Origin of the sequence: Legionella jamestowniensis (genome assembly GCF_001467745.1) — a bacterium.
In the GTDB taxonomy this organism is placed as follows: Bacteria; Pseudomonadota; Gammaproteobacteria; order Legionellales; family Legionellaceae; genus Tatlockia; species Tatlockia jamestowniensis.
The window spans coordinates 57,672-115,342 of record NZ_LNYG01000001.1 but is presented as its reverse complement, the minus strand read 5'-3'; the positions used below and the strand labels follow the sequence as shown (position 1 = coordinate 115,342).

The window sequence follows — 57,671 nt, the reverse complement described above, 5'->3', positions numbered from 1 at the left end:
CGATTTATAGCTACTTTGCGTGAGACTCATTTTTTTAACTATTAAGCAATTTTCAAAAAGCTAATCTTTTTTATTAGTCGCACATTATTTAGACAAAATTATTTGGAATTAACCTTTTTTTGTGTTAATTACACAATTTTTTCTAAAAACTATTGAGACTTAGGTCCATTTTAAGCTATGTTGAAATAACCCACATTAAGATGTGGCTTTAACAATTGTCATTTAAGGATGAATGCAATTGCTCAACGGCTTAGGCGGTTGACGATTGATAGCTTTAGCAAAAGGAGGATTTATGGCTATAGGCGAAGTCAAATGGTTCAATAATGCCAAAGGATGGGGTTTTATTGTTCCAGAAGGTGGTGGTGAAGACATTTTTGTACATTTTTCTGCAATTCATGGCACAGGCTATAAGACGCTGGTTCCAGGACAGCAAGTAAGTTATGATCTAGAAAAAGGCGAGCGAGGCTTGCATGCTTCAAATGTTATTGCCCTGGTAGCTGAAGAAACTGGTGTCTAAACTATAAGTAATACAGCAGCTTTAGCTGCTGTGTTAACCCTATCTCACTTAGTTGTAGTAGTTATGAAAAATGGTTTGTTATTAATTAATCTGGGTACCCCAGATAATCCTGAGCCTCATGCTGTAAGGCATTATTTACGAGAGTTTCTCGCTGATAAACGAGTCATTGATTTGCCAGCACCGCTTCGATACTTAATTCTCTATCTTGTGATTTTACCTTTTAGACCACGACAGTCTGCACATGCTTATCAAGCAATTTGGACAAAGGAAGGCTCGCCCTTGCTTCTTTATAGTCGCAATTTACAAACCAAGTTACAACAGCAGCTTGGTGATCAATGGAAAGTAGCCCTAGGAATGCGCTATGGAAAGCCTTCATTGCATACGGCTCTTAAAGAACTGCAAAACTGTGAGCGCATTACTATTCTGCCTTTATACCCACAATTTTCTTCTGCAGCGACAGGTTCCTCCATTGAAAAAGTGTTGCAATTGCTATCCCCTAAAAAAGTTTTACCTTCCTTGAAAGTTATTCGTGACTTCTATAAACATCCATCTTTTATAAAGGCGCAAGCAACCCTAATTCAACCGCACCTCGAAACTCATGATTTTATTTTGTTCAGCTATCATGGTATCCCTGAGCGCCACCTCAAGCAAGCCAACTGTCAGACTATCTGTGTGAATGCTTGTCCAGCCGTTACGGAAATTAACCAGGCTTGTTATAAAGCGCAGTGTTATACGACCAGCAATGCATTAGCCCTGCAGCTGGGATTAACAGAACAACAATATGGGACTTCGTTTCAGTCACGTTTAGGAAAAACTCCCTGGATAAAACCCTATACTGATGCCATGCTTCCTGAGTTAGCAAAAAATGGCATAAAGCGACTCGCTATTGCCTGTCCTTCATTTATCACCGATTGTCTTGAAACACTGGAAGAAATAGGAATTCGAGCTAAAGCGCAGTGGCAGCAACTGGGCGGTTCCCATTTCACTCTCCTTCCCTGTGTCAACGATAATGAGCTTTGGGTAAGTAGTCTTCCTGATTTATTAAGTCATTGATTTTACAAAAAGTTGCAAAAAGTTCTTTTTATGCTATAGAGTTACAATATCAACTTTATTTCGAGAGGAACTATGCCCTACAGATTGTTTGCAGAGCGTCTAAATAAAGAGCTTGATGCTATTGGCATGCCGTCTCGCAGTGAAGACAGGATCGAGGCTTTTGCCAAACTTGTAAAAACCCCCAAATTTAAGGCAGAAGCCTTTATAAATGGGGTTGCCCTCCCTGATCAAAAACTTTTAAATGTGATTGCGGATGAATTGGAGGTTAATGCTGACTGGTTAATCGGCAAGAGTGAGCAAAAAAAACGGGCATAACGAAGTTAGGATTTACCTTGCCTTTCCGAGCTTGCGGCGAAAAGCCTTTTTAGTCACCTCGCGGAGCATATTTCCCATACATGAGTAATAAGTTTCAATCCCAATCCTCAATATCTTCTTCTGGTAACTGAAGATTGCTTAAGTCTTCAAATACCGCAATGTGAAAAATTGCATCACCCTCGTTTACTAAAGGAATATTGGTTTTGCCAATGATAACTCCCGCACAGGGACATTTAATTTTAATCTCATTATCACCAAATGGGTCAACAATAGTACACAGCAATTCATTTTTATCGACTTTCGCACCCAGTGATTTGCATTTGATCATCATCCCACTTTCTGATGCACGAACCCAAAATGTTGACTCGGCAATAGCAGAAAACATCCCTTTCCTTTTTCGCAGCTTTCTTTGTGAAGGAGAAAACATTTGCAAGTAAGTCATGACATTCAAAATGCCTCTGACCCCTATTCTTATCGCTAACTCATCAAAACGTAGTGCCTCCCCTCCTTCATAGATAATCATTGGAATACCAAGACTATCTGTGGCCTCACGTAAAGACCCGTCGCGCATATTAGCAGCAACCATAATAGGAGCCCCAAATGCCTCAGCCAGGATGGCGGATTGCTGACATTGATGACTGAAACGTGTCTGCGGATAATTTGAACGATGAATTGCCCCGGTGTGTAAATCAATACCGTGTGTAGAATGTTCAACGATTTCAGTCATGATGAGATTGGCTAACTTGGATGCCATTGAACCTTTTTCTCGCCCAGGAAATTGACGATTCAAATCACGTCTGTCAGGCAAATATCGTGAATGTAGAAAAAAACCATAGGCATTCACGATAGGAATGGTTATCAGCGTCCCTCGCAAACGTTTTAGTTGTGGTGCATGGTGTAGTCTCCTGATGATTTCAACGCCATTAATTTCATCACCATGAATAGCTGCAGTGACAAACAGAATGGGGCCTTCTTTTTTTCCATGAAATACATAAACGGGAATTTCAATGGGCGTAGACGTATAAAGCATAGTCAATGAAAGTTTGACACAGCGGGATTGTCCTGCCTTGATTGCTTCGTCAGCAACAATAATTGGCGCTCTTATCTTCATCCTTGGAACCTTTGATTAACACTCTTAGGCTTTGCATTTTTTTCGATGTATTGAATAATTTTACCTGCAATATTGACGTGGGTAGCTTTTTCGATACCCTCCAAGCCTGGAGATGAATTAATCTCCAGGACTAAAGGCCCATGACTTGAACGAATTAAATCGACCCCGGCTACCTTCAATCCCATAGTTTTAGCTGCAGCAACAGCGATAGAGCGTTCTTGTGGCGATAGTTTTATTTTTAATGCTTTTCCACCCTGATGTACATTTGCCCTAAACTCCCCTTCCTTAGCCTGGCGTTTTATCGCTGCAACTACTTTATCCCCAATCACAAAGCAACGAATATCCGTCCCTTTTGATTCCTCGATAAATTCTTGGACAAGGATGTTGGTTGACATTTCTTTAAATGCATTGATGATGCTGACTGCTGATTGGTGACTGTCCGCCAAAATTACACCTTTACCCTGCGTTCCTTCTAATAATTTAATAACTACAGGAGCGCCTCCAACCATACGAATCAAATCATCGGTATCATCTGGGGATAAGGCAAACGTTGTGCGTGGCAAAGGGATGCCTTTCCGTGCCAGAAGTTGTAATGCCCTGAATTTATCCCGTGATCGTGAAATGGCGATTGACTCATTGAGCGTATACATCCCCATGGTTTCCATGTGACGCAATAAAGCCGTACCATAAAAAGTCAAAGAAGCACCTATTCGAGGTATAACTGCATCAAATTTTGGCAATGCCTCGCCTCCGCGATAATGCACTTTCGGATTTGAAGTAGCCACATTCATGTAACAGTAAAGTGGATTAATGATGCTGATCTCATGACCTGCCTCCTCACCAGCTGCTTTTAATCGCTGGTGTGAATAAAGCTGAGCGTTAGTGGATAAAATCGCAATTTTCATGGATCAAACTTCCTTTACATTATTATTTTTTGTGATGATAAGAAAAGCCTAGCTCAAAATTTGAACCTTAGCATATAACTTCCCAGAGAATTTAATGCCTGACTGCAGGTATTGTTATACCCGACATACTTTCGGGTATAACGTGATGATGAAATTCAATGAGTTAACGTTAGGACACCAGAAGTTGATAATCTTTTGCCAAAAGATTGGCTTGATGGGGAGTAGTGAAAAATGCATTAAGCTCACCGTTTGGATTGAACACCATTACCGCTCCACTGTGTTGAACATCATAATTATGAGGATCATTATCATTGGGAATCGCTATCTTGGCATAGGCTATTCCCATTTCGCGTGTCATTTGTTTAACGATTTCATCAGAACCCCTGGCTCCATAAAAATGAGGATCAAACGCTTTAACATACTGATTAAGCTTCTCCAGATTGTCCCTATCTGGATCAATAGAAACCATCACGACGCGCGGCAAGGGTTGCACACCTTCTTCTTCAAGTGTGCGATACATCTTGGCTAACTCTGCCATTGTAGTCGGACATAAATAACCACAATTGGTAAAACCAAAAAAAATCATTGTCCATTGACCTTTTAAGCTTTGATTATTAAAAGGTTGGTTATCAACACCTGTCAGTGTAAATTGGTTGATTTCTCGAGGGGTTTCTAGATAGGTACCATTAAATTGTTCGGTATTAATTTTTTTGCCCGTATTTAAGTACTGAGCAGCAAACATACCCCCAAGAATGGCAATGAAAGCAAGAAAAATCGCCCCTACCAGAACTCTGGAATTAACTTTTGCAGACATTTTATCCCCTTAGATATAATGGTCAACGAGTAAAAAGACAAATAACATCATTAAATAAACAATAGAAAAGCGAAAAGTCCGCATAGCTACTACTGCCTTGTCACTTCTGAATAAAACAACAGCCCAGTATAAAAAACGCAATCCCAGCAATAAAGCACCCGTCAAATATAACCAACTGCTCATCCCTACGATAAAAGGCAAAACACTGACTACCAGCAGCAAAATAGTATACAAAAGGACATTTAGTTTAGTAAACGCCACACCATGCGTGACCGGTAACATAGGAATTTCTGCATTTTTATATTCCTCGAATCGATAAATAGCCAAAGCCCAAAAATGAGGAGGTGTCCAGGTGAAGATAATCAATACCAACAACAGGGCTTGTGGATCTAAGTGATTAGTTACTGCTGTCCACCCTAATAGAGGTGGTGCAGCGCCCGCTAAGCCTCCAATAACAATATTTTGCGGCGTAGCTCGCTTTAAATAACCAGTATAAACACCTGCATATCCAATTAGTGTTACAAAAGTGAGTAGTGCTGTAAGACTGTTCACAAATACTATTAAAATCATCAGCCCCAATGAACCTAATATAAATGCAAAAGAAAGGGCTTGTTTTACAGAAACACGTCCCTGCGCAACTGGTCTTTTACTCGTTCGAGCCATTATTGCGTCGATGCGTTTATCGACTAAATGATTAATAGCCGCAGCACTGCCGGCGCAACAGGCTATGCCCAAAAGAGAAGTAATCAGCGTTGAGAGAGGGATCCAACCGGGAGACGCCAAATACATGCCTACAATCACGGTAAGTAACATGAGTGCTACTACGCGTGGCTTGCAAAGCTCTATATAGTCACGCCAATTTACACTTAACCTTGAATCACATTTAGTGCGCATTGACAGGTCTCCCTTGAGTAAGATATAGCATCATGAGCATGGTTGCCAGTAATAAGGCTGCCACACCGTTATGAGCTACAGCAACCCATAAAGGCAACAAATAAATTACATTGGCAATACCAAGGCAAAATTGCACAAGCAACAGTAAAATAGCGAGTAATGCACAACGGTGTAGCGTTTTTTCTGAAGTTTTTGCAAGACAGAGTAATGATAACACCAGCACATAAATTGCGGTAATGATTGCCCCCAATCGATGGATGTATTGAATGGTCATCCTTACCTCATTATCAAGAAGACCACCCTGGTAATTCTCACCCACCTGTGCAAATAAATTAAAACCCTCTGTAAGATGTAAGGGCGGTAACCACTGTCCATTACATTGGGGAAAACCAATACACGCGATACCTGCATAGTTTGAACTTACCCACCCCCCTAAGGCTATTTGAAAAAATACTACGGCAACGCCAAGCCCCATCCAAAAACCCCATCGAGGAAGCATTGCTGTTTTTACAGCACTTAGTTGTAAACGAAAACGGCTTAAACAGGAAAAAATGACGATACCACCCAATAAATGTCCCATCACAACGACAGGTAACAATTTTAAAGTGACAGTCCACATCCCCAGGGCGGCTTGAAATAAAACCAAAAGGACTAAAATTGCTGGCAATTCCCAGGGTAATTTTAATCCTTGGATGCGCCTTATCAAAACGCCGCCTGCGATAAAAAAAATCAACATCCCCAGAGTACCTGCGGCATAGCGGTGGGCCATCTCCGTCCAGGCTTTTTTGCTTTCAATGGGTATCTGTGGATATTGATCCTGGGCCGAAGCCAGCGCATGTTGGCTCTTCGGCAAAACGAGATGGCCATAACATCCAGGCCAATCAGGGCATCCTAAACCAGCATCAGTGAGGCGAGTATAGGCACCAAGCATTACTACAAACAGTGCCAAAACTACAGCTAGCGTTGCAGCCCATCGGATGAATCTAATTTGTTTTTGCTCAACCATTCGTTTTTTCCACGCTTAATAAGTGTTTAATATCATGAAATATTGCCTCAGATTTGGCATTCAACGCATAGGTTAGAATAAGATAATCCGCGGGATTGGCAATAAACACTTGCGGTTCTGATTGTAAAATTTTGAACTGTTGTTGCTCATGAGAAGATAACTGGCGTATCTTAATATCTTCGTCTTTTAATAAATTGAGTAAAGAGGCAGGAAGAGAGGTTTGCTCTCCTGTAATTAACCATAGCTCCACTTGATACAAATGTCGCCCCAAAGCGAGACGAATTCTTGCCAGCTTGTCAAGCTGTTCATGGCAACGTTTGCTACATGTGTCAGGGCTCCAAAGAATAAGGCGCCATTTATTTTTTTCCTCCATATCGACAAATTGAACCGCTGGAGTCAATAGCATCCCTCGATTGGTGGTTGAAGTTCCAAGCCACTGGGGATGAGTAAAAAATAAGTAGGCAGCTATGCCAGGTGCTGCAAATACCACTACTAGCATTAGTAAAATTAAAGACTTACGTTTGGTCATTTTCATTCATTTTTTTAAAATTTAGTACCACAAATAAAACAAGACATACAAAAGCCAAAGCGAACCATTGTACTGCATAGGCATAGTGACGCTCTGGAGGCATCGCAACAATAGCCCACTCCCGCACATACCCATGCTTTTCTGCTTTGTCGAGGCGAATGATAAACGGATAGAGCGGTTTATGCAAAAGTTGACTGATCAAATCAGTATCAATACGCTCTATCAGAATAGCATTTGCCTTTTTTTCAAACGCAGCCCCTATAAGTAAAGTTTTAGAAGGGTAATAGGCACTGCCTACAATATTCAAAATTTCATCCGGTACTTGGGGTGAGGGAAATGTTTGCCGTGAAAGATCCCCGGCCATCCATCCTCGATCAACCAATACAACAGAACCCGACGGCAACAATAAGGGCGAGAGAATGTCATAACCAAATTGATGTTGATAATGTTGATTATCTAATAAAATTGTTTTTGGTAAAAACTTCCCTTTCATTATTATTCGCTGATATTGCTTTGGTAAAGACAAATCAGGTTGCCAATGAATAGGGGACTCTGTGGCAAATTTAGATTGCATTGCCAACATTTGTTTTTTTTCTTCAGCTCGATGTAACTGCCAAAATCCCAAGCGGCTAAAAAACAATATCCCAATACAGGTTAAAACAGCCATTTTCCAATTTGGCGTGAAACGATGCTTAAAACAGGTTAAACTCAACATTTTTATCTTCAGTCAGTAATAAGTTCACAGACGAACTCAAAAATGTGGAGTATAACAAATGTTCACTAAAGCTATCATCCTTATTGTGATGCTGATTATTTTAATCGCATTAGGAAGTAGTCTGGTCTTTCTGGTCCGGGATGAAGGCAAAACCAAACGCACTGTCAAAGCATTAACCTGGCGTATTGGATTATCGTTAATGTTGTTTTTATTTTTATTTTTGGCATTCAGTATGGGTTGGATTCAACCGCATGCTATCTAAAAAGTTATTCGATTAACATTTAGCCGAGTGGTATTAACACCTTGGGCAACGCACGCAAATCAAAGCAGCACTTGCTGCTTATGAATAACTGTTTCAATTTTTATAATTACTAAACTTCGAAGTTAGTCTTTAAATACCCTCCTGACTACTAGAAATGGATGGGTAAATTTACCTATTTTCTTTCTTTATTACAGCACCCAAAATGTTAACACATTACAAAATTTTTTATCTTTTAATAAATATAATCAATTTTTGTTAATATCGAATTGTCAGATAAAAGGAAGTAAATATGTTTCGATTACTCGCTGAAAGCAATACCAATGCTCCAACCATAAAAACAAAAAGAGAATTCCAAATAACCTTTAAATTTTTAGATTTGCAACTACGTCTTTCAAATGCCTATTTAGAGATTATTAAAGTAAGTCAAGATGCATTTTACTTAAAATTATTATTAAAAAAATACAAAACAATGGCAAGTGCGTTTTATTCTACAAATCTTAAGGTAAACAAAGAATATCAAGCAACAAATGCTGAAATTTTTCTTAGCAGTCCCTGGAAAAATTATGTCTTCGATAACATCGAAGCTAATACAAATATAGCGGATAATACATCGAAAAATAATGAAGTTTTTATAAATCAGGCTGATGCCGTTGAAGCTATTCTTCTGGAACTAAAAAAAATACAAGAAAGATATGATACGCTAAAACCTGAAATATTTGCTGAGGATAACTCTGAATTTGTCGAAAGACTTTTTAATACGATTACCCTCACCAATAAATTAATAGAAACTTTTAAGGATGAAAAAATCAGACCCTATAAAGAAATCATTGATGTCATTATTAAACAAGCTTCTTTAAAATCGGATCAACCTAAAATCATAAGAAATAAACCTCTAAGAACGCTCAAAACCACAGCTGCTTCTGCCAAAATAAAAAAAATTGATTTTGAAAAAATAATAACTAGACTAATCTATGCGATCAGGGACATTGCGTCACCTATTATTAATTTTCTTAATCAAAACATTGTCCACAATAAACTGGAAGAACAATTCACTCAATTTATGTCCATTTTAGCAACAATTGACATGATTGAACGCAATAAAAAAATCGATGTATTTATAGAAAATATAAAAAATTTCACCATTGAACTTAATGGATTTTTATATAATATTTACAATGAAAAAAGCAGCAAACCCAAAATAAATCTAACGCAAAATCTTATTGTCCAAGTAATTAGTATAAAGTTAAATGAACTTCTCTCCTTGTGGAGTAAAATGGAGATTTCATTAACTAATGAACAATCTTTATCTGCAAATAAAGTAATCACAGAATTTAAAAAAATTGTTATTAAAATCAATAAAAGCAGCCTCGATGAAGAAGATATTAAGTTAACGTTTTCTATCTTTAGTAAATTTCAATCTTCTTTATTCCATTTTGGAGAACTTGTTACAGTTTTTTTTAAACATATTAACCGGCTTGGAAATAATCTTCCCACTGAGTTACTGGCGATAAAAAAATCGTCAAAAAACTTAGACACTCAAAAGGTTCTTAGTGAAGTGGAAATGATAGTTACCGGGCTTCAACGTAATGCAAGCCTTTTAGAATCAGGGAAATATGCAAGATATTATCATGCGGCTTTCATTGAGAGTTATTCTTTCATTCATACACAAAAAAAGATCTTTAAAACGCTAGAGGCGACTATCCCTGAATTCACAAATTACTTTGCTTATCTCACATCATTTATTAATGAAGTACTATTAAGCAATAATTTGATGTCACTTGATACTCTCACCGACTTACAACTTTTATATGATATGAGTATGAAACCAGCAACATTAGTCCAAAAAACTGAAACTCGTGAAAAGTATTATACATTGGTTACCGACCCACTTCTTAAGCTCATCTTTGAAATAGTAACAGTCGTAAAATTTACGACAACACCTCACTTAAATGAGTTAAGTATTGATGTTGAAGAGCAGAGCTCCTCCTGTCTATCATCTGACTGTACCGTCAGCGAAGCTACCGCATTTAAGGAGGAGTCAGCAACTGATCAGGAAATCAAAGCACTCGAGAAAAGAGAAAAGCCTCGAAAAAAGCTATCAAAATTTGGATTTTCTCAACTTAATCTCCTGGTTCCAGAACTTACACTGAACTCCAACACGAGGTTAGTTTTAACTGAAAAAAAAGAAAGTAAGGCAGTTGAAGAAATGCCTCCGTCTGCTTTTAACATTGCCAGACCCTCAAGACATAATAGCGCCTCCAGGATGCTTGAACTCTTTGGGAGAAGAGGAACCATTTCTGAAGAAACATCATCCATGGCAGGAAGTCCAAGGACCGACCGGGCTTCAACAGCTGAAACACCCAGGACTCTTTCCGATGACTTTCCCTCACCAAGGGATTTTAACTTCTTTTTTAATACAGAAAAAAGAAAGCCTTCAGAAAATGAATTGTCTAATAATAATGAACCAACGAGTTATTTCATCTAGCAGCTTTTAGGGCTTATTTATAGATTTATCCTACGACTTATGCATTATCTATAAAACCGTAGGATAAATTGTAAACATGCGCCCTAGTATTTTTCTCACTTCATTGGTAAGGTTATTTTTTTTTGGTAAATTCTTGACAGTCTTAATTTGACCTCTCTACACTATTTCTGCTAATGGCGGCCATTAACTGTTAAGTTATTGGTTTTAAGGGTATTATTAACGAAGGAATTGTTATGGATAAAATGAAATTAACCGGTGCAGCGTTAGCTGTTGGTGCAGCAGCAATGTTCTCTATCGCCCCAGTGTTCGCCTCTTCGAACTCTGATGCTTCTAGTGCACAAATTCAGTGTAAAGGCGTTAATTCTTGCAAAGGTCAGAGCGCTTGCAAAACCGCTACTAACTCTTGTAAAGGTGAAAATTCCTGTAAAGGTCAAGGCATTACCCTGATGACTAAAGAGGAATGTGAAAAAGCGGGTGGTACTGTGGTTGATTCATCGTCAAACAATAACAACTCCAGTGACTCCTCTTCTTCTTAATAATAGTTATAAGCCAGGTGGTTTTAAAAACCGCCTGAGCTTAATTATCGCATACAGTGTCTTATGATTTCTCCTATACAGCGAAAAATACCTTACCTTGGTTTTGGTCTTGGATTGCGTCCTGAACATTATGAAGAAGTATTGCAAACTATGCCGACCATTGATTGGTTTGAAATAATTACTGAGAATTATTTAATTCCTGGCGGAAAGCCGCTTTATTTTTTAGATAAAATTCGAGAACACTATCCTATTGTCATGCATGGCGTCTCCCTATCTATTGGCAGCACTGATGCTCTTGACTGGGAGTATCTTAAACAAGTCAAAGAGTTGGCAGCGCGTATTGAACCGCAATGGATTTCTGATCATTTGTGTTGGACGGGAATTAATGGTTTAAATTTGCATGATTTATTGCCCATTCCTTATACTCTGGATGCCATTGAACATATTGTTTTGCGCATTCATCAAATCCAAGAGTATTTCGGACGCCAGATACTCATTGAAAACGTTTCCAGTTATCTTAGCTACAAAGAATCGGAAATGAAGGAGTGGGAATTTATTGCCGAAATTGCGAATCGTGCAGATTGCTACCTGCTATGTGATGTCAATAATATTTACGTCAGTTCCATTAATCATCAATTTAACGCGCTGGATTATTTAGACGGTATTCCCGCACAACGGGTTGCTCAAATCCACCTGGCCGGGCATTCCAATTTTGGTGATTACATTATTGATACCCATGATGCTCCCGTTATTCAACCTGTTTGGGATTTGTATGCTGAAGCCATCAAACGCTTCGGACCAATATCCACTATGATTGAACGGGATGATAATATACCTCCCCTGGCAGAATTATTATTAGAGCTGGAAGAAGCTAAAAAAATAGCCCAATCAGTGGATGAGATAAGCCAATGAATAATTTACTCCACCTGCAGGAAATGTTTCAAAATTATTTGCTTTCTGGGTCTTCAACCATAGAACAAGTTATAATGGGCTCAGAAAAGGTATCAGCAACAAAGCGTCTTGCCATTTACCGTGATGCCTATCGCATTCGATTATTGGAATGCCTTGCAAATAATTACCCTATATTAAAACGCTACATAGGTCTTGCAGCTTTTCAAAAAATGGGACTTGCCTATTTAGAAAAAAATCCTTCTTCCTATCGTTCAATTCGTTGGTTTGGTGATAATTTTAGCGTTTATTTAAAAAGCATAGGGGAAGATTGTCTGGCTGAATTGGCTCAGTTTGAATGGAGTCTCGCTTTAGCTTTCGATGCACCGGATGCGCCAATTGTTACTATTGAAAACGTGACTACTGTTAATCCAGAGTGTTGGGCGACAATGACCTTTATTCCTCATCCTTCCTTGCAACAAAAACTCTTTTATTGGAATATAGTACCTATATGGCAAGCTATCACTAATGAGCAAACACCTCCAGAACCAATAAAACAACTGGAAGCCACCGCTTGGGCAATATGGCGCAGCAGTTACATCAGTCGTTTTTCTTCTTTAACTGCAGATGAAAACTGGGCGATGAAAGCAATGATTCATGGGTCTAATTTCGGTGAAATTTGTGCCGGATTATGTGAATGGCATCGTGAGGAACAGGTTGGCATGCACGCAGCCTCCCTCTTGAAAGGCTGGATACAATCGGAATTGTTATCGGAAATTAAACTTAAACAGGAGTTATCATGAAACAAAAAGAATTGCTTGTTGCTTCCGCTATTACTGCTTTTCTAACCCTGACTGCTGATGCAGCCATTGCTAGTGATCAATCAAAACAAACTACTGAAAAATGTTATGGCATAGTAAAAGCAGGTATGAATGATTGCGCAACAGCCACCGCGTCTTGTGCCGGTTCCTCCACTAAGGATAATCAGGCTGACGCTTATATTTTTCTTCCCAAAGGAATCTGTGAGCGACTTGTTGGTGGCCGTTTGACAGCAGAAGATAAACCAGATTCTTCTAATTGATACAACATAAAGGGAGTGTGTTGTGATGATAAGGAATTTTATACGTGGCTTTTGGCATTTTATGCTGCTATTACCAATCTCTTTCCCTGCGTTCTGTGCAGAAAAATTAATATTGGATGATCAACATAGTTATGTACTTTGGCAAGTCAAGCACTTGGGCTTTTCTACCCAATCTGGTAAATGGTATGTCAAGGGAACACTTGTTCTGGATAAAGAAAAACCTGAAAACAGTAAAGTAGAAGCCACGGTTAAAATCGCTGATATGATTACTGGCATCCCTGAGTTGGATAAACATTTAAAAGCAAAACTTTTCTTTGATGTACAACGTTTTCCAACTGCCACTTTTGTTAGTAATAAGGTGGAGGTGCTTTCTGATAACTCGGCAAAAGTGTATGGTACCTTAACCTTACATGGCGTTACCAAACCAGTGATTTTAGACGTGACGTTAAATAAAGTTGGCAAAAACCCCATCAATGAGAAAATGACCGCTGGATTTAGTGCTACCACCACCCTCAAACGATCCGATTTTGGTATAAACGCTTTTATTCCAAAAGTAGGTGATGAGGTTAAAATTACGATTGAGGCGGAAGCTTACAAAGCCGATGAAGCCTCTAAAACACCAACAGCTCATCAGGAAAATAATGATGCGGGTAAAAAACAGTGAGAGTGCATACGGACTTGTCAGTATTTTTTTTCACTGGCTAATAGCCATTTTAATGATTGGGCTTATCATCCTGGGGCTTTATATGGTAAGACTGCCTATCAGCCTGCAGAAGCTTAAGCTTTATGGCTGGCATAAAGAGTTTGGCTTCCTGGTACTAGGACTGACCATTTTAAGGTTACTTTGGCGCTGGATTAATACCTCGCCCATCCTGCTATTACCTTGGTGGGAAAAATTTGCTGCGCGTGCTGTTCATTGGATTTTTTATGGGTTTATGTTTGCCTTGCCAATTACAGGTTGGTTAATCACTTCAGCAGCAGGTCTTCCTGCCTCTTTTTTTGGTTTGATAACGTTACCTGATTTAATAGCGCCCAATGAAGAATTAAGACCTCTTTTTGAGGAAATCCACGAATGGTTGGCTTATGGGCTCATTGCCTTTATCCTTCTGCATACAGCTGCTGCCTTAAAACATCATTTTATTGACAAAGACGACATCCTGCGGAGAATGATTCCATGAAAATCAACTCATTAAGACTTCTCGTGGGTTTACTTTTTGCACTAACAGCAACGTTTATCCATGCTGCTGTCAGTGAATGGGAGATTATTCCAGATGAAAGTAAACTCCGTTTTACTGCAACACAAAATAATGCCCCCGCTTCCGGTGAATTTAAAAAATTTTCAGGCAACATTTTAATAGACCCCGAAAATTATAAAGCAAGCAGTGTAACTATTTTTGTGGATATGACTTCACTTTCAGCTTCTTATAGCGATTTAAAAGACACCCTAATTACCTCCGATTGGTTTAATATTAAACTTTTCCCAACTGCTGAATTTAAATCCAGCAATTTTAATAAAACAAGTGATAAAACCTATGAAGCGAATGGCACATTAACCATTCGTGATAAATCTGCACCTGTAAAATTAGTATTTACCGCTAATGAGGTTTCTCCAGGAACAGCGTTAGTTGAAGGAGAAACCACGATAAAACGTAGTACTTTCGGCGTTGGCCAGGGAGAGTGGGCAAGCACCGAGGAAATTAAAGATGAGGTTAAGGTAACTTTTAAAATAGTGGCAAAAAAGAAGTCCTGATACTCTCACAAACCATAATTCTAAGAGCATACTGGCATGCAATTAACTTTCCCTGATATTATTCTGGCTTTTTTGAAAGATTTGGCCTCATTTTCTTTTTGCTTTCTGCTAATTCTTCCCGATTATACTTGCGTCTAACCTTAGTACAGGATGAATTTTGATCTGTCATCGTTGCGAACAGAGTTAAGTTAGCAAATCAAAAAAGAATTATGTTTAAATCACACTGATTGCTTCGCTGGCGCTCGCAACGACGCGACTCTAAATCTTTGTCCTGTGCAAAGCCTTTAATCTTCGGGAATTACCATTTAATATTTCTTTAATCTTTCATCCGTATAATTGCTACAAATACCAACCTTGCCGAGTATATGAAATGAAAATAGTCCACCTCACCAATCCACAAACTGTAAACGCTTGCACGTTAATAAGCATAGGCGTTATCAAAGCAATACTAACTGCCCAAAATGAATCTGCAATGCCTGTAGAAATTATCAGAACACAAGACTGGGCTCAAAATGAATATAAAAAACGATTTTCCGTTTGGGACGATGGTGAGGGTTTATTGGAAACCACCGTTTATCAGCAATATTTTTCTGACTCCTTTCAATTGCCAGACTCTATTGAAGTCTTTGTACCAATCAGTGCCCTCGAAGTGAGACATTTGTTAGCTAACCGTAATAATTATTTTGAAGAGGGTATTCTCAATGAAGAATTTTATGCGTTCAATTTTGACGCCATTGGAGCAATCAGAAGAAAAATCCCAGAGGTTAGTATCGATTGGTCGACGATTACTGAGGAGGAGTTGTTGAAATTACTACCTAAAGATAATCAACCCTCCCTTTATGAGCAATTCGAAGAGCTGGTTAATCGATTAAATGCTCCTCAAGGTATAACTATTCGTATGGAAGGCCATACTATTTCATTAGTGAAACGAAAAAACACTTATTATAGCTATGACTCACTGACAGGTGATTTATCATCTACGACAAATCCCAAAGAAATAGTAGCCTATCTGGCTCAAAAACTTCACACCAATGGCGTGAAAGGTTGCCAGGTTTATTTTTTCAACCCACAACTTACCTTTACTGCGCAAGTCAGTGAATATTCAATACCTACAGAGAGTATTGTTGAAAAACTTAAGCCTGTGACCGTGCAACAAATTAAAGGTTTAATAACGAACAGATCAAGTTTTGATGAAACCGAAGATGGGCTAGCCAATTGGCAACAAGCCAATGGCGAATTAATTGAATTAATACTAAGACATAAGCCTAAGCTTTTTACCATTGAGTGGGCATCAGTCACTGCAGAACAATTAATTACCCATTTAAATCTTCAGCAAGAGATGATTATCGAAGTTGAAGAGGAGATCCCCTCTAAAATTGATTTCGAAGAAAACCACGTTAAATTATTAAACATCATAGAAAGGCTTAAAATGAATATAGCCAATCAAGCCAACGATCGCAAAACAAACACCTATAGCCAATGGAAAACAAATTTGTTAAATCAAATTCAAGAAAAACTGGATAAAGAAGATCAATTAACCCCACACATTCAACAACGATATATCGAAGCTATACGGAACGTTTGTGCGCAGAGAAGAAATGTTGTGCATTTTTGGTCACAACCACATAGCGTGGCCGAGTTTGAAGAATTGTTGCAAGAAAAGAATTTAGATACATCTTTAGCGGAAATTTGCTTACTTTAAATAGGTAATGTTCTGACGTTTTTTATATCAGAAATCTTCCCTCTCCCCTGCTTTCTCCCGCGAAGAGCCTCATCCTATCATTTCGAGAGAGGGGAAATGGGGAAGACCGAAACCCGGGCTTCACTTCGTTTCACCCAGGCTGCGATTGTCATTACTTCGCTGGGTAAGCAATTTTATTCGCTTACCATTTACGCACGATTAAATTATTTTGTACGGACTTCACCCCAGGGACTTTTGAGGCCACATCCCCTGCAGTATCGCTTTGACGAATGGTTTTTACATAACCACTTAACATGACATTCCCTTGGTGGGTTTCTACCTGAATAGGGACATTCATTAAATTATTATTATTCATCATAGCCTGCTTAACGGAAGAGGTAATGGCCTCGTCTGAAAGGCGTGGGGCGAAAATGTTTCCACCACTTAGCATTTGACAACCACTCATAGCCATGAAACTTATACACATCAATGCGATACGACAGTATTTTCTCATCATTTCTCCTCACTCGGCCCCGTCAATTTGTACATTTTAGTATGACTATCTTACAAATTCTATGCATCACCACCACGTCAATTCAGTATTAACTTGTTATAGGTTTTGATTTAGGAGCATTTTTAAATGTTCGATCTCTTGTAATAACTCTAATGCTAAACCGGCTCCTGCCAAATTCACGCCCAGATCCCGGTTTAGTCGTAAAACAGTACCAATATTTTTAACGGCTTCGCTGTCAAACATCAGTTCCTCTTTCGCATCTTTTTGCGGTGTTACAATGCCTTCATCGATGATTTCGATAATAATTTCTTTTGATACACCATAAGAATAAGACACTTCGTGTAGCGACAAATAAAACCACTCCTCGCATTCCAAAGCACCTGACTCTTTATTTTTTTTAGCCATTAACTTACTCCTAACTGTTCCCGCGGGTTAAAAGATAGGGTGTTGGCAAGCTGCTCATATAATTTATTCGCTTGTTCATTTTCAACCTGGGGAATGACTATCTGCAGAATAACGTATTGGTCACCCGGTGGATTACCAGGTAGCCCTCGTCCTTTAAGTCGCATTTTTTTACCGGCCTGAGAAAGTTTTGGAATTTTTAAATTGACAGCACCCCCTAATGTAGGCACTTTTACTGAAGCACCTAAAGCAGCTTCCCAGGGAGCTACCGGCAAATTTAGATGAATATCCTTTTTATGAAGATGAAAAAGAGGATGATGATTGAAGTTAATTTCAATGTATAAATCCCCTGCCTGCTTGCCGGGCCCTTTTCCCCCTTGTCCTTTTAAACGAATTTGTTGTTTATTACCAATTCCCTTGGGAATTTTCACTTTAATTGAGCGCGTTTCGTAGCTAACACGACCATGTTGATCAACAACAGGGGTTTGTAGCTGTAAATTTTTTTCAGCCCCGTGAAAACTGTCTTCAAGCGTAATATTGAGTTTGGCATGAATATCCTGACTCTGATCATAAAAAGAGGCTTGTTCCTGGTGAAATCGCTCCTTGAAAATGCTATTTAGAAAGTCTTCAAATCCTGACATTTCAGCTTCGTCAAAATGACGATAATATTGTTGCTGTCCACCAGCCTGAGCGCCATATCCCTGTTGTCCTTGTTCTTTCCAGTATTGCCCATAGCGATCATACTTGGCCCTTTTTTCAGGATCTTTTAAAACTTCGTAAGCTTCGCCTAATTCCTTGAATTTTGCCTCTGCATTGGCTTCTTTACTTACATCAGGATGATATTTTCGTGCCAACTTTCGGTATGCCCGCTTGATATCCTCCGCACTAGCCTCCCGCTCAAGTCCCATAATTTGATAATAGTCTTTGTATTCCATAGCTTAACTAATAAAAATATTCTTCTTCCTTTGTAACGGTTGGCAGTAAACTTGTCAAATTTTAACTTGTACTTCACTTGTACATTTCTAATAAATTTGGCACATTTTACCCATATATTTAATATTCTCTTAAGGTTCATCAGATACTGTGTATATTAAATTTGTAAGCGATGTTTTAGAGATGATTGAAGTAAACGTTTGGATGCCAACCACAAAGTTTTTTGGTAAAAGAATCAAAAGTGCCCTCGGTTCATTTTTTTCTGCAACATTTAATGAAAATGCCGGTCATGTAAATTTTGTGCTGACAGTACCGGAAGAAACTTCAGCCTTTCAAAAATTGGAAGCTAACCACTATGAACTTAACGTGGTTAAAAGTATGGCGTTAATAGGACAGTCTTCTCCAGAAAGGAGCGTGTTAGGTTTTTCACCTGCAGGAACATTGAAATTTTGGCAGCCCAAGCAAGTCAGAATTAACTCGGTAACCCACAGTTTTTGGCCAGCAACACAAAGTAAAAAAAGCGTTTTGGAAGATATTTTACATCTCATGCATTTAGCACCCCGGGCTACAGGCGTTCCCTCTGAAATTGCAAGCCATGAAGAGGATATGAAAAGAGAAGCTTCAGTAAAAGATAATCTTGATATTAAACATCACGTGCATCTAGGCTTCAATGGTAAGAAAAAGCACGTTTTATCTTCTTTACAAAAAAGAAAAATAAACAATCAAGAATTGGCAACAAAAGTTAATGATTTAGAAGTGGCTCTTGAAGAAAAGGAAAAGTTGCAGCAGAAATTACAGGATTTAACGTCCAGAAAAGAAAACTTATCAGGACAAATCGTCAATATGAAGCAGCCTGAAGCAATCGAACAACAATCCGAGCTCACTGCCGAGTATAAAAAATTACAGCAACAGGAAAGTTTTCTTTTACGCAAACTTAGCTATTTGGAAAAAATGGAAAACTTTGATGAAAAAACTGTTCATGAACACCTTGAAGTGCACGAACGATTATTTACTCTTAGGCAACAAAAATCGGCAATTGAATTGGAAATTGAAGCGACTGACCAATTCTTGCAGACTGCAAACGAGCAATATCAAAGCGATTTACAGAATTTGCAGACCAACTTGCAAATTTTAATGTTAGAAATTAACAGGTTACAAGACAAATTAAAAACATTGGAAGAAGACATCATTCAAGGACAGACAATAAGCAAGGTAGCAGGCTTAAAAGCGCTTCATAAAATGAATGTGGACGCTTTACATAGAAAAACTATGCACCAACAAAAAAACAATACCACAGAAGGCAAACCTGCCGAACATACATTAAAATTACCTACCACAGATAGTGGCTTGCCTTTTTGTGTTGATGAAGAGTTAGTGCTAGAGGCCATGCAAGCTGAGCAGAAGAAAAACTATAGCTTTATCCATGCGAATTGCGCTGCCAGTGCAAAACGCTGTCTTTTAGCAGGAATTATGCACATCAAAAATGAACTAATAGCAAACGCAGGCTTTTCAGAGAATGACTTTATTATACATACCCCAGAAACCTGTAAATCCATGCGGGCCTGGATGAAAAAACTAGAGAATGGATTGGAAGTTCTCAATTTCCCCCAAAATAGTTTAGATAGGGCAACCGATGAAAGCATTTCCTCCAGTAGTGTTGCCTCGTTTGAGTTGCAATAAATATCCAGCGCTGATTCGAAAAATGACCCCACCTACGATTTTTTTAATAGGTACGTTTAATAATTGAACCTTTACTTTAAGCTTAAGATCGACCACTTTTTTTAATTTTGCCTTTCTTAGGCAAAGCGGTTAGCAAAATTTGCGTGATTGACGCAGAAGATAACGGTTTACTCAAGAAAAATCCTTGTACTTCATCACAGTTTTGATTCTTTAAGAATTTAATTTGATTTGGATTTTCAACCCCTTCAGCCAACACGGAAAAGTTTAGGCTGCGCGCCATAGCAATAATAGCCTCAATAATTACTTCATCACTTCGGGATCGCGAAATATTTTTTACGAAAGATTGATCGATTTTTAAACGATCAATATGAAGTTGTTTTAAGTAATTTAAGCTGGAACTACCCGTTCCAAAATCATCCAAAACAATTTTTACACCGATCTGCTTAAGTTTATTGATCATACGTTGCACTTCAAGGTTGGTAATTATTACATTTTCGGTGATTTCTATTTCAAATGTTTCCGGGTCAACCTTGTATTCTTCCAAAATACTTTTGACGGTTTCGGCAAAATTTACCTGCTTTAATTGTTGTGTTGCAACGTTTACAGCAACCCTTATCTTAGGGATGCCTTGCTTTTTCCATTCTTTTATTTGATTACATACCTCGCGTATAACCCACTCACCTAAAGGAACAATAAGCCCAGATTCCTCCGCGGTAGGAATAAATTGCAAAGGCAAAATGACACCTTTTTGCGGGTGTTGCCAGCGGATTAATGCCTCAAGGCCTAACAGCCGACGGTTTTTTGCATCATATTGAGGTTGATAAACAATGAAAAATTCATTATTTTTCATTGCATTACGTAATTCTGACTCTCGTTCTAGCTGTTGATTGGTAATTTTATTCAATTGGGGAGTATAAAATCTAAACTGGTTTCCGCCTTGTTCCTTTGCCTGGTACATCGCCAGGTCTGCATTTTTTAACAAGGTATTCACACTGGTTCCGTCTTCAGGATAAAGACTAATCCCTATACTGGTAGTTAAAACAAACTCATGGCCTGCAATATAAAGAGGTTGATTAAATGAATTAAGAATTTTTTTGACAACTGAAACGACTTCTTCACCTTTTTTCAATTCAGGCACTACAATTACGAATTCGTCTCCTCCAAGTCTTGCCAATGTGTCCTCTGCTCTTAATAAGGAAGTTAGCCGTTTGCTTACTTCACAAAGAACTTCATCGCCGAACTCATGCCCCAAGCTATCATTTACCAATTTAAAGCGATCTAAATCAAAAAATAAAATTGCAAAGCATGTTTTCTCGCGTGCAGCAACTGCAATTGCTTGTTGAATCCTGTCGTTTAGCAGCACCCGGTTTGGCAGATCAGTCAAAGAATCGTGAGTGGCTTGACGTTCTAACTCCTCTTCCAGGAAGGCTCTTTCTGTAATGTCACGGAAACTCCAGACCCGTCCTACAGTAACTTTGTTGATTCGATGAGGTTGTGAATAGCATTCGACAATTTTCTCTTCTTTAAATTTAACCACTTGTAAAGAGGTATCATCAATGTGTTGATGTAAATGATTAACCTTCTCAAGAAATTCCTCCGGTTTTCGTAATTTATTAACGATATATTCCAATACTAAATCTTCCCTTTTTTGCTTAATCAATGCATCAGGGATCCCCCAAATTTTTATAAACTGCTGATTGCAATCAATCAGCTTTCCTTTCAAATCGACCACTAAAATGCCATCGGTGGAAGACTCAATCGTTGCTCGCAGTAATGAAAGCGATTGTTGTAATGATTCAGTACGCTCATCAACAATTTTTTGTAACGATTCGGTATATTTTTTGGCGTCCTTAGCCAATAACCATTTTCTGGTTAATGCACAAGCCAATTGCCTGACTGCTACCTTATCAAATGGTTTTTTTAGCACCAATAAGTTATCGCTTACGCCTAATTTTTGAACTGTTTCTTCCCAAGAATAGTCAGAATAAGCGGTACAAATAACGACTTGAATATCCCTATCAATCTTCCACATCCGTTTTATAGTCTCAAGACCATCCCATCCCGGTGGCATGCGTATATCAACAAACGCAAGTGCATAAGGTTTTCCTGCTTCAAATGCTTGCTTAATTTTTTCGACCCCTTCTCGACCTTGCTCTGCTGTATCGATCTGAAATTCTGGTAACAAGCTTTCTTCGCTTTCCAAGGTATTTTCTTCCCCAAATAACTCCTTATCCAATACATTGAAAGCTGTTGATTGTTCTTTTGTTGTTGCCAAAACCTTAATAAAGTCTTCATGGATAGCAGGGTTATCATCGATAACCATGATACGAAGCTCTATATCGCTCATCGAACACTCCTCTGTTTTTCGCTATGCGTTACAGGTAATGTCAACGTAAAAATAGCGCCTTTTCCTGGTCCTGGACTTTTAACTTTTAATGCACCCCCCATATCTTGGGCAGACAATGCGCAACTATGCAAACCAAAGCCATGTCCATTGGGCTTTGTTGTAAAACCAAAAGAAAAAATACGATCTAAGTTATCAGGTAAAATACCCTCACCGTTATCCGTAACCACAATTTGCAGTTTTTTATTAGCGTGCTTAACGGAGAAATCTATTTGCTTCTTTTTGTTAGGGGAATTATTGGAAACCGCTTCTTTTGCATTTTGAATCAAGTTAATCAGAATCTGTAGCAATTTAGATTTGTCTGCAAATACGAAACTAGAATCACCATATTGTTTATTCACGGTGATAGCTTTGTCTTTCAAAGAGTTTGCTGACATTTGTAAAGCTGTTTCTATTAATTCAGGAATATAAATTTTTTCAGCAATACTGGATACACCACTAAACGCCTGTTGCATGGCAACAATAGCTTTTAAATGCTGTATATCTTCCTCCAGATTGGTTAATTCAGTGAGATTATCTTGCTGTGCTTTGATAAGAATATCGCCTAAAGCAATGAGATATTCAGGAATTAATTTACCTTTTTCATCTTGTGTTAAATAATTTTCAATGTCCCTTTGATGTTCTTTTAACATGGCAATAATTTTAAATAACTTTTGATAGAAAGGTTGCGAAAAATTTTCTTTTATTAAATTGATAGACACATTTGAACTGTTTAACACATTACCAATGTTGTGAAGGATAGAGGTTGCAATTTCTGACATTCCCGCCCGACGAGCTGTCTCAAGCAATTTTTGACTTAACTCCTTAATTTCTTCTTCATTTTTTTTATCTCTATCAATGTCAATCAGAATTCCAGAAAGCTCATTTTTTTGACCCTGACAATCAGCAATAGTTCGATACCATTGATATTGACCTTGACCATTCTTCAGCCGCAGTTCAAATGTGTAATTAACTCGCTTGTCCAAAGCAGTAGAAACCAAGCTTTTTAATTGTGCGCTGTCTTCCGGATGAACCACATCTAGAAATTCCTTAAGCGTTTGAAGCGCATTTGGATTTAGATCCAGTAAATTATAAAGCTCTTTTGACCAACTAATACGATCAGTATCTGCATCATAATGCCAGTAACAAAGCCGAGCAATGTGTTGCGCCCTCTCAAGTTTCTCGTTTAATAACATCATTTCACGCGATGAAATGTTCATAGAGCGTTCAAGTAAATAACGCTCTTGGTCAGTCTCCTGGTAGGTTTTATTGACACGCGAAATAAACTCTTGCCATTGCTTAAGATCACTGGGTAAATTATCTACTTCAATTTGAGCCCGATTTAATTGTCGTAGTAATAATTTATGTAATTCCATAGTCTTATTTTCATTCCATCAAGATTCATATATTGTGGTTAAAGTCATTGTTTGATTATGTAACTTGCAATCACCAAGACCAGCAGGTGATAATTCACCATAAGAATAAAATCCCACTTGAGTTGACTGCGCAGGCAATGCCTCCAGCGTTGACTCTGTTTCTTCTTCAGTCCTTTCGCCTAACAATAAACGTCGACCCACACAACTAATACTTACGTTTAAAATGGGGCCATGGGGCTCTATTATTTTTTCAATGGCTAACTCCCCAGCTTCATTAGCACTTGTGATAAGTCGATCAAAATTTGCGTGCATTAACTGGGCATAATAACCAACTGGCATATCCCCTGCGAAAATTAATGCCTGATTTTTCTCATCCACCCCTAAAATGGTACGTACTAAAGGAGTCGATTCTGTCGAGTTAGCATCTTGAATGGCTAGGGGATAAAGTAATCCGGAGGCAGGTAATTCCGCTGCCCTTTCCCCCAGATATTCCTTGTAAAGCGTCAATGCGGGCTGGTTATCCAGTTCATAAAGAATATTGCCTGCGGAGCGGGTAATCCTTCGTGCCGGCCCAAAAATATCCCAACCTCCTTTAGACGCATGACCAATACGAATAGAATCACCATAAAAGCCTACAGCCACGATATGGTTATGAAGGATTTCACCGTTAACAAGAGTCCAGGTTTTTTTAAAATGACTGGCATCAGCAGCTAGTCCACCTGTAATAAGCGGCTTAACCCCATTAACGGGTATATTAAGGCCATCCACCAATTCAGATCCATTCACATTTAATCCTTCAGAGAGTACAAAAATACTTTTTAAATCAGGAGATTGTAATTGGTTGCTGATTGACTCGCCGGCTGCAAATGAATCGTCAATAGTATTCACTTGCGCTTTAGCAATTTTAACTGCTGTCGCTCTAAATTTAATAATGGCAACAGAAAGACTTTTATCAAAAATATGCGGTCCAAAGATTTCTCCTGCGCTTGAACAGCCAATCATCCTGGATTTTTTATAAAATTTGCTTAATTGCTGGATTGGCTCCTGTAGATGAATAAACTCTGGCGCTGCAAATACAAGTATCATCGTTTGCTCAGAATCCAGATCCGGGAAGGAGTCTATAGTCCAACCACTCCCTTCTAAATATTGAAATGCCTTCAGTTCCATGTGCTATTTCCTTCGCTTTTCTTATAAATATAGCTTTTAAATTCATTTTTGCAGATTCAATATTCACCATGATTAAATTTAGGTCAATTTGTTTATTTACAATAACTACCCTTAATTTAACAATTTCTTTACATAACCAAATTTACAACTTAACAAGCCCTTAAGTTTTATTTGTTACTATACATACAGAATGACAATTATTTAATCATTTTTATAATGATTACTATTTTCTGCACGGATTCGCGCTGGTTTAACTTCAATAATGAGAACTATTATGACTGTTCATGTATTTGTTGGTGTGGGCCCTGCAAACCTCCATCGTGCGATTAAAATTAGAAAACTTGACCCTAATGCCGAGTTTATTTTTATCGATAAGCGCTTAACACCCGAAACTGAAGATAAAATTGATAGAACAACAGCTCGTGCTAATATTTTTCGTTTTGAAAATGAAGATGTCACTCAAAAATTGCTTGATGAGGGTGTTAATTTGGAAGGGATCATCCATCAACGCCAGTTTGATGTTAAAACAGGATTCCAGCATGGAGATGATACAGTTTTCTCTGCTAAGGATTTTACTCAAATACAGATACGTGATTTACAAATCGCATTCCTTAAAACCTTATTTGCGGCAAATAAAAAGCCCAAACTCATCCCTCAAACTATTCGTCTGGACAGTAATGAAGTAATAGCAGAAGACGTTAAAAACGTATTAAAAAAGAATAATATTGCTACTCATGGAGAAATAAAAATTCATGTCGCCACTGGCGCTTTAATGGATAATGAGAAGCAGCAAGAAATAATTTATCCAGAGAAAGCTCAATATTTTATGCCAGAGGCCACCGATGACATTAAAAATACAACCGTCACGCCACTGCATGGAACTACAACTTTCATCATTACCAACCAAATAACGTGCGATCAATTGCGTGACGCTCAACGTTCCCTGGATAGTACAAATTGGCAAGAACCGTTAAAACAATTTGGTTGGAGTCTTGTAAGACCCCCACGCATCCGCGTTTTTTATGCCAACGATATTTTATATATTGGACCAGAAATACCCGCTCAAATGAGCAGCATGAAAGATAAAAAAGACTACGAGAAGGCTGTAACCGCTTATACCCGTACTATTGCTACATTAGTGTTCCCTGACTTGTGTGAGCAAGTTGCCCATTTACCTGTCAACCCTCACCTGCGTTCCCGTTTTCCCACGCCGCGAGGCGAACGCGGTAATGTCATGAATTCGCATGAGAACATCACCATTTTCCACCATGGAGATAGACGTTATCTTCCTCACTATCAAACCGGTAGTGGTTTTGTGACCGCCTTTTTACAAAATGAGCTTTATGCAGAGATTTATGCTTGTAATACGTTCGAAGAATTAGTAGCCCTTGCCAAAGCGAAAAGTCCTGAAACGCATCAAACTCTTAATGCGGACTCGCTCAAGGATACCTATACAAAATTAATTCCAGAAAATGCAGATGAATCATTAAAAGAAAGGTTGGCTTTAGAAGCGTGTCAAAAAGAATTTTTCATGGCGTTTTCAAGAGATATTATCGAAGAAAACAAGAAGAAAGTCGGACGCTATTTAAAAGCACTTCATAGCCAGGAACTTGGAACATTTGCAAACCCTGTCGTCCTTGCAGAAATAATCAATAGTTTCAATCGCCATCATGGTACTCGTTTCACCTCAGAGCCTCCCCTTTCTTCGGAAGAAAAAGCGGTGTTCGTTGTTGCTCTGCTATCAACGCATAACGCTGCCTTTTTAAGGGAAGTTTTGCCGCAATTATTGAATAAAGATTTTTCTCAAGTTAACGATCAACAACTGTTTCGCATTTGCAACATGCATATTCTTGATTACCTCAACACTTTATCTGAAGACCAGAAAAAATACTTGCCAACACCCGCAGGCATAGTTGAAAGGGTTTTATTTAGGACCACTGATTCGCAAGACCCAGTAATCAAAAATTTAAAGAATATAACGAATTTAAATCCAGAGGAATTAGCCACTGCCATTAAAACAATTGCTAGTGAGTTCGCTACCAAAGAAGAATTACACCATCGCGCCGCCATTTCTTGGTTTAAGGGAAAACACAGCGAGACTATTCATCAATTTGTGAAAGAACTCAAACAAATTGCTAATGAAATCGAGCAACCCGATTTAATGGGTCTCCAGGCGATAGGGGTAATAATGGAATTTAACAAAAAGCTGCAGGCTGGCCATTCCCGCAGAACCCTACAAGCCCTAGAAAAAATTACTTCTTCAGTATTGTCTTCCACTGAAAGCCCCCTCATGCTTGCTTAATGAAAAAGACAAACTTCTCTTAAGAGGAGTTTGTCTTCCATTTTCTGCTTTAATTCCACACCAATTAGCCATTAGTTGTTTACTTAGAACTCTTTTTGCTTGCTTTCTTGAGTTTTTTGTGATTATTAATAGTTATATAAGGAAATATAATGCACAGAAGGAGCTGCCAATGCCTCACATCGAACAAAAAAAAGTTACTTCAGAAAAGCAGGAGATTGAGTTAAGTAACCTTACTGTCCCCCTTTCCCCACAAGATGAGCTCGCCAAAATTGCTATTACTCAAGAACAACTTACCCAAATTAAGCAAAGTTTGGGGGCAATCATTGATACCATGCAGCAAAATGACAGTCTATTTTCTCGAGCGGCCACGTTTTGGGGTAATCTTCCCTTGTGGCAAAAAATTTTAGGGGGCATTGTTTTGACAGTGCCTACTTTAGCAGCCGGTATTGCTGCGCATATTGGGATTTTATTAGCCATTAGCGGCGTTACCGTAGTTGCTTATACTGCAAGTGGAATTGTATTGGATGATCACCACAGCTGTAATAAGAACATTGCCGACAGATTAAAGCAGGGTATTTATAGTTTGGCGGATATCCTCGAAATCACTATTAAAGCCCTTGATAAAATTCGTGAAAACTTAGCCAAAGAAATTGATCGCTTCCGCTCTGAAAATGACAGACTTGCTAAAACGCTCGATAGCTTCAATGATCAAATGGAATCACTTACCAATCAAGTCGAAGTATTAACTGCTACGGCAGAATTACTCAAAGAGCAAAAAGAAACATTGGAAAAAGCAACCGCAAAATTGCAAAAAACAGTCGAGGACAATGAGGGATTATTAAAAGCGAACCAGGAAGAACTCTCACAACTTAAAAAAGATTACGAACAAAACAAAATACACTTAAGTGAAAAAATAGGTGAGTTAGCAGAGGTGCGTGCCTCACTAGGACTTGAAGTTCAGAAAGCCAAAAAAATTGCAGCAGCGCTTCAAGGGACAGTTAACACGTTATCCGATACAGTCATTACTGATGGCGACCAACGGATAGCCTTTCAACAACGATTGGAATCATTTCTAAGGGATGAAAAGGTGAGCTTTGCCAGTGTGGCTGAGCGTATTTGTAAAGCAGAAAGAGAGCTGGCCGAGGTAAAAGAGGAATTAAAACGCAGTAATGAACGCTACGAACAATTGCTTCACCGCCAGGAAACGCAGGTTAGTCGTTTGGAAAATCTGGATCTATGGACTAATTCTGCCGCCAAGTTGCCAAATCTGGGGCTTTATGCACGGAAAAAGCCCTCATTAAACCTGGCAGTCTCTCAACCTGATAAAACACCCTCTGTATGAGGCACAAATAAATGACAGCGCTTTATACGATTGGGCATTCAAATCGGAAACTTCAAGACTTTCTTGATTTACTCACGCATTATAAAATCAGCAAGTTAGTCGATGTACGTACCATTCCCAAATCACGTTATGTTCCCTGGTTTAATAAGGAATCGCTTGCTGATTCTCTAAAAGAAATATCTGTTCAATATCAACATGTGCCAGCCTTAGGTGGTCTACGCTCCCCCAAAGCGGATTCCATTAATCTTGGCTGGCATAATTTGAGCTTTCGAGCTTATGCCGATTATATGCAAACTAAAGAATTTTTTTCTGCATTAAAAGACTTAAATGCGATGACTGCGAACGAGCGGGTGGCTATTATGTGTGCAGAAGCAGTCCCCTGGCGCTGTCATCGCTCATTAATTGCAGATGCAGAAATTATCAGACATTTTCGCGTTTTTCATATTCTAAATGAGACTACTGTGCAAACACACCACTTAACATCCTTTGCTGTTGTTGATAGAGATAAACGGCCCATGCGGATTTATTACCCTGAACCTAACGTATAATTTTCTTAAGGCCCGAAGGTTTAGTTATATTCTAACGCTAAAAAAATCCTATAGTCTAAACTAAAGAGATATTGAGAGTATTGCTAATATACTTAATAGGGCAGCCTGGGAGGATCCCTAAAAATGGGCAAAAAAACTGTGACTTCAAGTAATTTATCTTTACTCAAAAAACCCACAGGAATTAATGGTATTGATGAAATCACTTTTGGTGGGTTACCTGAAGGAAGACCGACACTATTATGTGGTAGCCCTGGTTGTGGGAAAACATTGATGGCAACCCAATTTCTTGTCAACGGAGCAATGCAATTTAATGAGCCAGGTCTTTTTGTCTCCTTTGAAGAAACTGAATGTGAATTAATAACCAATGCATCCTCCCTTGATTTTAATTTACAAAAACTTATTGATGAAAAAAAATTAGCTATTGAGCATATTTTTATTGACCGAAATGAGTTTGAAGAAGCCGTTTCTTCCCTTATGGATACTTGGATACTGTTGCAAAGTGTGCATGCGAATGGTGAAAATAATCGAATTATTAGTGTCCTAAAATCCCGAGGCATGAAGCATTCAAATCAGATCAGAGAAATGCTAATAACAAATAACGGTATTGATTTTACCGATGTATATCTCGGTAAAGGGAAAGTTTTAACTGGTTCAGCACGTATCACACAACAAGCGATAGAATCTCAACAGGAAATCAATCAGAACTATGAAATAAAACATAAGCAGTGCGAAAACCTTTATAAAGTAAAAACCATTGAAGCGCAAATCAGTGCTTTACAATTAGAATTAGCAATGACAAAAGATGACATACAACATGCTATTATCCGCAGCAATAAACTAGAAAAATTAAATAAAAATGAGCAGAAAAAAATGTCAAGTTCGCGAATGGCGGACAAACTTAACATTGCAGCACAGAAAAAAGGGTAGTGTATGGACATACGTGCAACGGGCAAAAAATATAAATGGATCATGGTGTTATACATTGCAGGCCACACACCCAGATGTATTGCTGCACTATCCAATTTAAAAAAAATATGCGATGAGTACTTGCCTGGTCAATATACTATAGAGATTATTGACCTTCTAAAACAGCCTGCGCTTGCTAAAGAACATCAAATCTTGGCTATCCCTACTTTAATTCGGAAATTACCCCAACCAATAAGAAAAGCGATTGGCGATTTATCAAATAAAGAGCGTATAATTTCCGGTCTCGAGCTACGCTACCATGAAAAATAAACACTATTCTATTGAAGAAATTACCGAATTAAAAAATAAACTCCAGGAAGCCGAGGAAATATTGGCTGCTATTCGCAGTGGAGAAATCGATGCTTTTGTCATTGAGAATAATAAAAAGCAACGCATTTTAACGCTAAAAGACGCCGATCAACCCTATCAAGCTTTAGTTGAAGCGATGGGCGAAGGTGCTTTAACGCTTACAACAGATGGCACTATTGTTTACTGTAATACCTGTTTTACCAAGATGATTGGAAAAGAGTACTCCAAAATTATTGGTAAAAAATTCTATCATTATTTTAATAAAGGTGAACAAGCCGAGATAAGGGACTTACTTAAGAAGCTCAATTCCAAACCTAATACCAGAGAATTCATTTTAAATTCAGCGCATGTACAAAAAACGGTTTACTTATCGCCTCATCTCATTCATTTAGACAGTGGAGAAGAATACATCTCACTTATTGTTACTGATATTTCAGAATTAAAAAAAAATATCATTCAACGTATGCATGCCGAGGAGCGCCTACAATTTTTAATTTCTCATGACATTTTAACGGGATTGGCGAATAGAAATTTATTAACTAAATTTATCACTAAAGCGATACAAACAGCAAAAAAAAACAAGGAAAAGGTCGGCATACTTCTGGTCAATCTTGATCGCTTTAACAAAATTAATGATACCTTAGGCTATGATATGGGGGATCATTTGCTGCAAGTGATCGCTAAACAGCTCGAAAAAAATATCCAGGATGAAGGCACAGTAGCCAGAATCGGAAGTGATGAATTTGTTATTGTCCTGATTCAAGAAAATGTTGAGGCCATTATAGCCAAAGCTAAATACATTTTAGGTGGCTTCGAAAAAAAATTTATATGTGTCGATCAAGACGTCAAACTTACTGCAAGTGTTGGAATCAGCATTTATCCGCAACATGGCGATAATGAAAAAACACTATTAATGAATGCAGCGATTGCTTTGCACCAAGCAAAAGAATTAGGTCGTAATACCATACAAATTTGTACGGAAGAGATGGCTATAAGAACAAAAGAACGTCTCAACCTGGAAAAAGAATTTTATGATGCTTTTATCAATAATAAGCTAGAAGTTTATTATCAACCTCAAGCAGAACTAAAAACAGGTCTCATCTATGGTGTAGAAGCCCTGCTACGATGGGAGTGTTCTAAAGATACCTTTGTTTCTCCTACGAAGTTTGTACCTTTAGCTGAATCTATGGGTTTAATAGACTCTTTAGGAGAATGGGTTTTACGAACGGCCTGTAAAGATTATCAACAATGGCTTAAAGAAGGGATTCATTTAAACAGTATCGCTATTAATTTGTCAGCCATTCAGTTGAAAGAAAATAAAATAATTCATGTGGTGCAAACATTACTTCAAGAAATAAATATTAACCCCTCTTGTCTGGAGTTTGAAATTACTGAAAGTATTTTAATACCTGATACTCCTATTCCTATCAGTATCTTAAATCAGCTTAAACAGTTAGGAATTACTTTGTCTATTGACGACTTTGGTACGGGTTACGCTTCTTTAAATTATTTAAAACGCTTTAATGTAGATAAGATTAAAATTGATCGTTCTTTTATCATCGGCATAGGACAAGACTTTTATAGTGAAGCGATTATCATAGCGATGATTAGTATCGCCCATAGTTTGAAAATTAAAGTGCTGGCTGAAGGTGTTGAGACAAAAGCACAAATTGAATTTCTAAAAAAACATCATTGTGATGAAATACAAGGATTTTACGTGACTAAAGCCTTACCGTCCAAAGAGTTAATGCAATTTGTAAGAGAAAACCCACGTATAAACTTCAACTAATCTATTAATTCACCTAAGTCCTGTAACTGCAGTTTCCCCTGTTTGATCCGTAGATAATTCTGGCTCAATTTTGTCAATTTTATGAATAAAACTTGTTAATGCTTTTGCAGTGCTGGTATCAGGTGATCCTTTAAAAAATCGATTAGTGCCAGGAATGATAGAAAATAAATTTCGACGATAATAATCTTGTTGCACATTGATTAAAATTTCTTTCATCTCCTCTCGGCTGTGGGCTTTTCTTAACTTCTCTACAGCATCTTCAAGCAAGTGGACATTACTCTCCAACTGAAAAGGTTTGACTTTAGCTTTAATGAGTACGGTTATCGCCTCTTTTTTTATGACATCCAGCTGAAGGTTAGTAAAAAATTCACGATGCCTATTATCACTACTAAAGATTTCCTTCAATGAGTAGTTATCCCCCGCCATAATGGTAGTGATGTTGGCTGACAGCTGGGTAAATTCCAGAAACCATACATCCTTAATTTTTTCATAAATTTTTTCTTTATGCTTTTCTTCCAATTGCAAACTATTCTCACTATCCAATTCAATAGAATTGATAAGCAGCTTATCTATCTCATCAAGGAGCGCCTTATAATGATTTTTAAGATCTAATACTTCCTCAGCAAGGATAGAGTCAGAGACAAGGGTTGTATTGATAAATCTTATATTAGTCAATAAATTAATAAAAACTTCTTTCTCTTTACTCTTTTCAATTAATAATTTTTCTTTCAATTTTTTAATAAATTCTTTGTCTTCTTCCTCATATTCCTCAGGATTTATTTTTTCCAATTGATCTGCCGACATCATGAGAAAACACTCTAATATGTCACCTTCAATTTTTACATTTTTTGTAATGGCAGGTGTATTTTGCGTAGCAATTCTGGCTTCTTGTTGTAACGCAAGCTTTTTATCCAAATCAATATTGAAGTCCAAGGTTGTGATATCCACAGGTAAACTGATTACCCGCTCGCTAAAATCATGTTTTAATGCATCGAGTAATTCTTCAGTATTGGCTGCAACATCAATACGACCACTTGCCAAGTATTTAATAAAATTGATAATTGTTGCCAAGATGCCTGATTGTCTATTTTTTTGCTGAGCAAATGCAAAACTTAACGTTTGGTTAATTTTTTCTTCCTTTCCCAGTAAGGCATCTTTTCTTAGATGAAGCAAATGCCTTACAGGAAGATTATCCCCTACCCCACCATCAATGTATTCATTGATTTCACCCGTCGTTTCATTTTTGAATTTAACCGTTTGAAATACTAGCGGGAAAGAAGCGGAAATTCTGGCTGCCAGCCAAATTGGCATAAAGGGTGTTGTTTCATCGGAGAATAACTCTAATTTTTTTTTGGTTAAATTAGTTCCTGTAATAATTAAACGTTTGACTCCCGCATTACCCAGGCAAGTATTAAGAAGCTCTAGATCCATAAAACTAACTGCATCAATGTTGATCTCTTGTAATTTTTCAAATTGTTCAGTGAGCCTTTCTAAAGGAAATTCAGGGGGTTGAAGTTTTTCATTAATCTTAAATCCAGACCTCAACCATTGATTTATAGCTTTGACGCTGTCATTAACCGTTGCTTCCTTCTCCATACCCTCTAAAAATTTAGCGATATCTCCTTGGAAAGCGGAATTAGTGTCTTTGTCTTCTTTGAGTAGCTGTAAATGATACTGAATACTCGTCTTTAATATTGATTGGGCTGTATCAATTTTATTCGGCAAATAGTCTTTAATGACCTTTTGAATATAGGCTGATAACTTATCGCCTGTACACAACCCTCTTTCCGAAAAGGCCTTCGAAAATGCATAATCTTTAAATTGATTAAAATCTGTATTATTTATTACTTGGGTGATTTCTTTTGCAGTCATCCCTATTGCAACCATCAGGGCCGTTAGAGCACCCGCTGAAGAGCCTGCTATAGTATCGACTTCCCTTAAAATCCCTTTTTCTTCCAAAACCTGAATAGCACCACCATAAACAACTCCCTTGGCTCCCCCTCCTCTTAAAGCAAGTTTTCGAATAGGTTTTTGTGGCAAATTAAAAGAATATTCTTTTGCCAATAATTTTTTATTTACAACTGACATACGATCTTCTCTTCTAAAGATAAAAGATACTTTTAAAGTCATTATAACTGTAGAAGATTAAGTGTTGCTTATGTAAGCGGGGTTAATAAAGACTTATTAGACAAAAATTTATAAAATGCTTAATATTTTATTAAGTTTTTCCTTTTATACTGTTTGCAAAACATTAAAAATTTTAAAAAATTGCATAACTTAGTTCATGATTTGGCTCATTTTGAAATTTATCTGAAAGGTGGCGACACTTCGGAATTAAAACGTTATTTGCAGTACTATGATAAACGTTTGGATGAACTCAAAATCAATTACCACCAAACCGTTATTAATACTATTCCAGTCGTTGAAAATAATGTTAAAAATCTCCTTAAAAATTTAAAAATTCCTTCTTATCAATGGAAAGAATATTTAAACCTTACTGTCTACAATTTTCTATTAAAGCTCCACCGGGAATCACATCCTCAAATCGCTTATCTGTTGAAATTGCTGGATGAAAAACAACCACCCAGTCAATTTAGGATTTTTTTAGGGATAGGGGTAGGGATTGCGTTCATGTCCCTTATCGCATCTCCACAGATGCAAGGGGTTTTATTGTCGCTCGAAGCCTTACTCACTTCGGTTATTGGTTTGCCCATTTTAGGATTGATTTATAATCTTTCGAGTACTTTTTATTTTGTTTATCAAACTCAAACAGATGCAAAAAAAGATTTATTTTCTCGGTTATATGATAATTTTTTCTTACTTGCAAACACCTTAATCAATATAATGGCTTACAGTTTTTGGATAGCAGCAGCAACACCAATGACGCCACTTGTGGCTGGTTTATTTGTGGGTGCTTCTATTGTAAATGTGGTGAAAGAAGTTGCCAGTTTGGTACAGGAATATGTCAAATTTCAGAACCTTCCTGCCATTCAAAACCCCTCAGATTTACTTGCTCACCAAACGTATCTGCGACAGACTCATGGATTTAACAAACACCGAAACGTTTTATTAATCAATCTTGCTACATCGGTTTTATTAGTGGGAGTCATGGCAGCATGGTGTTTTATTCCTGGCGGTTTAATGGTTACATTAGGTGCCTTGACAGGTATTGGAATTTTATACGGCCTTAAACATTTCGCCTTAAAACAAAATGATAAAAGAACAAGAAATGCCTTACAAAAACAATTAAAAGCAGTAGAAAAGGAATATGATCGTATCCAGTTAGCCGAGCTATCACCCGTGTCCCCTGCCTTGTCTCAATTAACACCTCAGTTAAATTTAGAGAACACTATTATACCGGAAATCAATGAGCTACCACCGAATCAAATACCTCGTAAGATAGAAGAAGCTCTCGAAGAAGACTCATTGTTAATGCCTCTATGCCCCTAACTTATTGCTCCACATCGATTTCCCTAAGCTTCTGGAAGCAAAGGGTTGTGTTAATTTGTTAAACATATGGTCACAAATATCTTTTGTGAAAAAGGTTTCTTCACCTGAGAAGGTGTTAATTAACAGGTTTTAACCATTGTAGCTATCGCATCAATTTTTTGCGCTTGATTTCGATGGGTTAGGGTTTGGATAGGTTTAAAGAACAACGGTGAATGATTTTTAGCATCACCCACACTATCGGCTGTCTCCATGGTGGGAGCGTTCTCTTTATCTGAATCAGCATTCAATGAAGTTGTTAGTTTTTGTACTACCAAATTAATATGTCTTTGAATTATTGGAAACTCTTGCTGCAGGGCTAATTTTAGTGCTTCATATTCCCGGCCGCCTGTTTCTGTTAAGCGATTTAATACCAGCTGAGGCACTTTTTCATACCCTAAATTCACATTGCTATGAATGTCATACCATTCCAAACATAAACTATGGCGCCTGATAAGATTTTCTTTTCTATTCTCGAGTTCCTCTTGGCGCAATATCCCACTCTCACCACTAGCTTGGTAGAAAGCTTCAGTCTCATCACAAACCTGTAATTCCTGGACATAAAAATCACGCACTACCTGTGCCTTTTCTTCGGTACCAAAAACCGCTACCATCCGGGCATTCACCTGAAATTCAGGAATCTGGAAAGGACTACCGTAATAAACTTCCCGCAGGATCTTGTAAACCTTATCTTTTATCTCTACATATTTTGTTGCTAACACCATTCCCAAAAATAACGTTGGAATTAATATAATGGTAAAAGCCAATTCAGGAATTGCCAAAGGAGCCAATAAGGCAGCAACCAAAGTAACAAATGCAGCAACCACTAACAAAGGCATTACCGTTCTTAAAATTTTTCGGTATCCACTTTTTTCATAAAAAGCAATATCACGATACTCTCTATAAAGCGATAAAAAAGGATTCAGTAAACTGGAGATTATCCTTCTAGTTTCAGCAATTTGCTCAGCAGTACGTCCATAATTATAAATATCGAGAATTGCCAAAAACGAACTTTCATTCTGTGTGGAGAATCCAGTCGCTTGAATAAATGCATGGGCATCTGCCAGCTTATTTAGAAATTCTTTTGTTTTTTCAACCGTCTTGCTCTGCCAAAAAAGAGAAGATAATGAACCGAGTAATTCCTCTTGAGATGAAGTAGTAGACATCCATTGTTTTTGATTAATTAGCAATAAATTATTCTGCAGTTTTTTCTCCAGCCCCCTTTGATAATTGGTAAACCAATCTTGCAACTGCAAATTTTTACTAAAATTGAATGACCTGAGCACTGTGTTTGCTAATAATCTCGCCTGTTCCAAATTAAAATAATGAAGATTCACATAGTCAAATGATGCATTGGTAACTTGTTGCAGGTGGTTAAAAATGATGATGGTCAACACCTTTTCTTCAATGGATGAAAAATCAACACTATCCGTGTGCAAGGAATAAAGATATTGTTGTGTTAATTCCGCTATAACATTTTGATCTTCGTTTAGCCAGATAAAGAACTGGGCTAACGCATTCATTCGCTCTTCAACAATAGCAAATTGATTTGCAATTTCTTCAAGGCGTTGTCGCTCTTTTTCGTAGGCAATGCTCTCTCTCAGTAATCTTACTTCGTCAAGCTGTTCAAATTGTTCCAGCCAATGTTGAATGAGTGCCGTTTTTTTCTGATTAAGTGAATGGAGCTTCTTTTCAAGCAAGTCTAACTGTGTAATTTTATGCCAAGCCTCTGTAAAGAAAAATTGTTCATGGGCTTTGTAAATTTTTCGATCCAGCTTAACCAGCGAAAGTAACTCTTGTGAAAATTGCGATTGCGCTAGTCTTTTTTGCTCTTCCTGACTTAAAAAAGCAATGTCAGGAAAAACCTCTGGAAGAAGTTCAAGAATGATTGCCGTAGTAAGCTTTTTATAGTCTTCCTCTCTCTCAATTCGCTGCAAGAGTTGCGCTTTCTCTAACTCAATTTCTTGTTGTTTTAATTTCCCTTTGTTCTCGATATCACTAACTAAGTAATGCCACCAGGAAATGGACTCTTGAAAAGCAGACAGTGATTGAGAGATTTTATCAGTAGTATTGACAAACAATTTTCCCGCTGGAGACTTTTCAAAATCGGCCCTGACTTCTTCGGAGAGTAGTGTGTATCCTGGAATCAACAAATCAGCAATATCAAGAGATTTCATATCTAAACCAACTTTGGTATGAAATGCCAGCATATTGCCATTAAAAACTTAAGATATTATTAACGGGTTGAAATATTGTAATATTTATCCAGTTTGTTAGTTTATTACCTATAGCGAGTAGAGAATTTTTTATCGAGTGCATAATTCTATAAATTCAAACACCATCGTGATATTCTGTAATTATTCATCTTAAATTAACTATTTGCTAAACGGATTAATGCCGGAAGAAGAAGATGATTTTAATTATCAAAAAACTTCGCAAGGATAAGTTATGTATGTCTTCCGACGTTTTGGCTTTCATGTAGTAAAATTTTTTCACTCATTAATACTTATTTTTCGGTTTTTTGGTCACTTATTTCATAGTTTAAAAGACGTTTTATTTGGGGGATTATCTATTTCATGGTTTAACATGGTAGAAATTCTTTATTATTCAGGGGCCAGACTTGTTATCCCGCTTATGTTTATTTGCTATCTAATTACTTTTTCTGAGGCCAAAACGATCTTTCTTCTTTTCAACTCCTTTCACTTAGGCCATAAGGCTTTGGCTATCTCTCAAAATATTCTTACCCATGAAATCCTTCCTGTTTTTATCGGTTTCATTATGTGCATACAGGCTGCATTACATTTAATTAACACTCGTCTCAAACGACTTCGTCAAAGTCCTGAAGAAGTTATACTGGAACATGTTTGGCCCATTATTGTCGGGCTTAATATTACTTCTTTATTATTATTCACTTATATTATTGTGATCGTATTTATTAGTTTCTATATGACTTTTCATTATTTATCCAGTATGACAACTTATGAATATTTAACCTTTGTTACCAGTCGTAACTCCATTTATGACTTGATTTATTCCGCTTTTAAGACTTTAACTTTATCCGCCATTGTGAGTTTGGCCGCGGGCTATTATTATTATGAAGCAGCAGTTAGACATATATCCTTAAGAAAAGCCGTTTCCCGCATTATGACTCGCGGCTCTTTTTGGCTGATATTAACCAGTATGTATATTACATTTATAATCTAAGGACAGGCATGCGTCACGAGCGTTTTTATACATTAGTTGGTTTTTTTGTGTTTGGAGCACTTTGTTTAATGCTTCTTGGTGCGGCTTTTTTTTATGAAGAACACAAACGCGCACAAGTACAAACCTTCGTGATGTTTTTTAAGGGCTCTTTAAGAGGGTTAATCCCTACCGCTCCTGTTACCTATCGTGGTGTAAAAATCGGTGAAGTTCGGTTAATTGAAGTCACAGAAAATAAAGCACGAAATAGAGTTAGAATTCCTGTTTATGTGCAATTTTTTGTGGAGAAAACATTCGGGTTTAGTCAAGATCCTATACGCCTTCTCATCAATAATGGTTATGTGGCTAATATTTCCAAACCTAATTTAATCACTGGGGTTGCTGACATCGAGTTGATAAAATCAGATTCAACCCGCAAATTCAAACAGAGTTATTATCACGGGTACCCAATTTTCCCAACCAGAAATACCACTGAGAAATTTACCAGTATTGATGAAGCGCTTAATGCGGCTAAGAAAACACTGGAAGATATTAGTGAGCTTGTGCGGTCGAAAGAAGTGCGTGACACCATCGAGTCAGCACGATTAATGGCTGAAAGTCTTGAACGATTGGCAGGTAATTTAAATCAAAATGTTCCTTCCGTCGTGGCCTATTTGAATCAGAGCCTGAAAGAAATTGCCAATGCCGCTTATTCTACAAAAAATTTAACGGATTATTTGTCACGCTACCCCGAATCATTATTGCGAGGTAAAAAGTGAAAGCTATTCGACTATGCATCTTAAGTTTACTCGTTGTATTTATGATTGCTTGTAGCCGCAGTAAAGATACTCAAATGTATCTATTAAATCCCTTACCGCCAATGAAAACTGCGAGCAAACCTTACAAGCATTTACAAATCGGAATCGATGAAATCAATACGCCTTCTTATATTGAAAAACCGCAGTTAATGATCCATTGCAGTCCTCATCAACTGAAGTTGGAAGAATATCACCAGTGGGCTGAAGCATTGGATAAAAACATAACACGAGTCGTTGAAACCGATCTTTCTACCTTATTACCAGGTTCTATCGTTGAAAGCTCACCTTGGAATATAAAATTCAAACCTAATTTTCATTTACAAATTGATATCTCTCAATTTGAAATAGATATCAATGGAAATAGCATATTACGAGCGGAGTACCTTATTTATCATGAAGATGCACTTCTAAAAAAAGGTGATGCTTACTATTGTGTGAAAGTAGTCCCGACCACAATCGAAGCACTTGTCGTGAGTATGAATAAAAATTTAACGTCCCTTACCCGAGATATTGCCAAAGCCTTTACGGCGGAATACCAAGGTATAGGCAAGTAACACCCCTCTAATCAATTATGAACGACCGCTCTTTGATGCAACATGATCCGTTGTTTCTAGCAGTGTCTTGCCTAACAAGTTTTCAGGATTGGCTTTCAGCTCAAGCAGACGCTCTAACTCCTTTACTTTTATATCTATAAATGCTTCATGGTCCTTAAAAACTGTTTCGTGTAAGGACTGTGGAGAAAATTTGTTGGAACTTTTCATTTGTTCAGCAACACTAAAAACACCTGCGATGACTGCTATGGACTCTTTGCCAAACTTTCGACTTGATGATTTTTCACCTAAGACAACCAACGCTGTCCATAAATAATTAATGAGCACCGGATCAGCACCGTAGATGGCAAGTTTATTCTTTGGTGAGGGAGGCTCGTTCAATGCCAGTAACATGCAATTTGCCATAGTCAATGCGCTTTCCATAAGCGAAACAGGATCCTTACCCATTGACTCTCTTACTGCTGTAAGTTTCATACCCTCTTCTGTTTTTTCTTGGATAAACATGGCTTGCGAAGAAGGATCAGACGTATTTTCGGCATAGTGAACCCTGCAAAAATTATCCTTTAATTGCGGCGCTATAAATTCACCATGAGCATCATCGTTGGCCGATAAGGAAGTTGCTGGTTTGGCTCCAGGAACAGCTTGGCCCAGTAATGTATTTTTATCTTCCACGGGAATATCTATGTAACCATGCAAATAAGGTAAAAATTGGGTAGAACTTTCCACCACTTCCTTTTTCCCCTCAAGTTCTGCCAGTTTTTCTTTTAGAGTAGCTTGCAATAACTTACACTGCGTTAATTTTTTAGTTAACAATTCTATATCCACATCACTTGTCTGAATCTTAGCTTCTAAACTTGCAATGGTTTCGTCATTAACTGCAATCAAGTGACGAATTTTTCGTTTTTCTTTTTCGGCGCTATTTTGAGAGCGTCTTTGCCATTTATTCGTTCGTAGGAGATTAAAAAAGGCATGATGTTCAAAATATTTCGTGTTTGTTTTATGCGTGATTACTTGTTCAGTTAACGTTTTTATATGTTTACCTTTCGTATCGAACCAAGTTTCCAAGGGTTCACTGATATTATTATCCCGCCAATAATTATAGGCTCTTGCGGTCATGCGAATAAAATCCCTTCCCTCTTGCTTACCATCAAGGTTGTCTTCGTATTCGCACTCTTTCCAAATGCCTTCTTTTTTTACAAGATAAACAAGATCATTAGTGACAGTCAGCGTTAACTTATTATGAGTAAATGATTTAAAAAATTTCTTAAAAACTTTCGTTCCAAGAAGGCCGAATTTAAAATACTCACCTTCGTACACTTTAGATTCACAACCGATGTTACGGTTGTTCATTTTAATATTTGCTGCGGTAAACTTTTTATTATTCCATGCACGCGCATCACCCATCTTTTTTACAGACGTTTGAAAACGATCCCCAAACCCTTTTTCTCCTTTCACCTCTGCAAAAGCCTGGGTAATCTTCTTTTTAGCATAAGCTTTACATTCATTGTTGACCTCTAGGGGGCTACGTACAAAGGTATCAGGCACTACCAAACTTAAACGTCCATCTTCCAGGGCAGCATCCCTAATACAAGTTTTTACTGCTAATTCTTTTTTACTGTTTTCATGTAAATCTTCTATCCCTTTATAGCCTGCAGCAAGAGCAAACTGCAGAACCATCTGTCGCATTTGCGAAGTTTCGCGCTCATAACTTCCATCTACTGAGACCACATTATTACCGCCAGGTTGATCTGTTTTTTGCAAAAGCTCGAGATCCATTTTTTCAAGCACGCCTTTTGCCGCATAAGTTTTTCCGGAGCTTGAAGGTCCACCCACCCAGAGTACGATTATTTCAGCCCATTTATTACCAGGAAAATGTTTTAAACAGCGAAAAAATACGGCATTCCTAAATGCTCTGCTTTTACTTTCTTCTTCAATAGCTGCTTTATAAAGTGCAAAACCATCTTCTTCATCATCTTGCAGAAAATCAGCCAGATTAACAGTTTTATTAGCACGATTGGCTTGCCAGCTAATATCTTGAAATTTACGACCTAGAAAACGTAAAAAATGTTTCCTGGCGACAGTGGGTTCCGGGCTATCTGCAGGATGAGCACCTTCATAGAGTTTTTCTTGAGCTTCTGGGGTTAGAAAGTAATTGATATCAAAATTAGCAGCAAGCTGCTCAGCCGGACTGTCAACTTCTAATTCGTAATTACCAATTGTATTTACCCACCTCTGAATTATATCAGCAGTGATCATTTAAAACTCCTACCACTTGAAACTTCTGTTTCCTGGTTTAATTTCCTTAAGCCAATTATTTTATTTATAGCCTATAAATACTGCATTTAACTTTAAAATAACAAACTTACATTAGTTAAACATTAAGAAAACCTACAGTTGGGCAAAAAATTTTACAGCAATTACAAAGAAATGCCTATAACGATTCAAAGAGTAATAAAAAATAGATTTAACGCTGTTAATTTTATTTTAATGATTTTTTCTTATACTGGGCTTATATCAATAAGTGAGATAAACATGTTAAATCTAGAACAACAAGCAAAAGCGCAAGCCATTTATATGCAACACTTGCTTGAAAAGGCACAAGAAAGGGCACAAACACGAGCACAGACAAATGCCCTAGCCTTTGACCCTCAAGGACGCGTATTGGTCGATGTAACACTTGATGGGAACGATTGGATTACAATAGCTCAAAAAGTGAATGCCACGCTGAACACAGAACTATCTGATGTGAATTTACAAAAAGAGCTTAGAAGAACAACCGATACAACAACCGTTAGCTTAGATATAACAGGCCATCCTGATTTAAAAGAAAAATTTAAACATACATTAGAAGAAGCATTAACAAGGATAGGGGTATTACCCAACAGGACTTCCAGGATTGTTGATACCCTGGATAAAGAACCGAAAGGCAGCATTATTGCACTCCAACAAGAATTTCATTTTCATTTAGGTCTAGCTGCCCGTGTTTATCAAAAGACAAATAAAAAATTCAAAGGTAAAGAAAAGGAAATGCAGGCTGCCCATGAAGCCGCGGTAAATGAAGTTAATAAACTAGTCTTAGAAGCTTATGCCAAAGCGTTAGAAAAAGCGGTCAACAGCAAAGGTGAATTAAATGTCAAACAATTAAACCAAGCGTTGGATAAAGCGCGAAAAAGTATAACCCCTCAAGCACATACAATCCTGAGACGAGAAATTGTACGTCATACCGGTGTAATACTTACCAAACTCAACAAGTCGGAATTAAAACATACAGCTGAAGCAACCACAGCTACCGCCAATGATGTGTTACACACCGATAACCATCAACATTTGGCAACCCTCATCAAAGGATCTGAAAATACAGCCCATCATCGAGTTCAAGGCAGGGAATTTGCTCATCGACAACTTATTACTCACCCCCTAACTAAAGATGGCATTATTCCCCATTCACACCCCCGTATACAAATTCGTACCCCCTCTCCTGTGGTAAAAGAAGGTTTGAGTGAAGAGGAATATATAAGTGATGTCGCCATTAAATTAGACGAGATTACTCACGAGTATTCTTTAAAAGAAAAGTTATCATCCCATGAGGGGATGCCGAAGGCTTTTATTTATAATCGCTACACAGCAATTAATGATTCTCTTGGTGATATAAACGGTAACCTTCAAACTCAAAGCGCCCGCCATATCCTTAAAGGCGCTCACGAATACAATGCTAAACAATTAGCAGAAGGGAATGCGGTTTATTGTTTGGTACAGAATATTTCTGTGAATGGTTTTGGTGATCATCTTGGCTATTCGGGCGATGATTTGACTATAGAGTCAACCTTAATGACGGAGATGGCTTTACTCCATACTCTTTATAGTACATCTGCTGAACAACAAGAAAATATCAAAAAAGTGTTTGAGAAATACAACCACTTTTTGCGGCATAGGAAAGGGGGCGATTATTTTTCTCAGTCCAATGAAGGAAAAGAGGCGATTAAAGCCATTGAGGCAATCAAAAAGGGTTGGCAAAAAGAAGAGCCTCATGAAGCAGCACCTGACCTGTTTAGTGATGTCCAATCTAGCTTAAAAAAACTGATTGCGAATAACCTTCACTTTAGTCATGACTATGCCAAACTGATTCAATCCCTATCAGTTTTTATTGAAGAAGCTTCTATTAGTGGGTGTAAAAGTGGAAACGAGCGGGCCCAGGCAATCAATGGCCGTGTGGCTATTTTGGATGCTGTCCAGCACACACCTCCAGAAAATTTATCAAATGAAGGTAAAGCCATTTATGAAGCCTTAATTAAATTGTCAAAAACTGAAACGGCATCAGATGTTATTCGTGCGGCTGACGAATTAAAATTAGCAATCGATACAGCTTATAATCAATTGGGGTTACAAACAGCAGCATCTATTGTCAGTTTAATTGACCAAGGAGGTCCAGCCAAAATAGAAGCCAAACCAGGCCACCCCTTTTATGCTTCCAGAAACTACGGTGAGGAAAAAGCCAGGGTATTGCCTAACTTGCAACAAACCAAAGCGGGCAGCATGCAAGCGCATAAAGATTTGCCCAGCCAAATGGTTGACGCATGGGAAGGTCATCCTGTTTCATGGTGGTCGCGTATGAAATCTAGTCCCCTTGGTGTTATTGGGGCTATTATAGGTACTATTATTTTTCCTATAGCCGCTATCGTAGCTGTAGTTAACCCCTATAAAAATACACAGGCAAAAGCGGAGGTTACTCAGGAAAATAAAATCCTTGAACAGGAGTTTCAACAATTTGAGAGCAACAGGATTAAACATGAAGTGGGTGGAGGTACTGATGGCAAAATATTCAAACTAGGAATCAAACCCAATGATAGCTCAACGAAAACAGACACTTCTATCTACACAGTTTCCAAGGAAAAGCAATTAGACTTAGAACAAAAGTCTATTCCTTCCATTGAGGATTCTTCAACTTCGACTCAAAAGGGACTTACAGAGATTAGTAGCGGTTTTATAGATGAAGGAAATAAAGACCCAGTAGTAGATACCAAAGCAAGTAACACGTTTCAATAAGAAAGGTTGTGGGTCGAATGCTGCATCGGCCCTTTCTCTACCTAAACTACCGATTTAATAACCACCATATAATCATAACAATAAGACTAATAATAATGCATGTTGTAATAGGAAAGTAAAATACAAAATTTCCTTTTCGAATGACAATATCACCTGGCAATTGGCCAAACCCTAATTTTTTAATCCATGGCCAAAATAATCCAGTAATTACTAAAATAATACCGATTGCAATTAGAATTTTTGGCATTCTTTTTACAAATTATTAATTATAATTTCTTTGAGTATAACAATAAGATCAAAATCCAAACACTGGTTTTGTGCTGTTAATTTTTGGCATTTCAGGTTTTATTTACCCTATGAAAAATTTTATGTAGAATCAAAAATAACAAAGAAAAAGAGTATCCTATTATGCAATATCTAACTCCCCTGCGATGGCAGCAACTTATCCGCTCTTTTGCTTTATTAGTAATCTGTGTTTTTACTTCTAGTTGCATGGATCTTGCTTCACAAACTCCCGTAAAAAATAAGCAAGGTGTCACTTATAAAAAAGGACAAGTTTATACCATGCGCGGTTTGGGGGGGGTTTTTAGCACAGGTATGAATCGTCTGGAAAATACCCTCGATAATGAATATAACATTCGTACAGCGAGCACTATCTGGTATAAGGCTAATACCTTAAGTAATTATATTATTGAGCATCGAAAGTCCAAAGAGATCGATGGTCCAATTGTTTTGATTGGCCATTCTCTAGGTGCTAATGAACAAATTAAGGTCGCGCAGAATCTTTACAAGGCACATATTCCTGTCGACTTGCTAATCACTGTAGATGCTGTGGCACCGGTAAAGGTACCACCAAACGTTAAATACGTATTAAATCTTTATAAACCTGCTTATGTTCCTATGTTTAGTGGACTTAAAATCAAAGCGGAAGACCCGGAATTCACTTATATTAACAATTTCGATGTATCCAAACTTAAAAATATTTATGTCAACCATTTTACTATTGACAAAAATAAAGAAATTCAAAAAATTATGCTCGATAATGTGCTGGCAGTGATTAACAATACCAAGAGAGAGCATGTGTAATTTACTCGAATTGTAGTTTTATCATGAATCAATCATCAATTACCTCACCTAGAATTTGCATTGTAGGAGCAGGACCTTGTGGCCTTGCTGCAGCAAAAAATTTGCTACAGCAAGGTTTGAACAATTTCACCATGTATGAAAAAAACCACAGCTTAGGTGGAAATTGGGTTTTTGATGAACATAATACCCATTCAAGTATTTATGAAACAACCCATATTATTAGCTCGAAGCGCCTTTCACAATTTGAAGACTTCCCCATGCCGGCGGATTATCCAGATTATCCGTCACATCAGCAAATTCTTAATTACTTTGAATCTTATGCAAAACATTTTCAAATTGAGGCCTTTATAAAGTTTAATACCACAGTGGAACAGGTTTCTCCTACTAAAGACAACCAATGGCTGGTATGTTATCGTAATGAACTTGGTGTTCATCAAGACGTTTATGATTATCTTTTAGTAGCCAATGGCCATCATTGGGATCCCTTTATTCCTGATTATAGAGGTCAATTCAATGGAGAAATCCTCCATGCTCACCAGTATAAAAAAGCGTCTTCTTTTAAGGGCAAACGAGTATTAGTTGTAGGTGGTGGCAATTCAGCTTGCGATATAGCCGTGGAAATATCACGAATCTCTCCTAAAACCTGCATTAGTATGCGTAGAGGGCAACATATTTTTCCCAAATTTATCTTTGGTAAACCCACAGATATCCTTTTTGCAAAACTCAGATGGGTCCCTTTATGGTTAAAGCAGTTTTTGGCAAAGCATTTTATTCGTCTGTGGCAGGGGAGATACCCCAAGTACCGCTTGCAAAAACCAACATGCAAACCGTTGGAAACTCATCCCACCATTAATTCGGAACTGCTCTATTTTATTAGGCATGGAAAAATTTCACCACGACAAGGTATCGAGCGATTCGAGGAAAATCGTGTTTTTTTTGCCGATGGCAGCAGTGATGAATTCGATACGGTTATTTTTGCAACGGGATACCAAACAAGCTTTCCCTTTTTTGATAAAAACTTAATTGAATTCAGTAAAGCCACAAACATTCCTTTATATCGAAAAATGATGCATCCAGACTTCACTAACTTATATTTTATTGGTTTGGTGCAACCTCAAGGATGTATTTGGCCTCTAGCAGACTATCAGGCGCAAATAGCCGCAAAAATCATTGCCGGGAAATTGAAACGTCCAGCAAACTTAGCAGGCAAAATACAACAAGAGATAAAACATTCTCGTAACCGCTACAAAGATAGTGTCCGCCATGCCCTGGAAGTGGACTATCAGACTTTTCGCCGCCAGCTTTTAAAGGAATTAAAGCAGAAGGAATTCAAAATTGCTAAATGATCAACGCAAGTTATTAATACTGTCCAGCCTGGGCGGCGTATTGGAATTTTATGATTTTATTATTTTTGCCCTCTTTGCAAGCTATATTTCTGCTTCTTTTTTTCCTACCTCGGATAAGCTTGCAAGTTTACTCATTACTTTTGCTACGTTTGCAATCGGATACTTGGTTAGACCTTTAGGAGGTATTGTATTTGGCCATTTTGGTGATCGCATTGGCCGTAAAGTGACCTTTACAATATCCATCCTTATGATGGCGTTTGCAACACTTGGCATAGGGATTATGCCGACCTATGCAATGATTGGGATAGCCGCACCTGTATTGGTAGTTGGATTGCGTATTATCCAAGGCCTCTCTATAGGCGGTGAAATTCCTGGTGCAATCACTTATGTCAGCGAAGCTTTCCCTCACCATAAAGGTCTGGCATGCGGCATAATTTTCTGTGCACTTACCTTCGGTATTGTCCTTGGCTCCATTGTTAATGCGCTTATAGTCAGCCTACTTTCCACTGCACAAATGTATTCTTTTGGATGGAGAATTCCTTTTATCCTTGGTGGAATTTTTGGTCTTTTTAGTTATCTATTGCGTAAAGAACTGCAAGAATCTTCTCAGTTTTTGGCCATTGAACATTCGATTGTTAAATTTCCGCTTTTGCATGTGCTTAAAGAGCATTTTTCTTTTGTAATAGCAGGCACGTTCCTGACAGCACTTTGTGCTGTCATTGTCACCTCACTTTTCTTGTTTTTACCTGCTTATTTTACCGAAATCCTTTACTTACCCGCCAATGCTTATATTTGGCCCCGTACAGTAGCTATCGCTTTAGGATCAAGCCTGAGTATTTTTTTTGGTTATTTGACCGATATTTTCAATCCTAAAAAATTGATTATCCTGTTAGCGTGCACCACTGGATTGCTAGCTTACCCAATATTTGCCATTTATGTGCATTTCTCCAATCTTTACGTGATAGCATTAATAGCCAGTTCATTTCTTATGGGACTTTCTGCAGGGATTATTCCTAGAGTACTTAGCGAATTATACCCCACAAAGATTCGGTATACAGGAATTGCAGTCAGTTACAATTTAGGATTTGCCTTTTTTGGTGGCTTGACGCCGTTTATTTCATTGTCGCTTATCTATTACACAGACTGGGTAACTACTCCCGCCTTCTATTTGATTACTGTTTCAGTATTAGCATTAGTTTCACTTTTAGTGATTACTTTTCAACAAAAAAAGAGGCGAATATTAGGTTATTCAATTATTGATTCTAATTAAAAAAGATAATCCCGGTTGCAAGCAACCGGGCTACCTAGATGGATTGCATTATACCGTGCCTGATGCTGCTCGCAGACGGGGAGATTCTACTTTCCCGTCTAACCATTTGATTTTAATTGATATTTTTATAAAATCTCAAAATATGATATCATTGCTCAATATTTGGTTTTTATATCAATATTGACAACAATCCAACCTGACAAAGATATCAAAATCAATTTTTTTTTGCAGTTTAGATGGCCTAACGTTTATAAAGCTATCTATTTTTGTAAAACACTGGACTCAAATAGCTACACTCTTAGGAGAATATTAATGCAAGAAAGAAAGGAAATTTCCTCCGCCTCCCATCCAGCCTTTACTCATACTGTTACCTTCTATGAATTTAAATCTGAAACCCCTTGGACGCATACTGCCGTTTCAGCAGGCTCGTATCATTATTTAAGTGCCCATCCTATTACTCATGTTGAACCACCGGTTCCTAATATATTTCATGATCCTGATGATTCCGCTACCAAGGTACTAGAATTATGGAGTAATATTGTAAGACCTATGGTTTCAATAAAAATGACGTTTGGTAAGCCAGAAGAAGAATTAAATCACTACGATTATGTAAAAACAGAAGTTCCCGTCACAGCAGAACAATACCAGCTAGCGCAGAAATCTATTGAACAACAAATCCAAAATGGCAAGAGCGGGCTACAAAATTATTCAATTTTTAAGTTCTTGGGAAATTCGTGCGCTGAGAGTTCTCAAGAGGTTTTAGAAACAATTACACAATCTACGCAAGAATCCTCACTAGCTCAGCGAGGTTTTTTTGAGCATGCCATTGCATTGCCCCAAGCTCATTTCAAACGTGCGCAAAAAGTTAGCCAATCTCGACAAGATAACTCGCCATCCACATCCGTGGTGTCAGTGAACAAAACCAATGTTTTTTTTAATACCACTAACAAAGGTGAGCGATTTAAAATAGATGCATTATCCATCGAACAACTGACTTATTTTTAATAGGGTTAGCCCAATGCGCTTAAGTACATTGGGCTCTCAGCAGCTCTATAGTTTTTGTGTAGAAAATCCAATACGCTCTAACTTTTCTTTTTGCGATGCAATCGATGCTTCAGCAAATGACTTTACCAATGATTTTACACTAAACATGCTAAGTTTCGGCAAAATTTGCGCTTCTAAAGGCTTTATTTCAGGAGCTGATAAAGGCGTTTCTATTACTCCGTTTTTACGATTTTCAGCCACCTTTTTGCCATTTTCAAAGGTATGCGAGGGCCACATTTTACCTGTAGACCAAAACAACTTTTTTTCATTCGGTGTTGAGATGATATCCGCTATTTGTTGTTGATGGCCAGCACATGAATAAGTAATGCTAGTAGGAATAACTGAATATTTTGCTTCCCCTTTTATCGCGCGCTTTTTTTCTTTTTTTGCAGCCTTATAAGCGGCTTCAAATTGATCTTGCGTAACGGGTACCTCAATCTTTTCATGAGGAAATTTCTGTAATTCCTCAGGGCTCTCAAAATGTATACCTGTATAGAGCATTCTTTTTAGATTCAGCAGAATAATTCGCATATTTGCGATACCATCATCTGGATCACCTAACGAAGGAGGTGTTTTTTCTTTTAAAGGGTAAACGCTGAAATAATTTTCTGAGGAAGCCTCTTCTGGTTTTCCAAAAATAGTAGCACTATGATCCCAGGCCTCGCCATGAAATTTAACAAACGTTAATACATGAGAGAGGTTGGTTGTTTTCTCTGGTGGTAAAGACGACACTTCTTTCTTCTCATCATCGTGTTGCTGACCTGGAGAACCCTGGTTTCCAGTCACTGTTTGATTTTTTGAACCGTGAGGCATAATTATCCTATTTATTTACTATCTGTACAAAATAAAAATATTATAGAGAACAAATCTTAAGGAATTATGAGCAAAATGTAGATTCATTGTTGATTAAATTCGCACAGGACAAAACTTGAATAGTGTAATTTCGAGCCAAGCCATTGAGGTAAATATCGGCAGAACTTATAGAGAAAATTCTTACAGCCACATTCAGAGGGTCTACAAGCAGTCTAAGCCACATGAAAGGAAAAACGATTAATCACGAATATTATAACCACCATCAACATAGATGATTTGACCAGTAATATATTTCGATGCGTCGGTAACTAAAAATAACGCCGTCTCGCCAATTGCTTCAAGGGTCACCAACTGATGAAGCGGTGCCTCCTTAGCCGCCTTTTCCATAAGTTGATCAAAATCGGCCAGACCCGAGGCTGCACGCGTTTTAATTGGGCCTGGGGAAATCGCATTGATGCGGATATTTTTGCTACCCAATTCAACAGCCAGATAGCGAACTGAAGTTTCCAAAGCCGCTTTAACAGGTCCCATTAAATTATAATTTTTTACCACTTTTTCTGCTCCATAATAACTCATCGTAATTATTGAGCCTCCTTTAGTCATGAGAGATTCAGCTTCTTTCGCCAATCGGAGTAAAGAATGACAGGAAATATCCATCGCAAGCAAAAATCCATCACGTGAACTGTCTACTACACGTCCCTGTAAATCAGTTTTCGGTGCGAAAGCAATCGCATGAATTAAAAAATCCAATTTACCCCATGAGGCTTTTATGTGATGGAATAGTTGCTTAAGTTGTTCTTCCTTTGTTACATCCAGAGGCATAAAAATAGGGCATGAAAGGCGCTCTGCTAAAGGTGCCACATAGGGTTTTGCTTTTTCATTTTGATAGGTAATTGCTAAGTCAGCACCCGCTTCTTTCAATACTTTGGCACATCCCCAAGCAATTGAATGTTCATTGGCAATACCAACAATAAGTCCTTTTAAGCCCATATTAGCTTTCCTTACTCAAGAATAGAGAGGGTATGAAGCGCCATTATGCGCTCTTCATTCGTTGGAATGACATGCGTTTCAAAGGGTTTAAGGAATTCAAGCCGCTTTAAAATTGCTTCACGAACTCTGGAGGAATTTTCGCCTATTCCCCCTGTAAAAATAATACCATCCACCCCACCTAACGCAACTGCCATCGTTCCCATTAACTGAGATGTTTTTAAACAAAAATAGTCTAGTGCAAATTGGGCATTGGGCTCATCGCTATTTTGCAATAGACTGACATCATGCGTCCAGTTAGATAAACCAAGCAAACCCGACTCCTGATAAAGAATGGCTTCGGCTTCATCCACAGACATACTAAGATCACGAAGCATGTAAATTACAGCACCTGGGTCTAGATTGCCACAACGTGTTCCCATGGGTAAACCATCAAGGGCGGTCATTCCCATCGTGGTGTCGATGCTAACTCCATTATCTATCGCACATAAGCTCGCGCCATTGCCTAAGTGGGCGGCGATGATGCGGCCGCTAGCAAGTCCCTTAGCACTGTGACGCAACACATGAACAATCCATTCATAAGAGAGGCCGTGAAACCCATAACGGCGTATGCCTTGTCGCCGTAATTTTAAGGGTAGCGCATATTCTGTAAACAATGGTTGGTGGTTTATATGAAACGCTGTATCAAAGCAAACAACTTGTGGAATATCAGGCTTTAAAGCTGCGACAATTTTTATTGCCGTTAAATTATGCGGTTGATGCAAAGGTGCAAGAGGGCATAGTTTCCATAAGCGTTCAAGCACTTGCGAAGTAACAAGCATACTGCGCTGGAATTCAAGCCCACCATGCACGACACGGTGAGTTACTGCCCTCACTTGCCAAAATTCATTGCATGACTCAATCCAATCAAGAATAAATCTCAATGCATCTTCATGCGTAGTGTTTGCAGGAAGATTTTTCTTATCAATTACTTCATCCCTATCTTCACCTGCCTTCACAGAAAATTCCGGGATATCGCCTAAGCGAGAAACCTGCCCTTTTGCAAGTAAGTTAAGTTGCGGTGATTTTAAAAATAGCTGAAACTTCACGCTTGATGAGCCAGTATTTATGACCAGAATACTTTCACGCGTTTTAGCAGTCATTTAATTTTTCCTGCTTTGCGGGCAGCAGACATTTTAACGGCCAAGGCACAGGAAAGAAGGCGGGTCCGCAATGAATCAGCACGGCTAACGAGAATAATGGGCACACGCGCACCCAAAACAATGCCTGCTGCATCGGCATGTCCGAGAAAAGTTAATTGCTTTGCCAGCATATTACCTGATTCGATATCCGGGACAAGCAGAATATCGGCATCGCCTGCGACTGAAGAAAAAATTCCTTTTTCTTCTGCCGCCTGTTTGTTAATGGCATTATCAAAGGCTAAGGGGCCATCGAGAATACCATCGGTAATCTGGCCCCGATCCGCCATTTTACATAAAGTTGCGGCATCAACAGTCGCTTGCATTTGGGGGTTAATCAGCTCTGTCGCAGCAAGTATCGCTACTTTTGGTTTCTCCTCTTCACCATTTAACACCCGCCAAAGATTAATCGCATTTTGACATATATCCGCCTTATGACTCGCGTTTGGTTCAATGTTGATCGCGGCATCGGTAATAATAAGTGGTTTGTGATAAGAAGGAACATCCATTAAGTAGGCATGACTGATGCGATATTTGGTACGTAAGTTCGATGATGAAGGAACCACAGCTGTTAATAATTCATGAGTGGTTAAGGAGCCCTTCATAATTGCATCAACTTTTCCTGCACTCGCCAATTCAACTGCTTTTGCTGCAGCGGCATCACTATGTTCTGCATCAATGAGCTTCCATGTTGAAATATCCACTTTCGCTTCTTTAGCTGCATGGTTAATTTTTGCCACAGGACCAATCAAAATGGGAACAATAAGGCCAGCTTCCATAGAATCTTTAACTGATTCAAGAATTTTGCCTTTTACAGGATGCACAACCGCCGTGTGTATCGCTTCCATACCTTCGCAGGATTGAATTATGGCTTGAAAACGATCGTGGTTATGAATTTCTACTTCCGGCAAATTAGCGCGGGGGACCCGTATTTTTTTAACGGGTGCTAAAACCGTTGCAAGGCCTTCCATCACCACCTCACCACGTTGATTCACCCCTTTACAATCAAACATGACTATAGGTTTGTCTTTTTGCTTGTGGTGTACAATAAGGGTAATGGTTATGTTATCCCCAATGCGTACAGGCTTTTTAAATTTAATATCTTGCTCCAGATAAATTGTTCCGGGCCCAGGAAGAACCGTCCCCAAGAGCGCAGAAATTAAAGAGCCAGACCACATACCATGCCCGACAATACCATGAAAAATATCACTTTCTGCAAAAATTGGATCCATATGCGCTGGATTTACATCGCCAGACATTGCCGCAAAAAGCGCTATATCATTTTTGGTCAAGGTTTTACTTAGACTCGCCTGTTGTCCGAGAGTAAGTTCATCGAATGTTACATTTTGCAGGAACTCTTGCTCCATCATTTTCATCCCTAAGGGCGCACCACGAATATTTATCGTAAATGGAAGATTGCGACTAGGCAAATGAATAATTATGCCTACCTTCTTTATCCCCATTAACCTGCTCTAACAGCGGTGGACAAAAAGAAGACGTTGTCTCTGTTAATTTTTTTTCTGATGTTGCACCAAAACTCACTGCATAGGTTCGAAGAGAAAAAATAAGAGAGCTAATAACGCCAAGGGCTATCGAAAGATTAATCATGATGGGAGACTGCAAATAATCCTCATGAAGACTCCTCTCAGCAAAAGAAACCATCAAAAAATACCCTGTATTTTTTCTGCCTTTATCCAATCCAGAGAAAAAAGCCCAAGCCACATCAAACCAGGAACGCCAAAATGATTTGGCCTTGTCCACAGGATGATAGGTTTCAATCAAATCATCAACAAAAAGACTCATCAAAGCAGGAATATTTTTTTCTAACAACACTTGTTTATCTAACTGGATTTTTAATGGCTTTGTCTGCTGTTTTGCTGCTTTTATTGTAGTACAAAGTAAAATGAGTATCCCGATAAAAACGCTACTGATAGCAAGGGCAACAGGCACTACACTGAAAAATACCGTCACGCCAAAAATTATTTTATTGATAAACGCATAAACAGTTAGCCCTTGCCTTGTCCCTTTGAGCGTTTTATCAAAAGTGGTTATTCCCTTTGCCTTAAGTTTATTTGAGTACTTGAGAATATCCTGATAAAGAATTTCAAACTGAAATTCGTCAACCTGTTGAATTTTGGACAACATTGTTAATGAGGTTAACTCTTTTTGCTTTAAGCGTAATGTTATAATTAAACTACTAACCTCCAACCTACGCTGATGTTCATATTCTTCATGAATACGAGTAGCAATGGAAAGAATTGCAAACGCCATACAACAAGTCACTAAAGGAATAAACGCAGGCGAAGTTAAAGAAACAAAGGTTAAAATACCTATATGAAAAGCTACTGCCTCTATTAAACCGGTATATGCAGCAGAAAGATAGGCTAATTTTTGGTCGGTTGGGGATTGAACGGGTATGTTTTGGTAGTAATGCTGAAGCGTATTCCTATCCTCACACTCACTTTCCGTTAACGCGATAATTTTTTTTTCAAGCGTGTGTAATTGATTTTTTACAAGCTCTCGTCGATTTTGCATCCGCCGAAACCATACGCGATTTACGACAGAAACAGCTCCCATTGCAAATCCAAACGGCATCAGGACGTGATCAAAGCTTTGATCTTTGAAAAAAGAAGCAATTTTTAATGTATTGCTAACAGCTCTACTGGCTTTCTTTAGTTCGCTTACTGAGCTTCGGCAATAAGGCCAGAATGCCGCCGTAGCCTGTTTGAAAGCGTTGGAGGTATTTTCTTCACTGATGTTGGCAATAAGGGATAAACCAGCAAAAACCATGGCTTCTGTCAGTGCAAATGAAATACCCTCTGGGGTTTGTAGCCAATCGTGAATTGATGCATTGGACGATTGGGTGGTAGAAAGCATGTCGAAAAAAAACTTCATCCCCCCATAAGCAGCCACACCACCATCTAGTAAGCCATGTAATGCATAGATATAACCGGTTTGATGTATTTTTTTAGCGAATTTTAGATGGCGTACCGAGAGCGGCTCTCTTGATGAAGCACTGAGAGAAAGCCTTCTCTTGGCTGGAGTTAGAGAACGGTACGATCGAGCAGCTTTTTTTCTTTTCTTCATCACAATATTTCTAGAGCACCTCGTTGGCAGCTATTCTAACCACCAAGACTTATGGAAATATTAAGGGCAGAATCATCACTTTTTTGAATGTTTCCAAGTCTCCACTTGCTATAGTTATAAAAAGGAATAGTGGGAATGAGCTCATGCAAACAAAGGATGTTTATATAGGAACCTCCGGTTGGAGTTATGGAGGATGGATAGGTCGATTTTATCCAGAAAAAATAAAGCCTGATGGTGTATTACCATACTATGCTAAGACTTTTGATTCGGTGGAATTAAACAATAGCTTTTATCAAATTCCTAAAGAAAAAAACATCAAAAAATGGTTAAATTTAACACCCCCTCATTTTATTTTTTCCTGTAAGGCAAATCGTTATATCACCCATACTAAAAAATTACAGGACACGGAAGAAAGCGTAGTAAGACTACTTCATGTTTTTAGCCATTTTGAGGAGAAGCTAGGCCCAATTTTATTTCAGTTCCCCCCTTATTGGCCTTTGGATTTAAGTTGTTTAAAAAATTTTATAGAACATTTACCTTCGAACTATTTTTATACATTTGAGTTTCGCCATAAAAGCTGGTTTTGTGAACCACTTTACGAATTGTTGCAGAAACATCAAATGACACTCTGTTTTTATGACTTCAAAACTTATCAATCGCCGGAAATTGTAACGGGTAAATTTATCTATATTCGTATGCACGGCCCGCAGAAAGAAGCCTATCAAGGCTCTTATAGTGAAGAGGTTTTAATAAAATATACCCAAAAAATTAATCATTGGCAGCAAGAGGGAAAACCTGTTTATTGTTATTTCGATAATGATGAAAAATGTTGTGCTCCGAAAGATGCACAACGTCTTAAACATCTGATTGACCACACAAAGGCAATTTAATTATTCTATTAAATTTCAATGATTCATTTTAAAATGAGCCTCTTAGCGCCATAGAGTGCCTTTTTAAACTAAAAGGATTTATCATGAAGAACAGGATGCTCTGTAGTATCATTTTAAGTTTTATCTGTACCCAGCTATTGGCGCAGATAGAAAACTCTACCTTGTTACAACAACCTCGCTCTTCACAACATAAAAATATCGCCTGTCCTTCTAACATCATCACGGAGACACCTGAGATTGATGACGCTTTTATTTTAGACTGGGTAACACACGCAGCCACGCAATCTTTTCATTTCACGCCCGAAGCCGTTGATACCCAACTGCAACAGCTGCAAGCTTGTTATACCCCACAGGGTTGGAATGAGCTTAATAAAGCCTTTTATAAATCAGGTAATATTGAGCTTATTAAAACTCAACACTTAGCTGTCTTAAGCGAACTTGATGGCCCTGCTCAACTCATCGAAGCAAAAGAAGATTTATGGAAGATTACTGTGCCCTTGCGCGTGATTTACCAAAATGATCAGGAAAGAATCACACATTTTCTAAATGTATATTTTACTGTAGGCCGGAAATTACGAGGTGAATTAGGAATCATGCAAATGATTGCCATACCACGCGCTACTCCCTCTTTTCAAAAAG

54 protein-coding genes (2 of these 54 cut by a window edge) are annotated in these 57,671 nt (G+C 38.1%); 32 read left to right on the top strand and 22 right to left on the bottom strand.

Features of this window, described 5'->3' with window-relative positions:
• From Ljam_RS00490 to Ljam_RS00475, 4 genes are all read left to right on the top strand, one after another.
• A protein-coding gene (locus Ljam_RS00490) for a LysR family transcriptional regulator (RefSeq protein ID WP_058448182.1) crosses the window boundary here: on the top strand, positions 1–45 show its 3' end. 834 nt of this gene lie to the left of the window's left edge; the window shows 45 of its 879 coding nt (coding positions 835–879); the start codon falls outside the window, past its left edge; the stop codon is at positions 43–45.
• Between the two features lie 247 nt (positions 46–292).
• On the top strand, positions 293–517 hold the full coding sequence (locus tag Ljam_RS00485; RefSeq protein ID WP_058448181.1) for a cold-shock protein: 225 nt from the start codon (positions 293–295) through the stop codon (positions 515–517).
• A gap of 63 nt (positions 518–580) precedes the next feature.
• Positions 581–1,570 (top strand): ferrochelatase, encoded by a 990-nt coding sequence (gene hemH, locus Ljam_RS00480; RefSeq protein WP_058448180.1) that lies wholly within the window; start codon positions 581–583, stop codon positions 1,568–1,570.
• A gap of 72 nt (positions 1,571–1,642) precedes the next feature.
• Positions 1,643–1,885: a hypothetical protein gene (locus tag Ljam_RS00475; protein WP_058448179.1), complete on the top strand. Its 243-nt coding sequence runs from the start codon at positions 1,643–1,645 to the stop codon at positions 1,883–1,885.
• 94 nt (positions 1,886–1,979) lie between these two features.
• On the opposite strand, the gene Ljam_RS00470 is transcribed toward Ljam_RS00475, so the two are convergent.
• The 7 genes from Ljam_RS00470 to Ljam_RS00440 form a co-directional block, all read right to left on the bottom strand.
• Positions 1,980–2,996: a succinylglutamate desuccinylase/aspartoacylase family protein gene (locus tag Ljam_RS00470; RefSeq protein ID WP_058448178.1), complete on the bottom strand. Its 1,017-nt coding sequence runs from the start codon at positions 2,994–2,996 to the stop codon at positions 1,980–1,982.
• Entirely contained in the window at positions 2,993–3,901 is a 909-nt protein-coding gene (rimK, locus tag Ljam_RS00465) for a 30S ribosomal protein S6--L-glutamate ligase (protein WP_058448177.1), read from the bottom strand. The genes Ljam_RS00470 and rimK overlap by 4 nt, the downstream gene beginning before the upstream one ends.
• Positions 3,902–4,070: 169 nt before the next feature.
• Complete coding sequence (locus Ljam_RS00460; protein WP_058448176.1) at positions 4,071–4,715, bottom strand: SCO family protein; 645 nt, start codon at positions 4,713–4,715, stop codon at positions 4,071–4,073.
• Between the two features lie 9 nt (positions 4,716–4,724).
• Positions 4,725–5,609 carry a heme o synthase gene (gene cyoE / locus Ljam_RS00455; RefSeq protein WP_058448175.1) on the bottom strand — a complete coding sequence of 295 codons (885 nt, stop codon included), beginning with the start codon at positions 5,607–5,609 and terminating at the stop codon, positions 4,725–4,727.
• On the bottom strand, positions 5,599–6,615 hold the full coding sequence (locus tag Ljam_RS00450) for a COX15/CtaA family protein (RefSeq protein ID WP_058448174.1): 1,017 nt from the start codon (positions 6,613–6,615) through the stop codon (positions 5,599–5,601). Before Ljam_RS00450 ends, cyoE begins: the two co-directional genes overlap by 11 nt.
• Positions 6,608–7,144, bottom strand: a complete 537-nt coding sequence (locus Ljam_RS00445; RefSeq protein ID WP_238583666.1) for a hypothetical protein — start codon at positions 7,142–7,144, stop codon at positions 6,608–6,610. Before Ljam_RS00445 ends, Ljam_RS00450 begins: the two co-directional genes overlap by 8 nt.
• Positions 7,131–7,859, bottom strand: a complete 729-nt coding sequence (locus Ljam_RS00440; protein ID WP_058448172.1) for an SURF1 family protein — start codon at positions 7,857–7,859, stop codon at positions 7,131–7,133. The genes Ljam_RS00445 and Ljam_RS00440 overlap by 14 nt, the downstream gene beginning before the upstream one ends.
• A 58-nt stretch (positions 7,860–7,917) precedes the next feature.
• On the opposite strand from Ljam_RS00440, the gene Ljam_RS00435 reads away from it, so the two are divergent.
• From Ljam_RS00435 to Ljam_RS00390, 10 genes are all read left to right on the top strand, one after another.
• On the top strand, positions 7,918–8,121 hold the full coding sequence (locus Ljam_RS00435) for a twin transmembrane helix small protein (protein ID WP_058448171.1): 204 nt from the start codon (positions 7,918–7,920) through the stop codon (positions 8,119–8,121).
• A gap of 289 nt (positions 8,122–8,410) precedes the next feature.
• Entirely contained in the window at positions 8,411–10,606 is a 2,196-nt protein-coding gene (locus Ljam_RS00430; RefSeq protein WP_058448170.1) for a hypothetical protein, read from the top strand.
• Between the two features lie 233 nt (positions 10,607–10,839).
• Positions 10,840–11,142, top strand: a complete 303-nt coding sequence (gene bufA2, locus Ljam_RS00425; RefSeq protein ID WP_058448169.1) for a BufA2 family periplasmic bufferin-type metallophore — start codon at positions 10,840–10,842, stop codon at positions 11,140–11,142.
• A gap of 63 nt (positions 11,143–11,205) precedes the next feature.
• Positions 11,206–12,054 carry an MNIO family bufferin maturase gene (gene bufB, locus Ljam_RS00420; RefSeq protein ID WP_058448168.1) on the top strand — a complete coding sequence of 283 codons (849 nt, stop codon included), beginning with the start codon at positions 11,206–11,208 and terminating at the stop codon, positions 12,052–12,054.
• Positions 12,051–12,833, top strand: coding sequence for an HvfC/BufC N-terminal domain-containing protein (locus Ljam_RS00415; protein WP_058448167.1), 783 nt, complete (start codon positions 12,051–12,053; stop codon positions 12,831–12,833). The genes bufB and Ljam_RS00415 overlap by 4 nt, the downstream gene beginning before the upstream one ends.
• A complete protein-coding gene (locus tag Ljam_RS00410) occupies positions 12,830–13,111 on the top strand; it encodes a BufA1 family periplasmic bufferin-type metallophore (protein ID WP_058448166.1) in 282 nt (93 codons plus the stop codon). Before Ljam_RS00415 ends, Ljam_RS00410 begins: the two co-directional genes overlap by 4 nt.
• Positions 13,112–13,172: 61 nt before the next feature.
• A complete protein-coding gene (locus Ljam_RS00405; protein ID WP_238583668.1) occupies positions 13,173–13,775 on the top strand; it encodes a YceI family protein in 603 nt (200 codons plus the stop codon).
• Positions 13,756–14,289, top strand: a complete 534-nt coding sequence (locus tag Ljam_RS00400) for a cytochrome b/b6 domain-containing protein (protein ID WP_058448165.1) — start codon at positions 13,756–13,758, stop codon at positions 14,287–14,289. Before Ljam_RS00405 ends, Ljam_RS00400 begins: the two co-directional genes overlap by 20 nt.
• Positions 14,286–14,861 (top strand): YceI family protein, encoded by a 576-nt coding sequence (locus Ljam_RS00395; RefSeq protein ID WP_058448164.1) that lies wholly within the window; start codon positions 14,286–14,288, stop codon positions 14,859–14,861. The genes Ljam_RS00400 and Ljam_RS00395 overlap by 4 nt, the downstream gene beginning before the upstream one ends.
• 370 nt (positions 14,862–15,231) lie before the next feature.
• Complete coding sequence (locus Ljam_RS00390; RefSeq protein ID WP_143093505.1) at positions 15,232–16,563, top strand: hypothetical protein; 1,332 nt, start codon at positions 15,232–15,234, stop codon at positions 16,561–16,563.
• Positions 16,564–16,744: 181 nt separating this feature from the next.
• Here the strand turns inward: Ljam_RS00390 and Ljam_RS00385 are convergent, their stop codons facing one another.
• The 3 genes from Ljam_RS00385 to Ljam_RS00375 all read right to left on the bottom strand — a co-directional run bounded on the left by Ljam_RS00385 (position 16,745) and on the right by Ljam_RS00375 (position 18,393).
• Positions 16,745–17,059, bottom strand: a complete 315-nt coding sequence (locus Ljam_RS00385) for a BON domain-containing protein (RefSeq protein ID WP_082651539.1) — start codon at positions 17,057–17,059, stop codon at positions 16,745–16,747.
• 93 nt (positions 17,060–17,152) lie between these two features.
• Complete coding sequence (locus tag Ljam_RS00380; protein ID WP_058448161.1) at positions 17,153–17,461, bottom strand: chaperone modulator CbpM; 309 nt, start codon at positions 17,459–17,461, stop codon at positions 17,153–17,155.
• Positions 17,461–18,393, bottom strand: coding sequence for a DnaJ C-terminal domain-containing protein (locus Ljam_RS00375; protein ID WP_058448160.1), 933 nt, complete (start codon positions 18,391–18,393; stop codon positions 17,461–17,463). Before Ljam_RS00375 ends, Ljam_RS00380 begins: the two co-directional genes overlap by 1 nt.
• A gap of 148 nt (positions 18,394–18,541) precedes the next feature.
• Between Ljam_RS00375 and Ljam_RS00370 the strand changes: the two genes are divergently transcribed.
• A complete protein-coding gene (locus Ljam_RS00370; protein ID WP_058448159.1) occupies positions 18,542–20,071 on the top strand; it encodes a hypothetical protein in 1,530 nt (509 codons plus the stop codon).
• A gap of 82 nt (positions 20,072–20,153) precedes the next feature.
• Here Ljam_RS00370 and Ljam_RS00365 read toward each other — a convergent pair whose 3' ends face one another.
• Genes Ljam_RS00365 through Ljam_RS00355 form a run of 3 tightly spaced genes read right to left on the bottom strand, consistent with a single transcriptional unit; the run spans position 20,154 to position 24,997 of the window.
• Positions 20,154–22,418 (bottom strand): EAL domain-containing protein, encoded by a 2,265-nt coding sequence (locus Ljam_RS00365; RefSeq protein ID WP_058448158.1) that lies wholly within the window; start codon positions 22,416–22,418, stop codon positions 20,154–20,156.
• Positions 22,415–23,830 carry a sensor histidine kinase gene (locus Ljam_RS00360; protein WP_058448157.1) on the bottom strand — a complete coding sequence of 472 codons (1,416 nt, stop codon included), beginning with the start codon at positions 23,828–23,830 and terminating at the stop codon, positions 22,415–22,417. The genes Ljam_RS00365 and Ljam_RS00360 overlap by 4 nt, the downstream gene beginning before the upstream one ends.
• 18 nt (positions 23,831–23,848) lie before the next feature.
• Positions 23,849–24,997, bottom strand: a complete 1,149-nt coding sequence (locus Ljam_RS00355; protein WP_058448156.1) for an FIST signal transduction protein — start codon at positions 24,995–24,997, stop codon at positions 23,849–23,851.
• Between the two features lie 274 nt (positions 24,998–25,271).
• Here Ljam_RS00355 and Ljam_RS00350 point away from each other — a divergent pair, with 274 nt between their 5' ends.
• The 6 genes from Ljam_RS00350 (at position 25,272) to Ljam_RS00325 (ending at position 32,253) form a co-directional block, all read left to right on the top strand.
• A complete protein-coding gene (locus Ljam_RS00350; protein ID WP_058448155.1) occupies positions 25,272–27,299 on the top strand; it encodes a hypothetical protein in 2,028 nt (675 codons plus the stop codon).
• 169 nt (positions 27,300–27,468) lie between these two features.
• A complete protein-coding gene (locus Ljam_RS00345) occupies positions 27,469–28,641 on the top strand; it encodes a LegC2/C7 family Dot/Icm T4SS effector (RefSeq protein WP_058448154.1) in 1,173 nt (390 codons plus the stop codon).
• 11 nt (positions 28,642–28,652) lie between these two features.
• Complete coding sequence (locus Ljam_RS00340; RefSeq protein WP_058448153.1) at positions 28,653–29,189, top strand: DUF488 domain-containing protein; 537 nt, start codon at positions 28,653–28,655, stop codon at positions 29,187–29,189.
• 123 nt (positions 29,190–29,312) lie between these two features.
• Positions 29,313–30,116, top strand: coding sequence for an ATPase domain-containing protein (locus Ljam_RS00335; RefSeq protein ID WP_058448152.1), 804 nt, complete (start codon positions 29,313–29,315; stop codon positions 30,114–30,116).
• Between the two features lie 3 nt (positions 30,117–30,119).
• Entirely contained in the window at positions 30,120–30,425 is a 306-nt protein-coding gene (locus Ljam_RS00330; protein WP_058448151.1) for a circadian clock KaiB family protein, read from the top strand.
• On the top strand, positions 30,415–32,253 hold the full coding sequence (locus Ljam_RS00325; RefSeq protein ID WP_058448150.1) for an EAL domain-containing protein: 1,839 nt from the start codon (positions 30,415–30,417) through the stop codon (positions 32,251–32,253). Before Ljam_RS00330 ends, Ljam_RS00325 begins: the two co-directional genes overlap by 11 nt.
• Positions 32,254–32,262: 9 nt before the next feature.
• On the opposite strand, the gene Ljam_RS00320 is transcribed toward Ljam_RS00325, so the two are convergent.
• On the bottom strand, positions 32,263–34,341 hold the full coding sequence (locus tag Ljam_RS00320; protein WP_058448149.1) for a patatin-like phospholipase family protein: 2,079 nt from the start codon (positions 34,339–34,341) through the stop codon (positions 32,263–32,265).
• A 180-nt stretch (positions 34,342–34,521) separates the two neighbouring features.
• Here Ljam_RS00320 and Ljam_RS00315 point away from each other — a divergent pair, with 180 nt between their 5' ends.
• Complete coding sequence (locus Ljam_RS00315) at positions 34,522–35,703, top strand: hypothetical protein (protein ID WP_131762279.1); 1,182 nt, start codon at positions 34,522–34,524, stop codon at positions 35,701–35,703.
• A gap of 119 nt (positions 35,704–35,822) precedes the next feature.
• On the opposite strand, the gene Ljam_RS00310 is transcribed toward Ljam_RS00315, so the two are convergent.
• Positions 35,823–37,916, bottom strand: a complete 2,094-nt coding sequence (locus Ljam_RS00310) for a hypothetical protein (protein ID WP_131762281.1) — start codon at positions 37,914–37,916, stop codon at positions 35,823–35,825.
• Between the two features lie 271 nt (positions 37,917–38,187).
• Between Ljam_RS00310 and Ljam_RS00305 the strand changes: the two genes are divergently transcribed.
• From Ljam_RS00305 to Ljam_RS00295, 3 genes are read left to right on the top strand one after another with little or no spacing between them, the layout of a single operon-like run.
• Positions 38,188–38,943, top strand: a complete 756-nt coding sequence (locus tag Ljam_RS00305; protein ID WP_058448146.1) for an ABC transporter permease — start codon at positions 38,188–38,190, stop codon at positions 38,941–38,943.
• Between the two features lie 8 nt (positions 38,944–38,951).
• Positions 38,952–39,698 (top strand): MlaD family protein, encoded by a 747-nt coding sequence (locus tag Ljam_RS00300; protein ID WP_238583664.1) that lies wholly within the window; start codon positions 38,952–38,954, stop codon positions 39,696–39,698.
• A complete protein-coding gene (locus Ljam_RS00295) occupies positions 39,695–40,291 on the top strand; it encodes a PqiC family protein (protein WP_238583663.1) in 597 nt (198 codons plus the stop codon). Before Ljam_RS00300 ends, Ljam_RS00295 begins: the two co-directional genes overlap by 4 nt.
• Before the next feature lie 15 nt (positions 40,292–40,306).
• Here Ljam_RS00295 and Ljam_RS00290 read toward each other — a convergent pair whose 3' ends face one another.
• Positions 40,307–42,544 (bottom strand): hypothetical protein, encoded by a 2,238-nt coding sequence (locus Ljam_RS00290; protein ID WP_058448145.1) that lies wholly within the window; start codon positions 42,542–42,544, stop codon positions 40,307–40,309.
• Between the two features lie 276 nt (positions 42,545–42,820).
• Between Ljam_RS00290 and Ljam_RS00285 the strand changes: the two genes are divergently transcribed.
• Positions 42,821–45,331, top strand: coding sequence for a hypothetical protein (locus Ljam_RS00285; RefSeq protein WP_058448144.1), 2,511 nt, complete (start codon positions 42,821–42,823; stop codon positions 45,329–45,331).
• 46 nt (positions 45,332–45,377) lie between these two features.
• On the opposite strand, the gene Ljam_RS00280 is transcribed toward Ljam_RS00285, so the two are convergent.
• A complete protein-coding gene (locus Ljam_RS00280; protein WP_058448143.1) occupies positions 45,378–45,578 on the bottom strand; it encodes a DUF2905 domain-containing protein in 201 nt (66 codons plus the stop codon).
• Positions 45,579–45,739: 161 nt separating this feature from the next.
• Here Ljam_RS00280 and Ljam_RS00275 point away from each other — a divergent pair, with 161 nt between their 5' ends.
• The 4 genes from Ljam_RS00275 to Ljam_RS00255 all read left to right on the top strand — a co-directional run bounded on the left by Ljam_RS00275 (position 45,740) and on the right by Ljam_RS00255 (position 50,038).
• Positions 45,740–46,417 (top strand): hypothetical protein, encoded by a 678-nt coding sequence (locus tag Ljam_RS00275; RefSeq protein ID WP_058448142.1) that lies wholly within the window; start codon positions 45,740–45,742, stop codon positions 46,415–46,417.
• A 23-nt stretch (positions 46,418–46,440) separates the two neighbouring features.
• Positions 46,441–47,763: a flavin-containing monooxygenase gene (locus Ljam_RS00270; protein ID WP_058448141.1), complete on the top strand. Its 1,323-nt coding sequence runs from the start codon at positions 46,441–46,443 to the stop codon at positions 47,761–47,763.
• Complete coding sequence (locus Ljam_RS00265; protein ID WP_058448140.1) at positions 47,753–49,033, top strand: MFS transporter; 1,281 nt, start codon at positions 47,753–47,755, stop codon at positions 49,031–49,033. Before Ljam_RS00270 ends, Ljam_RS00265 begins: the two co-directional genes overlap by 11 nt.
• Before the next feature lie 312 nt (positions 49,034–49,345).
• Complete coding sequence (locus Ljam_RS00255; protein WP_058448138.1) at positions 49,346–50,038, top strand: hypothetical protein; 693 nt, start codon at positions 49,346–49,348, stop codon at positions 50,036–50,038.
• A gap of 45 nt (positions 50,039–50,083) precedes the next feature.
• Here the strand turns inward: Ljam_RS00255 and Ljam_RS00250 are convergent, their stop codons facing one another.
• The 5 genes from Ljam_RS00250 to Ljam_RS00230 all read right to left on the bottom strand — a co-directional run bounded on the left by Ljam_RS00250 (position 50,084) and on the right by Ljam_RS00230 (position 56,142).
• On the bottom strand, positions 50,084–50,890 hold the full coding sequence (locus tag Ljam_RS00250; protein ID WP_058448137.1) for a hypothetical protein: 807 nt from the start codon (positions 50,888–50,890) through the stop codon (positions 50,084–50,086).
• 237 nt (positions 50,891–51,127) lie between these two features.
• Positions 51,128–51,880 (bottom strand): enoyl-ACP reductase FabI, encoded by a 753-nt coding sequence (gene fabI, locus Ljam_RS00245; protein ID WP_058448136.1) that lies wholly within the window; start codon positions 51,878–51,880, stop codon positions 51,128–51,130.
• Between the two features lie 11 nt (positions 51,881–51,891).
• Complete coding sequence (locus Ljam_RS00240; RefSeq protein WP_058448135.1) at positions 51,892–53,019, bottom strand: acetate/propionate family kinase; 1,128 nt, start codon at positions 53,017–53,019, stop codon at positions 51,892–51,894.
• Positions 53,016–54,422 (bottom strand): bifunctional enoyl-CoA hydratase/phosphate acetyltransferase, encoded by a 1,407-nt coding sequence (locus tag Ljam_RS00235; protein WP_058448280.1) that lies wholly within the window; start codon positions 54,420–54,422, stop codon positions 53,016–53,018. Before Ljam_RS00235 ends, Ljam_RS00240 begins: the two co-directional genes overlap by 4 nt.
• Before the next feature lie 55 nt (positions 54,423–54,477).
• Entirely contained in the window at positions 54,478–56,142 is a 1,665-nt protein-coding gene (locus Ljam_RS00230) for a hypothetical protein (RefSeq protein WP_058448134.1), read from the bottom strand.
• A gap of 143 nt (positions 56,143–56,285) precedes the next feature.
• On the opposite strand from Ljam_RS00230, the gene Ljam_RS00225 reads away from it, so the two are divergent.
• Positions 56,286–57,032 carry a DUF72 domain-containing protein gene (locus Ljam_RS00225; protein WP_058448133.1) on the top strand — a complete coding sequence of 249 codons (747 nt, stop codon included), beginning with the start codon at positions 56,286–56,288 and terminating at the stop codon, positions 57,030–57,032.
• Positions 57,033–57,115: 83 nt separating this feature from the next.
• On the top strand, positions 57,116–57,671 hold the start of the coding sequence (locus Ljam_RS00220) for a DotI/IcmL family type IV secretion protein (RefSeq protein ID WP_058448132.1). 1,160 nt of this gene lie beyond the right edge of the window; only the first 556 of its 1,716 coding nucleotides appear in the window; it begins with the start codon at positions 57,116–57,118; its stop codon lies off the right edge, out of view.

Coding starts and splice junctions, on each gene's coding strand:
- Ljam_RS00485 (WP_058448181.1), top strand. CDS start 293: ATGGCTATAGGCGAAGTCAAATGGTTCAATAATGCCAAAGGATGGGGT.
- hemH (WP_058448180.1), top strand. CDS start 581: ATGAAAAATGGTTTGTTATTAATTAATCTGGGTACCCCAGATAATCCT.
- Ljam_RS00475 (WP_058448179.1), top strand. CDS start 1,643: ATGCCCTACAGATTGTTTGCAGAGCGTCTAAATAAAGAGCTTGATGCT.
- Ljam_RS00470 (WP_058448178.1), bottom strand. CDS start 2,996: ATGAAGATAAGAGCGCCAATTATTGTTGCTGACGAAGCAATCAAGGCA.
- rimK (WP_058448177.1), bottom strand. CDS start 3,901: ATGAAAATTGCGATTTTATCCACTAACGCTCAGCTTTATTCACACCAG.
- Ljam_RS00460 (WP_058448176.1), bottom strand. CDS start 4,715: ATGTCTGCAAAAGTTAATTCCAGAGTTCTGGTAGGGGCGATTTTTCTT.
- cyoE (WP_058448175.1), bottom strand. CDS start 5,609: ATGCGCACTAAATGTGATTCAAGGTTAAGTGTAAATTGGCGTGACTAT.
- Ljam_RS00450 (WP_058448174.1), bottom strand. CDS start 6,615: ATGGTTGAGCAAAAACAAATTAGATTCATCCGATGGGCTGCAACGCTA.
- Ljam_RS00445 (WP_238583666.1), bottom strand. CDS start 7,144: ATGACCAAACGTAAGTCTTTAATTTTACTAATGCTAGTAGTGGTATTT.
- Ljam_RS00440 (WP_058448172.1), bottom strand. CDS start 7,859: ATGTTGAGTTTAACCTGTTTTAAGCATCGTTTCACGCCAAATTGGAAA.
- Ljam_RS00435 (WP_058448171.1), top strand. CDS start 7,918: ATGTTCACTAAAGCTATCATCCTTATTGTGATGCTGATTATTTTAATC.
- Ljam_RS00430 (WP_058448170.1), top strand. CDS start 8,411: ATGTTTCGATTACTCGCTGAAAGCAATACCAATGCTCCAACCATAAAA.
- bufA2 (WP_058448169.1), top strand. CDS start 10,840: ATGGATAAAATGAAATTAACCGGTGCAGCGTTAGCTGTTGGTGCAGCA.
- bufB (WP_058448168.1), top strand. CDS start 11,206: ATGATTTCTCCTATACAGCGAAAAATACCTTACCTTGGTTTTGGTCTT.
- Ljam_RS00415 (WP_058448167.1), top strand. CDS start 12,051: ATGAATAATTTACTCCACCTGCAGGAAATGTTTCAAAATTATTTGCTT.
- Ljam_RS00410 (WP_058448166.1), top strand. CDS start 12,830: ATGAAACAAAAAGAATTGCTTGTTGCTTCCGCTATTACTGCTTTTCTA.
- Ljam_RS00405 (WP_238583668.1), top strand. CDS start 13,173: ATGCTGCTATTACCAATCTCTTTCCCTGCGTTCTGTGCAGAAAAATTA.
- Ljam_RS00400 (WP_058448165.1), top strand. CDS start 13,756: ATGCGGGTAAAAAACAGTGAGAGTGCATACGGACTTGTCAGTATTTTT.
- Ljam_RS00395 (WP_058448164.1), top strand. CDS start 14,286: ATGAAAATCAACTCATTAAGACTTCTCGTGGGTTTACTTTTTGCACTA.
- Ljam_RS00390 (WP_143093505.1), top strand. CDS start 15,232: ATGAAAATAGTCCACCTCACCAATCCACAAACTGTAAACGCTTGCACG.
- Ljam_RS00385 (WP_082651539.1), bottom strand. CDS start 17,059: ATGATGAGAAAATACTGTCGTATCGCATTGATGTGTATAAGTTTCATG.
- Ljam_RS00380 (WP_058448161.1), bottom strand. CDS start 17,461: ATGGCTAAAAAAAATAAAGAGTCAGGTGCTTTGGAATGCGAGGAGTGG.
- Ljam_RS00375 (WP_058448160.1), bottom strand. CDS start 18,393: ATGGAATACAAAGACTATTATCAAATTATGGGACTTGAGCGGGAGGCT.
- Ljam_RS00365 (WP_058448158.1), bottom strand. CDS start 22,418: ATGAGCGATATAGAGCTTCGTATCATGGTTATCGATGATAACCCTGCT.
- Ljam_RS00360 (WP_058448157.1), bottom strand. CDS start 23,830: ATGGAATTACATAAATTATTACTACGACAATTAAATCGGGCTCAAATT.
- Ljam_RS00355 (WP_058448156.1), bottom strand. CDS start 24,997: ATGGAACTGAAGGCATTTCAATATTTAGAAGGGAGTGGTTGGACTATA.
- Ljam_RS00350 (WP_058448155.1), top strand. CDS start 25,272: ATGACTGTTCATGTATTTGTTGGTGTGGGCCCTGCAAACCTCCATCGT.
- Ljam_RS00345 (WP_058448154.1), top strand. CDS start 27,469: ATGCCTCACATCGAACAAAAAAAAGTTACTTCAGAAAAGCAGGAGATT.
- Ljam_RS00340 (WP_058448153.1), top strand. CDS start 28,653: ATGACAGCGCTTTATACGATTGGGCATTCAAATCGGAAACTTCAAGAC.
- Ljam_RS00335 (WP_058448152.1), top strand. CDS start 29,313: ATGGGCAAAAAAACTGTGACTTCAAGTAATTTATCTTTACTCAAAAAA.
- Ljam_RS00330 (WP_058448151.1), top strand. CDS start 30,120: ATGGACATACGTGCAACGGGCAAAAAATATAAATGGATCATGGTGTTA.
- Ljam_RS00325 (WP_058448150.1), top strand. CDS start 30,415: ATGAAAAATAAACACTATTCTATTGAAGAAATTACCGAATTAAAAAAT.
- Ljam_RS00320 (WP_058448149.1), bottom strand. CDS start 34,341: ATGTCAGTTGTAAATAAAAAATTATTGGCAAAAGAATATTCTTTTAAT.
- Ljam_RS00310 (WP_131762281.1), bottom strand. CDS start 37,916: ATGAAATCTCTTGATATTGCTGATTTGTTGATTCCAGGATACACACTA.
- Ljam_RS00305 (WP_058448146.1), top strand. CDS start 38,188: ATGTATGTCTTCCGACGTTTTGGCTTTCATGTAGTAAAATTTTTTCAC.
- Ljam_RS00300 (WP_238583664.1), top strand. CDS start 38,952: ATGCGTCACGAGCGTTTTTATACATTAGTTGGTTTTTTTGTGTTTGGA.
- Ljam_RS00290 (WP_058448145.1), bottom strand. CDS start 42,544: ATGATCACTGCTGATATAATTCAGAGGTGGGTAAATACAATTGGTAAT.
- Ljam_RS00285 (WP_058448144.1), top strand. CDS start 42,821: ATGTTAAATCTAGAACAACAAGCAAAAGCGCAAGCCATTTATATGCAA.
- Ljam_RS00280 (WP_058448143.1), bottom strand. CDS start 45,578: ATGCCAAAAATTCTAATTGCAATCGGTATTATTTTAGTAATTACTGGA.
- Ljam_RS00275 (WP_058448142.1), top strand. CDS start 45,740: ATGCAATATCTAACTCCCCTGCGATGGCAGCAACTTATCCGCTCTTTT.
- Ljam_RS00270 (WP_058448141.1), top strand. CDS start 46,441: ATGAATCAATCATCAATTACCTCACCTAGAATTTGCATTGTAGGAGCA.
- Ljam_RS00255 (WP_058448138.1), top strand. CDS start 49,346: ATGCAAGAAAGAAAGGAAATTTCCTCCGCCTCCCATCCAGCCTTTACT.
- Ljam_RS00250 (WP_058448137.1), bottom strand. CDS start 50,890: ATGCCTCACGGTTCAAAAAATCAAACAGTGACTGGAAACCAGGGTTCT.
- fabI (WP_058448136.1), bottom strand. CDS start 51,880: ATGGGCTTAAAAGGACTTATTGTTGGTATTGCCAATGAACATTCAATT.
- Ljam_RS00240 (WP_058448135.1), bottom strand. CDS start 53,019: ATGACTGCTAAAACGCGTGAAAGTATTCTGGTCATAAATACTGGCTCA.
- Ljam_RS00235 (WP_058448280.1), bottom strand. CDS start 54,422: ATGGAGCAAGAGTTCCTGCAAAATGTAACATTCGATGAACTTACTCTC.
- Ljam_RS00230 (WP_058448134.1), bottom strand. CDS start 56,142: ATGAAGAAAAGAAAAAAAGCTGCTCGATCGTACCGTTCTCTAACTCCA.
- Ljam_RS00225 (WP_058448133.1), top strand. CDS start 56,286: ATGCAAACAAAGGATGTTTATATAGGAACCTCCGGTTGGAGTTATGGA.